The organism is Enorma sp., from assembly GCF_982429025.1.
On the sequence record NZ_CEWCAA010000006.1, the window covers coordinates 1 to 57671 of the forward strand.

Annotated in this window: 48 protein-coding genes, 2 tRNA genes and 1 riboswitch; of the genes, 28 read left to right on the top strand and 22 right to left on the bottom strand. The window is 60.6% G+C overall.

Annotation, left to right across the window (positions count from 1 at the left end; all coding sequences use genetic code 11):
- The coding region (locus AC1VS5_RS02025; RefSeq protein ID WP_481217533.1) for a DUF5105 domain-containing protein at positions 1-1360 on the top strand (1360 nt) is incomplete at its 5' end.
- 582 nt (positions 1361-1942) lie between these two features.
- Here the strand turns inward: AC1VS5_RS02025 and AC1VS5_RS02030 are convergent.
- From AC1VS5_RS02030 to AC1VS5_RS02055, 6 genes are all read right to left on the bottom strand, one after another.
- Positions 1943-2611 (bottom strand): HAD family hydrolase, encoded by a 669-nt coding sequence (locus AC1VS5_RS02030; protein WP_276766086.1) that lies wholly within the window; start codon positions 2609-2611, stop codon positions 1943-1945.
- 469 nt (positions 2612-3080) lie between these two features.
- The gene (gene hypE / locus AC1VS5_RS02035; RefSeq protein ID WP_481217534.1) at positions 3081-4103 is read right to left on the bottom strand and encodes a hydrogenase expression/formation protein HypE; all 1023 of its coding nucleotides are present in this window, start codon (positions 4101-4103) and stop codon (positions 3081-3083) included.
- Positions 4104-4273: 170 nt separating this feature from the next.
- A complete protein-coding gene (hypD, locus tag AC1VS5_RS02040) occupies positions 4274-5470 on the bottom strand; it encodes a hydrogenase formation protein HypD (protein WP_481217535.1) in 1197 nt (398 codons plus the stop codon).
- Positions 5467-5718 (bottom strand): HypC/HybG/HupF family hydrogenase formation chaperone, encoded by a 252-nt coding sequence (locus AC1VS5_RS02045; RefSeq protein ID WP_019128787.1) that lies wholly within the window; start codon positions 5716-5718, stop codon positions 5467-5469. Before AC1VS5_RS02045 ends, hypD begins: the two co-directional genes overlap by 4 nt.
- 220 nt (positions 5719-5938) lie before the next feature.
- A complete protein-coding gene (locus AC1VS5_RS02050; protein ID WP_481217536.1) occupies positions 5939-7210 on the bottom strand; it encodes a HipA domain-containing protein in 1272 nt (423 codons plus the stop codon).
- Positions 7211-7236: 26 nt separating this feature from the next.
- Positions 7237-7731 (bottom strand): helix-turn-helix domain-containing protein, encoded by a 495-nt coding sequence (locus AC1VS5_RS02055; RefSeq protein ID WP_481217537.1) that lies wholly within the window; start codon positions 7729-7731, stop codon positions 7237-7239.
- A 188-nt stretch (positions 7732-7919) separates the two neighbouring features.
- Here AC1VS5_RS02055 and AC1VS5_RS02060 point away from each other — a divergent pair, with 188 nt between their 5' ends.
- From AC1VS5_RS02060 to AC1VS5_RS02075, 4 genes are all read left to right on the top strand, one after another.
- Positions 7920-9761, top strand: a complete 1842-nt coding sequence (locus tag AC1VS5_RS02060; protein WP_481217538.1) for a BglG family transcription antiterminator — start codon at positions 7920-7922, stop codon at positions 9759-9761.
- Positions 9762-9979: 218 nt separating this feature from the next.
- Positions 9980-11404 carry a PTS transporter subunit EIIC gene (locus AC1VS5_RS02065; RefSeq protein WP_481217539.1) on the top strand — a complete coding sequence of 475 codons (1425 nt, stop codon included), beginning with the start codon at positions 9980-9982 and terminating at the stop codon, positions 11402-11404.
- A gap of 61 nt (positions 11405-11465) precedes the next feature.
- A complete protein-coding gene (locus AC1VS5_RS02070) occupies positions 11466-12335 on the top strand; it encodes an MBL fold metallo-hydrolase (protein WP_481217540.1) in 870 nt (289 codons plus the stop codon).
- Positions 12336-12379: 44 nt separating this feature from the next.
- Complete coding sequence (locus AC1VS5_RS02075; protein ID WP_481217541.1) at positions 12380-13834, top strand: glycoside hydrolase family 1 protein; 1455 nt, start codon at positions 12380-12382, stop codon at positions 13832-13834.
- Between the two features lie 339 nt (positions 13835-14173).
- Here the strand turns inward: AC1VS5_RS02075 and AC1VS5_RS02080 are convergent, their stop codons facing one another.
- From AC1VS5_RS02080 to trxA, 4 genes are all read right to left on the bottom strand, one after another.
- A complete protein-coding gene (locus tag AC1VS5_RS02080; RefSeq protein ID WP_481217542.1) occupies positions 14174-16885 on the bottom strand; it encodes a carbamoyltransferase HypF in 2712 nt (903 codons plus the stop codon).
- Positions 16886-16897: 12 nt separating this feature from the next.
- A complete protein-coding gene (gene nikR, locus AC1VS5_RS02085) occupies positions 16898-17464 on the bottom strand; it encodes a nickel-responsive transcriptional regulator NikR (RefSeq protein ID WP_481217543.1) in 567 nt (188 codons plus the stop codon).
- A 2-nt stretch (positions 17465-17466) separates the two neighbouring features.
- Positions 17467-17715 (bottom strand): hypothetical protein, encoded by a 249-nt coding sequence (locus AC1VS5_RS02090; RefSeq protein ID WP_144688267.1) that lies wholly within the window; start codon positions 17713-17715, stop codon positions 17467-17469.
- A gap of 144 nt (positions 17716-17859) precedes the next feature.
- Positions 17860-18180: a thioredoxin gene (gene trxA, locus AC1VS5_RS02095; protein ID WP_019128793.1), complete on the bottom strand. Its 321-nt coding sequence runs from the start codon at positions 18178-18180 to the stop codon at positions 17860-17862.
- A 352-nt stretch (positions 18181-18532) separates the two neighbouring features.
- On the opposite strand from trxA, the gene AC1VS5_RS02100 reads away from it, so the two are divergent.
- The gene (locus AC1VS5_RS02100) at positions 18533-19120 is read left to right on the top strand and encodes a hypothetical protein (protein WP_481217544.1); all 588 of its coding nucleotides are present in this window, start codon (positions 18533-18535) and stop codon (positions 19118-19120) included.
- A gap of 417 nt (positions 19121-19537) precedes the next feature.
- On the opposite strand, the gene AC1VS5_RS02105 is transcribed toward AC1VS5_RS02100, so the two are convergent.
- Complete coding sequence (locus AC1VS5_RS02105) at positions 19538-19723, bottom strand: DUF362 domain-containing protein (RefSeq protein ID WP_019128795.1); 186 nt, start codon at positions 19721-19723, stop codon at positions 19538-19540.
- 732 nt (positions 19724-20455) lie between these two features.
- Between AC1VS5_RS02105 and dnaK the strand changes: the two genes are divergently transcribed.
- The 6 genes from dnaK (at position 20456) to AC1VS5_RS02135 (ending at position 25732) form a co-directional block, all read left to right on the top strand.
- A complete protein-coding gene (gene dnaK, locus AC1VS5_RS02110) occupies positions 20456-22351 on the top strand; it encodes a molecular chaperone DnaK (protein ID WP_022348576.1) in 1896 nt (631 codons plus the stop codon).
- Positions 22351-23220: a nucleotide exchange factor GrpE gene (locus AC1VS5_RS02115; RefSeq protein ID WP_022348575.1), complete on the top strand. Its 870-nt coding sequence runs from the start codon at positions 22351-22353 to the stop codon at positions 23218-23220. The genes dnaK and AC1VS5_RS02115 overlap by 1 nt, the downstream gene beginning before the upstream one ends.
- Before the next feature lie 127 nt (positions 23221-23347).
- Entirely contained in the window at positions 23348-24295 is a 948-nt protein-coding gene (locus AC1VS5_RS02120) for a DnaJ C-terminal domain-containing protein (RefSeq protein WP_019128799.1), read from the top strand.
- 84 nt (positions 24296-24379) lie between these two features.
- Complete coding sequence (locus AC1VS5_RS02125; protein ID WP_022348573.1) at positions 24380-24793, top strand: heat shock protein transcriptional repressor HspR; 414 nt, start codon at positions 24380-24382, stop codon at positions 24791-24793.
- A gap of 178 nt (positions 24794-24971) precedes the next feature.
- Complete coding sequence (locus AC1VS5_RS02130; RefSeq protein WP_481217545.1) at positions 24972-25313, top strand: family 1 glycosylhydrolase; 342 nt, start codon at positions 24972-24974, stop codon at positions 25311-25313.
- Complete coding sequence (locus AC1VS5_RS02135) at positions 25307-25732, top strand: family 1 glycosylhydrolase (RefSeq protein ID WP_481217546.1); 426 nt, start codon at positions 25307-25309, stop codon at positions 25730-25732. Before AC1VS5_RS02130 ends, AC1VS5_RS02135 begins: the two co-directional genes overlap by 7 nt.
- 180 nt (positions 25733-25912) lie before the next feature.
- On the opposite strand, the gene AC1VS5_RS02140 is transcribed toward AC1VS5_RS02135, so the two are convergent.
- The 4 genes from AC1VS5_RS02140 to AC1VS5_RS02155 form a co-directional block, all read right to left on the bottom strand.
- A complete protein-coding gene (locus AC1VS5_RS02140; protein ID WP_481217547.1) occupies positions 25913-26716 on the bottom strand; it encodes an energy-coupling factor transporter transmembrane component T family protein in 804 nt (267 codons plus the stop codon).
- Complete coding sequence (locus AC1VS5_RS02145; protein WP_481217548.1) at positions 26700-28718, bottom strand: ABC transporter ATP-binding protein; 2019 nt, start codon at positions 28716-28718, stop codon at positions 26700-26702. Before AC1VS5_RS02145 ends, AC1VS5_RS02140 begins: the two co-directional genes overlap by 17 nt.
- 136 nt (positions 28719-28854) lie before the next feature.
- A complete protein-coding gene (locus tag AC1VS5_RS02150) occupies positions 28855-29439 on the bottom strand; it encodes an ECF transporter S component (protein WP_481217549.1) in 585 nt (194 codons plus the stop codon).
- An 8-nt stretch (positions 29440-29447) separates the two neighbouring features.
- A riboswitch (FMN riboswitch) is annotated at positions 29448-29625 on the bottom strand.
- 232 nt (positions 29626-29857) lie between these two features.
- Positions 29858-31264: a hypothetical protein gene (locus AC1VS5_RS02155; protein WP_481217550.1), complete on the bottom strand. Its 1407-nt coding sequence runs from the start codon at positions 31262-31264 to the stop codon at positions 29858-29860.
- Between the two features lie 168 nt (positions 31265-31432).
- Between AC1VS5_RS02155 and AC1VS5_RS02160 the strand changes: the two genes are divergently transcribed.
- From AC1VS5_RS02160 to AC1VS5_RS02180, 5 genes are all read left to right on the top strand, one after another.
- Positions 31433-31882 (top strand): hypothetical protein, encoded by a 450-nt coding sequence (locus AC1VS5_RS02160; protein ID WP_143349797.1) that lies wholly within the window; start codon positions 31433-31435, stop codon positions 31880-31882.
- Position 31883: 1 nt separating this feature from the next.
- Positions 31884-32843: a UDP-N-acetylmuramate dehydrogenase gene (gene murB / locus AC1VS5_RS02165; protein WP_481217551.1), complete on the top strand. Its 960-nt coding sequence runs from the start codon at positions 31884-31886 to the stop codon at positions 32841-32843.
- 558 nt (positions 32844-33401) lie between these two features.
- On the top strand, positions 33402-34661 hold the full coding sequence (glyA, locus tag AC1VS5_RS02170; RefSeq protein ID WP_481217552.1) for a serine hydroxymethyltransferase: 1260 nt from the start codon (positions 33402-33404) through the stop codon (positions 34659-34661).
- Positions 34662-34798: 137 nt separating this feature from the next.
- Entirely contained in the window at positions 34799-35590 is a 792-nt protein-coding gene (gene proC / locus AC1VS5_RS02175) for a pyrroline-5-carboxylate reductase (protein WP_204665616.1), read from the top strand.
- 269 nt (positions 35591-35859) lie between these two features.
- Positions 35860-36819 (top strand): SPFH domain-containing protein, encoded by a 960-nt coding sequence (locus AC1VS5_RS02180; protein WP_019128810.1) that lies wholly within the window; start codon positions 35860-35862, stop codon positions 36817-36819.
- A gap of 454 nt (positions 36820-37273) precedes the next feature.
- Here the strand turns inward: AC1VS5_RS02180 and AC1VS5_RS02185 are convergent, their stop codons facing one another.
- From AC1VS5_RS02185 to AC1VS5_RS02195, 3 genes are all read right to left on the bottom strand, one after another.
- A complete protein-coding gene (locus tag AC1VS5_RS02185; RefSeq protein WP_481217553.1) occupies positions 37274-37813 on the bottom strand; it encodes a biotin transporter BioY in 540 nt (179 codons plus the stop codon).
- Positions 37814-37832: 19 nt separating this feature from the next.
- Positions 37833-39050 (bottom strand): hypothetical protein, encoded by a 1218-nt coding sequence (locus tag AC1VS5_RS02190; protein WP_481217554.1) that lies wholly within the window; start codon positions 39048-39050, stop codon positions 37833-37835.
- A gap of 197 nt (positions 39051-39247) precedes the next feature.
- Positions 39248-39415, bottom strand: a complete 168-nt coding sequence (locus AC1VS5_RS02195) for a DUF6724 family protein (RefSeq protein WP_022348561.1) — start codon at positions 39413-39415, stop codon at positions 39248-39250.
- 203 nt (positions 39416-39618) lie between these two features.
- Here AC1VS5_RS02195 and serS point away from each other — a divergent pair, with 203 nt between their 5' ends.
- The 6 genes from serS to AC1VS5_RS02225 all read left to right on the top strand — a co-directional run bounded on the left by serS (position 39619) and on the right by AC1VS5_RS02225 (position 47289).
- Positions 39619-40902, top strand: a complete 1284-nt coding sequence (gene serS, locus AC1VS5_RS02200; RefSeq protein ID WP_368285239.1) for a serine--tRNA ligase — start codon at positions 39619-39621, stop codon at positions 40900-40902.
- A 360-nt stretch (positions 40903-41262) separates the two neighbouring features.
- On the top strand, positions 41263-42219 hold the full coding sequence (locus AC1VS5_RS02205) for an ABC transporter ATP-binding protein (protein WP_481217555.1): 957 nt from the start codon (positions 41263-41265) through the stop codon (positions 42217-42219).
- Entirely contained in the window at positions 42212-43765 is a 1554-nt protein-coding gene (locus AC1VS5_RS02210; protein ID WP_204665612.1) for a hypothetical protein, read from the top strand. Before AC1VS5_RS02205 ends, AC1VS5_RS02210 begins: the two co-directional genes overlap by 8 nt.
- Before the next feature lie 323 nt (positions 43766-44088).
- Entirely contained in the window at positions 44089-44439 is a 351-nt protein-coding gene (locus tag AC1VS5_RS02215; RefSeq protein WP_204665611.1) for a hypothetical protein, read from the top strand.
- A gap of 172 nt (positions 44440-44611) precedes the next feature.
- Positions 44612-44688: transfer RNA gene (locus tag AC1VS5_RS02220), tRNA-Arg, on the top strand.
- Between the two features lie 189 nt (positions 44689-44877).
- Entirely contained in the window at positions 44878-47289 is a 2412-nt protein-coding gene (locus AC1VS5_RS02225) for a tetratricopeptide repeat protein (RefSeq protein WP_481217556.1), read from the top strand.
- A gap of 277 nt (positions 47290-47566) precedes the next feature.
- Here the strand turns inward: AC1VS5_RS02225 and AC1VS5_RS02230 are convergent.
- The 3 genes from AC1VS5_RS02230 to AC1VS5_RS02240 form a co-directional block, all read right to left on the bottom strand.
- Positions 47567-47657, bottom strand: a tRNA-Ser gene (locus AC1VS5_RS02230).
- A 109-nt stretch (positions 47658-47766) separates the two neighbouring features.
- A complete protein-coding gene (gluQRS, locus tag AC1VS5_RS02235; RefSeq protein WP_481217557.1) occupies positions 47767-48729 on the bottom strand; it encodes a tRNA glutamyl-Q(34) synthetase GluQRS in 963 nt (320 codons plus the stop codon).
- A 364-nt stretch (positions 48730-49093) separates the two neighbouring features.
- Positions 49094-49612 (bottom strand): ferritin, encoded by a 519-nt coding sequence (locus AC1VS5_RS02240; protein ID WP_481217558.1) that lies wholly within the window; start codon positions 49610-49612, stop codon positions 49094-49096.
- Between the two features lie 298 nt (positions 49613-49910).
- On the opposite strand from AC1VS5_RS02240, the gene AC1VS5_RS02245 reads away from it, so the two are divergent.
- The gene (locus tag AC1VS5_RS02245; RefSeq protein WP_481217559.1) at positions 49911-51926 is read left to right on the top strand and encodes a DUF2207 domain-containing protein; all 2016 of its coding nucleotides are present in this window, start codon (positions 49911-49913) and stop codon (positions 51924-51926) included.
- 208 nt (positions 51927-52134) lie between these two features.
- On the opposite strand, the gene AC1VS5_RS02250 is transcribed toward AC1VS5_RS02245, so the two are convergent.
- Entirely contained in the window at positions 52135-52785 is a 651-nt protein-coding gene (locus AC1VS5_RS02250) for a GNAT family N-acetyltransferase (protein WP_481217560.1), read from the bottom strand.
- A 235-nt stretch (positions 52786-53020) separates the two neighbouring features.
- Between AC1VS5_RS02250 and purH the strand changes: the two genes are divergently transcribed.
- The 4 genes from purH to AC1VS5_RS02270 all read left to right on the top strand — a co-directional run bounded on the left by purH (position 53021) and on the right by AC1VS5_RS02270 (position 57535).
- Positions 53021-54655, top strand: coding sequence for a bifunctional phosphoribosylaminoimidazolecarboxamide formyltransferase/IMP cyclohydrolase (purH, locus tag AC1VS5_RS02255; RefSeq protein WP_481217561.1), 1635 nt, complete (start codon positions 53021-53023; stop codon positions 54653-54655).
- Positions 54656-54869: 214 nt separating this feature from the next.
- A complete protein-coding gene (locus AC1VS5_RS02260) occupies positions 54870-55634 on the top strand; it encodes a hypothetical protein (RefSeq protein WP_481217562.1) in 765 nt (254 codons plus the stop codon).
- Between the two features lie 155 nt (positions 55635-55789).
- Entirely contained in the window at positions 55790-56455 is a 666-nt protein-coding gene (locus tag AC1VS5_RS02265) for a response regulator transcription factor (RefSeq protein WP_276766667.1), read from the top strand.
- A gap of 9 nt (positions 56456-56464) precedes the next feature.
- Entirely contained in the window at positions 56465-57535 is a 1071-nt protein-coding gene (locus tag AC1VS5_RS02270) for a sensor histidine kinase (protein ID WP_419044230.1), read from the top strand.
- Positions 57536-57671 lie beyond the last annotated feature (136 nt).

The window sequence follows — 57671 nt, forward strand, 5'->3', positions numbered from 1 at the left end:
GCCCGTGCCCGCTCCCTCTGAGCCGGCGCCTGAAGCTCCGGCGCCATTCCAGCCCGAGCCCCCGGCAGCGCCTCCCGTTGACAATTCGCCGCAGGTGGAACCGGCCTCTTCGCCGGATACGGCTGCGACCCAGCAGGTTCCAGCGTGGCAGCAGGGGGCCTCGGATGTTCAGCCACAGCCTGTTCCGTGGTCGGCGCAGCAGCCGGATGCAACGATGCCGGGAGTTTCCGTCGGTGAGACGCAGGTTGCACCGGGGCCAGCTCCCGCTTCGGGCGCCATGCCCGGTCCCGTGCCGGGGCCAGCGGATGCTCAGGCCGGCGCTCCTGCGGCAGAAGCTGCCCCCGCGCCCGATCTGTTCAACGATCAGCCGAAGAAGAAGCGCTCTACGGGTAAGACGGTGGGGATCGTGGCTGCTGTGCTCGCCGTTGTCGCGGTACTCTGCGTGGCGGGGTACTTCGTCTACACGACGTTCTTCTCAACGAGCCCGGAAAAAATCATCGCCGCGGATCTCGAGGAACATCTGAGCTTCTATGAGGATCCCGAGGCAGGCGAGGGCGATCGCCTGCTTTCCGAGGCCGATAGCGTCCTTTCCGGTCTTGGCGCTTATTGCTATCCGGATGACGAGGCATATACCTCGTGGCTCGACGAAACGTCCTTCGAGGTCGGCGACATTACCATCGCCGAAGATGGCGAGACCGCGACGGCAACCGCGACCATCACCCACATGCCGCTCATCTCGTATGTCGAGGAGTACATGGGCGAGACCGACGACGCCGGCGAAGAGCAGGAGTCTGAGCTCTCGGTGACCTATCAGCGCAGTGGCTCGGAGTGGTCGGTCGATAGCATCGATCTCCAGCAGGCCGTCTTCGACGCGTACCTTCCCACCGACGAGGAGCTCATCCTCTCGGATGTGTACTGGTACTTCGGTGACGTTGACTCCGTCAACGACGAGTTCATCTTGGGCCTCGAGGCGGGCGCGGGCAGCGATCTCGACCAGCTGGGCATCACTGCCGAGGAGTTCGCAGAGGCGTTCCTTGATGGCTTCAACTACGAGGTCGGTGACGTTACGGTGGACGGCGACGTTGCCACGGTGGATGTGACCATCACGTCGAAGTCGATGGACGAGATTAGCACCGAGTTCCAGAATAGGTTTACCGAGTGGGCGAGCACGGTTGACCCGTCGACCATCACCAGCGAGGACGACCTCTACAAGCAGGGCGGCCAGATCTTCCTTGAGGTGACGCGTGAGGCTGAGGCTGCAGACCACCAGGTCGAGCTCACGTTTACGCAGGATAGCTCTGGTGTTTGGTGGATGGACACGGCGTCCGAGGACGACCTGATGGGTACCATGGGCGTGTAGCCTGAAGGCGGCGCTGGCGAGGTGCCGATGTGCGACGAAGCGCTTGTACACGGCAACGCGACGATGCGCGATATCGTGCCTATGCATGGCAACGCGCTGACGCACGATAGTATGCCGACATAAAACACGATAGGGGCCGGGACAATTCCCGGCCCCTTGCCGTATTGCGACCGAAGCATTCCGCTTTGGCTCGGTTTCGGGCCGCCCTCTCAGGTAGGGAGCGCGAGCGAATCCGCAGGTGGAAGCCCCGGTTGGTTTCCATTTATTCGGCGTGATTGCGCGGAATCGAGTCAAAGCCGAAAAGCCTGCTTTGCCTTCGCGAGGAGATGGCGGCGGGTGTTTCTCTCGGGAAGCGCCGATTATTGGGCACCGGAGGCATCCGGCCCGTCGGGATTTCAACTTTTGGGCACTTGAGGGCGGAGGGCCCGAGTAGTCGCGCCGTGGTCGGGAGGCCGCCGGCCGCCTGAGCTGCGCCTCCCCCTTTCCCTCTCTTGCCTCTGCCCGACCGCCGCACGAGGAAGTGCCCAAAAGTTGAAACCTCGATCGGACGGTTGGCTCTGATGCCAAATAATCAGCTTTTCCCTAGTGAACGCAGGCACCGCGAACGATGTTCACGATGTCTTCGGGCTGTTCGGCAATGAAATCGGCTCCCTCGGCTTCAAGCTCGGCGCGTCCGCGAAAGCCCCAGGTTACCCCCGCAACGGCGAGCCCCGCATTACGCCCGGTCTGAACATCGACGTTGCTGTCGCCCACATAGAGCACGTTGGAGGGCTTTACGCCAAGCTGAGCCAGAACATGCAAGGTGACGGGTGCCGCGGGTTTGGGAGGAAACACTGCGGTGCAACCTTGAACGAGGGAGAACCGGTCTCCGAAGTATCGCTGCACGAGCGGCGCCGCGGCGGCATGGTCTTTATTGGTGAGCACGGCGAGCGTGACGCCTTCCTCACGCAAGGCATCGAGCATGGTGGAGATGCCGGGGTAGGGAGCGGTGTGGTCTTCCTTGTGCTTGTCATAGTACGAGCGGAATTCGGCGAACGCCTGGCTGAACATGCGCTCATCTCCTGCATATTCTGCCGGCATGAAGCGTTCGACCAGCTTGAGCATGCCGTTGCCAACCTTATAGCGGTAGGAGTCGATGGAGAACGTAGGCCACCCATGCTGCTCGCATACGTGGTTGCATGCGCGGGCGAGGTCTTCGATGGTGTTGAGGATCGTTCCGTCTAGGTCGAAGATGACATGGGAAAAGGCCATGGTGCTCCCCAGGTTGCGCGAATAAGCCGCGACCATCCTACCACGGGGCAATGGGCGCGTTGCGCAGTTTCATTCACGGGCAAGATCCGGACACTTTGCGCGCTGCCGGGCAAGATCCGGACACTTTGCGCGCTGCCGGGCAAGATCCGGACACGCCGCTCGTTCTCCGGGCGATATCTGGACGCCACTGGGCTTTTCGGGCGACATATCGCCATCGGAGGGCCCCTGAGCGTACGAAAGCCGCCCGACAATGCCACGAGTGTCCGAAAGTTGCCCGGCAGCACAGGCGGAACGCCGCGAGCGTGCGAATCTCGCCCGGCAACGCCGGCGACACCCACGCATTTCCAGAAACCGCCCGAAAACGCGGATGGCATGCTAGGCAAGTGTCCAAAAGCCGCCCGCCACTGTGGCGCAGGGGCCGGCGTCAGATTCTCGCCCGCTGCGACCACGACAGCCCTGGCTCCAGCCGTTAGCAGATGCGCGGCAGTTGTTCTCCTACGAGCATGTCGAGAATCCGCGTTGATCCCCAGGGGGTACGAACGCGCACACACGGGCCGCTCTCTCCGGCATCGCGCACGCGGCCGATGATGGCGGCATCGGCGCCATAGCGGTTCGCCCGCATGGCTTCGAGCGCCGCAGTAGCCTCGTCAGCGGGTACGACGGCAACGATTTTGCCTTCGTTTGCCACCTGCAGCGGGTCGTATCCAAGCATCTCACACGCTGCCTGAACTTCGGGCTTAACCGGAATGGCCTCTTCGTCTACCTCGATCTCGACATTGCTTGCGGCGGCGAACTCGTTAAGCGTGCTCGCAAGACCCCCTCGCGTGGGGTCGCGGAAGCAGCGCACATGGGGCGAGGCATCGAGCACTGCGGCAATGAGGTGATTAAGCGGCGCTGCGTCGCTTTCCATGGTGGTAGAGAAGGCGAGGCCCTCGCGCTGGCTCATCACGGCGATGCCGTGGTCGCCAAGCGTGCCAGAGACAAGAACGACATCGCCCGGCTGGCACGCAGCGCCAGAAAGCGAACTGCCCTCGGGAACCTCGCCCACGCCCGCCGTGTTGATGTAGACGCCGTCTGCGCTTCCATGATTCACGACCTTGGTGTCGCCGGTGATGATTGCCACGCCCGCCTCGCGTGCGGTCTCGGCCATGCTTTGGCAAATGCGGCGCAAGTCGTCGAGAGGAAATCCCTCTTCCAGGATGAATCCACAGGAGAGATAGCGCACCCGCGCGCCCGAGGTGGCAACATCGTTTACCGTGCCGCACACCGCGAGCCGGCCGATATCGCCGCCGGGGAAGAAATGCGGTGTCACCACGAAGGTGTCGGTCGAGAGCGCGATGCGCCCCGTGCCGGGCAGCGCGGCTACGCCGGCGTCGTTGCCCGCGTGAAGCTCGGGCGCCTCGAATGCGTCGAGGAAGACCTCATCGATGAGGCGCTTCATCATCTGCCCGCCGGATCCGTGTCCGAGCTGTACGGTGGAGTCCGAAATCATGATGCCTTCTTTCGATGGCCAGGGTGCTTGGTCGTTCTCGAGATGAGTGTAGCCGAACGCGGCTTGCCAGTGGTTCGCCAGTGGTTCGCCAACACCCGGTGTTGACGATTCAAACGGTTTGCAGAAGTCCGGTGCTGGCGAACCGCCTGGACGCTATGCACCGCGCCTCGCTAGCGATACCGGAAGTACGCCGCGCAGCTGCCTTCGCTCGAAACCATGCAGGGCCCAACGGGATGTTCCGGCGTGCAGGCGCGCCCGAAGAGCGGGCACTGGGTGGGCGCGATGACGCCACGGAGCACGTCGCCGCAGCGGCACCCATGCGGTTCCCGGGTGGGTTCGACCTCGACGGCGAACCTGCGCCGCGCATCGTAGCGCGCATAATCCTCGCGAATGCGCAGGCCTGAATGTGCAATTTCTCCCATGCCCCGCCATGTTGCGCTGCACGGTTCGAAAACCTTCTCCGCGATGCTTCGCGCCACGGGGTTTCCTGCGTCGCGCACGCTTCGGGGGTAGGCGTTTTCCACGGCGGGCGTGCCGGAAATGATCATCTCGACGAGGCGATCGATGCCGGTGAGGATATCGACTGGCTCGAACCCCGTCACCACGCCGGGAATGTTGAACTCGCGTGCTATGAATTGGAACGGCGCAAGCCCCGTGATGGTGCAGACATGGCCCGGCAATATGAAGCCGTCGATGGTGGTTTCGGGATCGTTTGCGATGGCGCGAAGCGCGGGCGGCGTGGTTTTGTGCACGCAGAACACGGAAAAGTTCTCAATCCCGCGGGACGCTGCCTCGAGGACGCAGGCAGCGATGGCGGGAGTCGTGGTTTCGAAGCCCACGCCCATGAAGACGACGTTGCGATCGGGCAGCTCGGTTGCGAGTTCGAGCGCGTCGAGAGGGGAGTAGACAATGCGAACGTCGCGCCCAGCGGATTTCTCTGCGGCGAGCGACGAGGTGCTGCCGGGCACGCGCATCATGTCGCCGAAGGTGGCCACCGTGATTCCCTCGGTGCGGGCGAGCGCGATGGCATGGTCGATATCGCGGTTCGCGGTCACGCAGACGGGGCAGCCGGGGCCAGAAAGCAACCGCAGGCCCTCGGGCATAATCGAACGAAATCCGTAGCGCCCGATGCTCACGGTATGCGTGCCGCATACTTCCATGAGGTTGATACGGCGGTTGCCTACAAGCCGGTGTATGCGGTCGATGAGTTCACGCGCGAGCTTGGGATCGCGGAAGGACGAAAGGTCCATGTCGTGCTGAGCGCTGTTCGCGGCGGCAGTGGTTGCGGCAGCGGTGGAGTGCTGGTGCGCCGTGGTGTCGATGGGAGCGCCGACGCTCTGCACGTTCGTGTGGTCATGCCCCATCATGCGGATGCCTCGGCGCCGGCGAGGTCTTCTTCGGTGAGCTCATCAAGCTCGCGCACGAGCTCGATGGTGCGGCGGGCCTCTTCGGCGTCGATAACCTCGATAGCGAAGCCGGCGTGTACGAGTACATAGTCGCCAACCTGGGCCTGCGGCGTGAGCGAGATGGAGATGCGGCGCTGCACGCCGAGCATGTCAATGGTGGCGTTGGTTCCCTCGATGGCTACGATGGATCCCGGAATGGCAAGGCACATAGACTGCCCCTTTGGTCGAGATAGTGGGTGGGAGCTCGTTCGGGTAGATGGTACCGCCGCGTTCGCCCGCGGGCAAATGCGGGGCTGGTTTGATGCGGCGAGGCCGTGGGAGTTTCTTGCGTGAGGCCCAACACGGGGCCCGCGATGGACCGAGCTCAGTGTTTGAGGCTTTGAGTGAAACGCAGGCACCGGGTGTCTGCGTTTCATTCGCCGCACATCGTTACAGCAACTCGAGCGTGCGCTCGCAGTTCTCGATGATGGGCGGCTCAAGGCGCTCGCGCAGTTCGTCCATGCCGGGGATGGCCGCATACTCGTCAAAAACCTCGGCGAGGCTGATGGGTATCTCCTGGGCGAGGTCCATCATGAGGGCCCGGCAACTGGCAACTCCGAGGCCGAACTGCTCGAACGGTCCTGACTGCGCATAGCGCTCTAGCGCGCCGGATCCCACGCGTCCGAAGCGATTCTCCCCGCCAATCGCCATGGCGAGCCGCCCGTGCCGTCGCAGCCGGTCATAGGCAAAGCCTGAGGCCACGTCGTACATGCGGGCAAGCGCGACGTTATGCTCTGTCCCAAGTAGTAGCGAATAGTTCTTCGCGTGAGCGTCGGTGCCCCCGATAAGATAATTAAAGAACAACATCAACGTGAACAACAGCATGTTAAGACGCGCGGCCGGGGTAGTTCCCAAAAGGGTGAGAACGTCGCGAGCAGCGGGCCCGCCGTCTGCGGTGTATTTCTGGAACGGCATGACCCCAAGTGCCTGGCAAAGATCTTCTTGATGTGCGCGCAGAATCGTCCCGTCTTCTCCGATGGTGCGGTCGTAGCGTTCGATGATGAGCGCCGGTTCGTCTTCGAAGAGCCGGTAGTCGACATGTGCCGTGGGCACACCCGCTCGTTCGGCGGCCTTCATACAGACGAATTCGTTCAGCGCTTGTAGCTTAAAGCCCACGACACCGTTTTTGATGATGTGCGTTGTGGGGGCCGAGCCGATGCAGGAGCACCATGCGCCATCGCGCAGTCCCAGGGCGAATTTCCCTTGATTGCCACCGAGCGACCAGCTTTCCTCCTCGCCGACCCATGTCGCCTCGTCATCCAAGCGTATCGCTTTGAGGCGCAACGCAATTTCATGGTCGGCCAGCGGACGGTATTCGCCTATGCGGGCGAGTACGTCATCAACGCGCTCCTCTCGGCAGAATTGCACGCCGCCTTGGCAATCAAGGCCGATGCAGTCGAGCATGGTGACGGGATTGTTGGGACTGATGCCAAAGTCGCGGGCAATGGCCTTGCGCTGCTGCTCGCCATCGGGGAGAAGGCCAAACAGGAAGGGCAGCAATGCTTGTTGGTGGTATGTGCGGTTGCAGATGGGCAACGCAAGCGAGAGCGGTGCGCCGTGGTAACCCTCGTCATATTTGAAATGGACGAGGCCCTGTGCATCCTGCCAGAGCGTCCCAGCGGGGGTCCCGCAGATGATGGTGCGCAGAGAGAGTTCTGCCATGATACCTCCTACGTGGTACGGCGGAATTACCTTGCTGTGACTCCGCTGTTGTCGTGGAAGATGTTGGCGATTAGCCTGTCATATGCACTCTGAAAATCAGATAGCCTGAGCTCTGGGGAGCTTTCGGTCCGTTTGGTGCGGGTTGTTGCACGCGCGCCGCGCCGGTGACGTTGCGCGGTGGTGCGGGTTGCTGGTGCGGTGCCGGTGCTATCAGGGGCAGCAGAGCTCCCGTTGTGCTCCCACGGGCGCTCTTCCCTGATATGCTCTCCGATGGTGAAGAGCTCAAGCCCGAGCGCGTCGTAGACGGCGAGCAGCTTGTCGAGGCGGATGCCGGGGGCGTCGCCGAGCTCGAGAGATGCGAGCAGGCGTTCGGAGACACCGGCGGCCTTTGCGAGCTGTTTGCGCGTGAGACCCTGCGCCTCGCGTTCGCGACGTGCGTACAGCCCCACCTGCCGGGGAATTCTGATCGGCTTGATGATGCGGCCGTCCTCGGTCCTGTGCTCTGTAGTGTGGTTCGCCATGCTCGTTCGCCTCCAGAGACGTAAAACGTTGTGCATTCAGTATATCTGCAAAAGTTTGCATATAGTAGAAACTGCAAAAGTCTGCATATTGTGGTGGGTCTGCAGACCTCGAACTTTTAGTTGCTCCTCGTACGGTGCCCCTATAGCTTCCGCTCTATACTTATCAAGGGCCAAGCGAAAGGAGGAGCGTGTCGAGAGAACGCCAGCGACGCATTATCGCTTGCCTGCAAGGATATGCCGATTGGGTGCATGGACCCGAGCTCGCTGCCGCACTCGGTGTGAGCAGGCGAACACTCCAAAATGAGATCAAGGCAATCAATCAGGCATCATTCGCCGAGACAGAGATGGCGTGTATCGAGTCGAATCGACGTTTGAGATATCGTATCGTTGTACCTGATCGAGCCGGGTCGTCTCAAGAGATTCGTAATTCATCGGAGCGCCATGCGGAGGCGCCGGAGTACCTTCTTGAGCGTCAAATAATCGTTATGTTGCTGTTCGAGCGTGAGTACGTGAGTATCGAACACATTGCCCAACGGCTCTATGTTTCTCGTTCGACCGTCATGTCCCATTTCGCCCGGGTGAAACGGATTGTTCCGCGAACGCCTGGAGCTCAGTTGGAATCGCTCGCCGGTAAAGGAGTGCGCATCACCGCTTCAGAACGGGGAAAGCGAAGCATGCTCACTAAATGTGGAAGCTTGGACGACGGGCACCTCTTTTTGGGTGTACAGCTGGCTTTGACCCAGTTGGTAGATATTGATCGATTGCGCCATCTTGTTGCCGATCGGTTTATTGGCTATGCCGTCATGGCAACAAGCGGTTCCTTCGAGTCGTTCGTGCAATACCTGGCGTTTACCATTGTGCGTAGCAAATGCGGATTTGCGCTCGACGGGAATGCGCGCGACGCGGCGGATTGCGAGGACGATAAGGAACGCATGCGTTGCAGGAGCGTTGAGGTCGTGCCCGTGGTGTCCGATATCTCAAATGTCATCCAAGCACATTTTGGATATCAATTTACTTCGGCAGAGCTGCATGAAATCGGGCTTTTGCTGAATGAGCTGAATTTGGTCCACAGCGAGATGCCGAGTGAAGGCACAGCAGAGCGCGTACTCGATGATTTCGAGCGCCGGGTTGAGTCGACGATTGGAGTTCGCTTGCAGATGGGGCTGCGGCTTCGTTCTGCGGTATCTGAACACATTGTTCGCCTCAGTCAGCGGCTCTCTTCTGGTCGTGTAAGTGTCGGTAGTGACACAAGGCGGCTTTTTGGAACATATCCTTTAGCGGTGCACATGCTTAAAACGTGCCTTGAGCCTGCTCTTGGCATGCGCGTTCCAGAGGCAGAATTGAGCTATATGGTCCTCTATCTTGTCGCAGCCATTGAGAATCTGAAAGACCGATTGCAGGTTCTTCTAGTGAGCGACAAGAGCGCTTCGTCCATTTTTGAACTTGAGCGGAGACTAGGGCTGTATGCTGACGAGATGCATGGTGTTGTTCGCACGATTCCGAGTTATATGTACCTGTCGAATGCCGAAGTGTATGAAGCTTGGGCTCATCTGATGATTACGTCAGATTCTCAGCTTGCAGTAATGGACCATCGTTTCACGTTGCTCGAGGAGAAAAGCCGTAGCCAACTGGAGATGATTCGACGCGAAATGCTCTCGTGCCGCGTTCAGATGGACGCTTCTTCGCTACGTGCCATGGAAGGAAGGTACCCTGTCGTCGATCTTGATGAACAGCTTGCTCGGCGCGCAATAGAAACATTGCTTCAGGCTGGGAGCGACGAGAGCACCTCTTCGGGGAACCATCCTTCGGGGCACTATGTTGCCCGTTCCGCAGAAACGATTGGGCCGGCAACGCTTTGCATCATCGAGACCGAGCTGAATGAAGAGAGCTGGATTGGGGCATGCAGGCCACTGGAGCCTATTGCATACTTGGGAAAGCGCATCGAGAAGGTGGTAATTGCCCATTATGGTGGAGAGACGGGCCCAGTTCCGTTCTTCGAGTACCTTAGCAGTATTTTGCCGAGTGAATAGCCAGACACGCAATTTCCAAGCCTGGTGCACGCCAACGTTCCCGCGTCCTAGCACGCGCGCGCTCGTGCGGCGGGATGCACCCCTCCCCGAATTACGTGCTAGTGCAACAGCGTGCGCTACTACTGGCGCAAATGCGAAATCTTCACAAATTGCTGCTAGCCCGTACGATTAATGCATGGGTCCCATGAGTTTCGTACGTGAAGAGAGCAGGAGAAGACATGTCAAAGGACTATGCTGTTCTGGCACGATGCGTTGTTGAAGGCGTTGGCGGGCCTGACAACATTTCTAAGGTGTTCCACTGCGCAACGCGCCTGCGTTTCCAGCTGGTTGATACGAGCTCGATCGATGTTGATGCGTTGGGGAGCATTTCGGGTGTTATGGGTGCCGTCAAGAGCGTTGGTGGCGTGCAAGTAATCGTAGGAAACGATGTCGCTCAGGCATTCAAAGCAATGGTTGATCTTTATCCAAATATCGAAAGTGCAGCCGAGAGCGATGACGATGCCAAGGGGCATGAGGTATCAGACGAGAAGGCAAACATCTTTTCTCGCATGCTCAACGTGCTTTCCTCCATTGTTGGTCCAACGATTCCGCTTATTATGACAAGCGGTCTCATTTCTGCGTTGCTGGTGATCTTGAGTCGATGGGGCGGCTTGCCGGCGGATGGCTCGACTTACACGATTCTGAATATGGTCGGGAACGCTGCGCTGTACTTCCTACCCGTGTTCTTGGCGTATACATCGGCAAAGCGCTTTGGCTGCGATGTGATGGTGAGTGTGTTTCTAGGCGCTCTGCTCGTCAGCCCAACGCTTGCCGACCTTGCTACAAGCGGAGAGTTTTCATCGCTGTTTGGTCTACCGGTTATGACGGGCGGGTATACCTCGACGCTCATCCCCGCCATTCTTACTGTGTGGGTGTATAGCTATGTTGAGAAGCTCGTTGCGCGGATTGTTCCAGATGCCGTAAAGTTCGTATTTCGACCCTTTGCAAGCATTGTGATTATGGTCCCCGTCGCGCTATGTGTCACCGCGCCACTGGGAGGATATGCAGGCGATTTGCTTTGTGCTGCCATGGAGGCAATCAACAGCGCGGCTCCGTGGGCGAGTGTGCTCGTTGTTGGCTGCCTAGCGCCGCTTATGGTGCTGACGGGCATGCACTTGGCAATAATTCCGCTGGTCATGGCCATGTTCGAGACGGTTGGATTCGATAGCTTCCTGTTTCCTGCGTTTATCGGAATGAACTTTTCCCAGTTTGGCGTCGCGTTGGCGTGCTTCGTCAAAACAAAGAATCCCAATCTCAAGACACTTTCGATGTCTTGTGCGGTTACCGCCTTTCTTGCAGGCGTGACGGAGCCCACGCTCTACGGCATCTGCGTGCGCATGAAGCGCCCGTTGTATGCGACGTGGATCGCCTGCATCGTCAATGCGATTTTCTGCGCTGTTTTCAGCGTGCACGTGTACAGCTTCGGTGCCCCTTCGTTCTTCACCATGCCGATCTTCTTGAATCCGGATGGCACGATGACAAACTTCTACTTTGCCATCGCCGCGGCGGCGCTGACTATCGTTGTAAGCTTTGTAGCCACCTTGGTGCTGGGCTTTGACGATAGCTGCTATGGTGAGAAGTCCGAGGATAAGGCAACGGTCTAATTCATACGCATGGTGTGCTGCGGCGGCTTGGCTGCCGCAGCACCAAAAAGGATGGTGAACGATGGAATCGACTCCCATCAACGAGGTTCGCCGAATCGACGACGATCTCTATGTCATCACGGAAACCGAGAGCGTCCACTGCTATGTTCTCGTGGGTCGTGAGCGAGCTCTGGTGTTCGATATCGGGTATGGGTACGAAGACATTCGTCCGCTTGTTCACCAGATTACGTCCTTACCGCTGATGCTCGTTGTGAGCCACGGCGACCCCGATCACGCACTCGGTTGCGGATGGTTCGATGAGGTCTGGGTGCATCCGCTCGATTGGGGAAAGGTGCTTGCAAACGATACCTACGACTTGAGAAAGCGTGCTATTGACTATCGTTTGCATAAAATGCCGCAGCTCAAGGGGGTAATAGACGAGACAGCGTTTCTTTCGCGCCGAATAGTGGGGACGCGGCCTCATTTCCTTTACGCGGGCGATATCATCGAACTCGGCGGCGTGACACTCGAGGTAATCCATACGCCAGGCCACAGCTACGGACACATCATGCTGCTCGATGCTAAACACGGACGGCTCTTCTCGGGTGATCAAGTGACCGTTCACAATGTTTGGTATTTCAACTCATCGGATGAGCAGGCACCGTTCGCTCAGGCGGTGCAAAGCCTCAGGAGTTTGCTGGCGCGTAGGCAAGAGTATTCGAGCATCTACACCGCACATGACATATTTCCTGTTGGACATGAGGTTATTGAAGACCAGTTGTATTGCTTCGAGCATGAGCTTGCCGAAACCTATATGGATGACGTCCCGTTTGTCTCGTTCATTGGTAGCGGTTACCAACATCGGTATCGCGCATGCGAGCTCATTTATTCCGACGATCGTCTCGCAGAATGGCTGGGGCATTCGATTGAACGCTTGGGAGCCGGGGCGTAATCGTTGCATCATCGCGTGGGAGCGGAGAAGAATGGAGGGATTCCGTGGGGTTTCCTAAAGGGTTCTTGTGGGGCGGGGCGACAGCTGCAGCCCAGTTTGAAGGCGGTTGGCGTTCTGGAGGGAAGGGCGAAAGCCTGCAAGACCATGTGACTGGATGCGCTCCGGGCGGAAAGCGTCTTTTCAATGCGGTTATTCATCCCGATACGTATTATCCAAGTCACGATGCCGTTGACCATGCGAGTCATATAGAAGAGGACCTTGCCCTCTTAGCGGAAATGGGTTGCACGTGCTACCGGATGAGCATCTCATGGTCGCGCATCTTTCCCCACGGGGACGATGATTATCCAAATGAAGAAGGTCTTCGCTTCTATGACCACATCTTTCAGACTTGCGAGCGGTATAAGATGGAGCCGGTCGTAACGATCAACCATTTTGATATGCCATGGGAGCTTGTGCGGCGGTATGGCGGTTTTCTTAATCGGGAAGTCATCGACCTGTATTTGAGATATGCCCGGGTGCTTTTTGAACGCTATCGTGGTCGTGTTCGGAAGTGGCTTCCGTTCAACGAGATCAATTTCGGCGTTCTTCCGATGGGCGCCTTTAAGGCGGAGGGCCTTGTTCCCCCCGCGTTGCGTGAGGTTGATCAATGGACCCCCGTTGACGAGCTGGGGATACCGCTTCGTGACCGCATCCAGGCGCTGCACCATCAACTGGTTGCTAGTGCTTTGACCGTGCAGATTGCTCACGATATAGACCCCCTGAATCAAGTTGGGTGCATGATCGGCTATATAACCAAGTACCCGCTCACCTGCAGCCCAGAAGATATGCTCGCTTGCCAGCACGACGATCGCTTCATGAATCGCCTTTGTAGCGATGTGCTGGTCAAGGGCGCTTATCCTGCATTTGCGTTGGCGTGGTTTGAGCGTGAGGGAATAGCGCCTGTTGAGAAATTCGGTGACGATGAGGTGCTGCGCGAGAACGCTGTTGATTTTTACGCGTTCAGCTATTACATGTCCAATTGCGCGACAGCAAAGGCCGAAGTTGAGCGTGTTGATGGAAATCTCCTAGGAGGAGCTCGCAATCCCTATTTATCCGCTTCGGAATGGGGATGGCAGGTTGATCCAGATGGTTTGCGTTACACAATAAACGAGCTGCAGGATCGATACAGCATACCGATGATGGTTGTTGAAAACGGCCTAGGGGCACCAGACGTCGTTGAAGATGGCGGTTCCATTCATGATGCGTATCGAATCGATTATTTGCGGTCTCACATCAAGGCGATGCGTGATGCTGTAGACGATGGCGCGAACGTGATTGGATATACAGCATGGTCTCCCATCGATTCGGTGAGCTCGAGTACCGGGCAGATGAGTAAGCGGTATGGGATGGTTTATGTTGACCGCGACGATGGGGGGAGCGGCAGCGGCAAGCGCAGCAAGAAAGACTCATTTGCTTGGTATCAAAAGGTGATTGCCTCGAATGGGGATGATCTGGGCTGAGAAGCCGCTGAGGGCCGACTCCGCTCGAAGCTTATGAGGCCTGTGGCGGGCCCGACTCAGTGTTCGAGGCTCGAGTCGGAAGGTTTTTCAGGAACTAACGAGTAGACCGGCTTTTTTGAAAGTGCCAACTGGGGTTTTGTTGACTCCCTGAGTTGGTATAGATGACGGTTAACAAAAAAACTACCGGCTCGAGCCTCGAACTATCCGGATGCCGAAAAACGAGCCTGAAAGGCTGGGCCGGTGCCTTTACGTGAAGCGCAGACACCCGGTGTCCGCGTTTCACTAAAGTTGCTCTCATGTGCTACGTTGCGGTTTTCGGGACCGCGCGCGAACGCGACGCTACCGTTCGCAGAGCCGCGCACGGGCGACGGCCGCCTGCCCGTAGGCGATGCAGCCATCGTTTACGGGTGCCGCGCTGGGGACAAGCGGGCGCAGGCCTTCTGCCCGCAACCGCTGCAAGACCTCGCCCAAGAGCAGGCGGTTCATGAAAACACCGCCCGAAAGCGCAACGTTGCGAATGCCGGTGCGGCGCGCAATCTGGATGGAGGCATCGCAAGCGGCTTTCGCAACGGCGAGGTGCACGTCAGCTGCAATGGCTTCGACGGGGCGCCCTGCCGAGAGGTCGTCGAGTGCAGCGCGCACCATCGGTGTCGGGTCAAGCTCAATAACCTGGTCGATGGCATGTTCGCCAACGCGACTCCTGAGTTGCCGAGTCTGTTCGTCCGGCGCGGGAACCGATTGTTCTTGCAGGGCAAAGCGATAGCCGGGACAATCTGCCCTATCGTGGGCCCGCCGCGCGCCATCAGTACCAAGCGCTCGCCACGCCGCGGCTTCGAGCATGATGGCAGGCTCGCCCTCGTACGTAGCGCTCGGGCAGATTCCGAGCATGGCCGCCATGGCATCGAGCAGGCGGCCCATGCTGGAGGTCAGCGGGCTGTTGAGCCCTCGCTCGATCATGGTGGCGGTAACCGCGCGTTCGGCTTCACTGAGGCCCTCGACAAGCATGCGCGCTCCCGGATGGTCGAGCAGCTCGCAGGAGTGCAGCAGCGAGAACGCATTGCGCCGCGCGTCGCGCACGGAAGCCATCCCGGCCGGGAGCCGCCAGGGTTTTAGGTGCGCCATTCGCGTGAAACCGCTCAGGCTCGCAACCATGACCTCGCCGCCCCATACGGTGCCGTCGGTTCCCGCTCCCGTGCCGTCGAGCGCAATGCCAAGCACCTGCTCCGCAGGGCCGATGATGCCGCGCGCAGTGATTTCGGCTATTACCGACGCGATGTGTGCATGGTGGTGCTGCACTTCGATGAGCGGGCGCCCATCCTCAGATGCTTCGGCGCGCGCCCATTGGCTCGAGAGATAGGTTGGGTGAAGATCGCAGGCGAGCGCATGGGGTTCAAGCTCGAAAAGGCTCGACATGCGATGGCGCGCCTCGTGCCAGGCGTCGAACGTCTCGCCATTTTCAACATCGCCGATGTGCTGGGACACGAAGCACAGTGCGCTGCCATCGGGCTGTTCGCGCGTGAGGGCGATGGTTGCTTTTTGCTCGGGGCCGCAGGCGAGGGTGCACGGGATGTCACCGTGCGGGGCCGTGCCCTGCTGCGTTTCTGGACTGGGTGCGCAGCGAGAGAGGTCGAGTGGCTGCGGAGCGTATCCGCGCGCGCGGCGCACGGGCATGACGTTGCCGTTGACCACGCGTACGACCGAGTCGTCGTACCGGGTGAGAATGGCGCGATTGTTGCCGAGCAGCGCATCGGCGAGACCGCCTTCGACCAAGTGGGCCCAAGCAAGCTCGTCATCGGTTTCGATGGGTTCCTCGCTTACGTTTCCGCTGGTCATGACAAGTGTGTGCACGCCACGCGCATCACAGGCGGCGAGCAGCAGGTGCTGGAGCGGAGTGTACGGGAGCATGATGCCGAGCTCGGGCAGATCGAAAGCGACAGATGGCGCAAGCGAGGGGCAATCGCTTCCGTTGCTACTGGAGTTGTCGTTCCCGTCGCCTTCGGGGCGGCTGCTTGCGTCGCCTTTAGGGCTGTGGCCGCTGCCGCCTTTGCCCTGTTCAGCGCCCCATTCGTCGTTGCGTTCGTCTTGCTTGCGGCGGCGCAGCAGGACGATGGGCCGGATGGATCCGGTGAGCAGCTCCGCCTCGGCTTCGTCGATCGTGCAAAGCGCCCGGGCGCCTTCTATGTTGCCAACCATGACGGCGAGCGGTTTGTTGGACCGGCGCTTGCGCCGGCGCAGGTCGCGCACGGCATGTTCATTCGATGCGTCGCAGGCAAGATGGAAGCCGCCGAGCCCCTTGATAGCGACGATGCCGCCGGCTGCCAGCATCTCGGCGCAGCGTTCGATGATGGCATCGCTCTTCTGGCGTGTGGTGCCAACAGCAGGGGTGATTCCGCCGCGCCGTTTCCACGCATCGGTGCCTGTTTGGACCTTTTCACGCCAGGTGATGTGCGGGCCGCAGGAGAAGCACGCATTGGGCTGCGCATGGAAGCGCCGGTCGGCGGGGTCGGCGTATTCCGTCGCACATGCGGGGCACATGTGGAATGCGTCCATTGATGTGGCGGGCCGGTCGTAGGGGAGCGACCGGATGATGGTGAACCGTGGTCCGCAGTTGGTGCAATTGATGAATGGGTAGTGATAGCGCCGGTCGGCGGGATCAAAGAGTTCGCGCAGGCAATCGGGGCAGGTGGCGATATCTGGCGAGACGAGCGTGGTGCGCTCCGTCTCGTCATCCGATGCGACGATGCGGAAGGTCGGCGAGGAGCCTTCCGGCGTCGCTCCCTGCGGTGTGTCGGCTCCCGCGTCATCCGCGCCGCCCGCGCGCCCGACAACCTCGATGCCGTCAATCCGCGCTGCCGCCGGTGCCTCATCGCGCAGCGCGCGCACGAACGCGTCGAGCGCGGAGGCGTTCTCGGCCGATGCCTCGATGTGCACGCCGTCGCCCGCGTTGAGCACCCAGCCGCTTATCCCGTGCGCCATTGCCACACGGTACACAAACGGCCGCATACCCACGCCTTGAACGATTCCGGTTATGTGGATGTGAACCAGCGCCATTCCCGTATCCAGTTACCGCTCCAGGCTCGCGCCGGTGGCGGCACAGGTGAGCTCACCGTGGTGTACGCCGCGCAGGCCGAGCAGCTTGTCGGCGAGTTCATAGACGCGCGCGCCCTGGCCGCGCACCGCAAGGATTTCCAGACAATTGTGGTGGTCCAGGTGCACGTGCATGGTTGAGACGATCTCGGCCGTGTAATCGTGCTGAATCTCGTCCAGCTGTCGGGTGAGGTCGCCGGTGTGATGGTCGTAGATCATCGTCAGCGATCCTATGACCTGCGCCGTTGGTGTCCTCAACTCGTCTTTGACGAGTGCGGCACGCATGAGGTCGCGGATTGCCTCGGAGCGGTTGGCTCCGGTACCGCGGCGTGCGGTCTGCTCGTCAAAAGCGGCGAGCAGGTCTTCTGGCACGGCAACCGAGAACCGGACGAGATCGGCCGAGCTGGCGTGCACGGCTGCTCCCGCCTGGTCTGATGAGCATGCCTGCCCTGCAAAATCATCACACGCGTTTGCGCATGCATGGTCGGCGGGCTCGGCGTTGTTGAAGCGCTCGGTATGGCCCTCGGGGCGCGCGGCGTCCATCGCTACACCAGCCGGACGGTGCCCACCGAATTATGGTCGGCTTCGATGGCCTCTTCGTAGCCTTCGAGCGCGGCGCGCGCCTCATCGAGCGACCGCATCGCTTGGGCCAGCTTGGAGCCGATGCGCTCCATGTCGTACGCCTCAGTTGCATGGAACAAATCGTGGCTCCAAGACCGAGCGAGCTCGATCGTATTGTCAACCTGCTTTACGCTCATGGCGAGCTGGCTCATATTCATGCCCACATCGTGCATAGGTCCTCCTTGAGGCCGTGTTCGACCGTAGTTCGCCGTTTGGCATCAGGTGCGAATCCCGGTATGAAAAAGCCCCGGCAACCCGGGGCTTCAGTGTACTACGTTGTCGTTGCGTCCGTGTCGCTCGCATAGGGAGCCGAACCGTTACAGGCTCTTCTCAATCTCGGCGGTGAGGGCGGGCTTGGGCATAGCTCCCACGATGCGGTTGACCTCCTGGCCGCCCTTGAGGATCACGAGCGTGGGGATGGACATGACGCCATATTTCATGGCGATGTCCTGGTTTTCGTCCACGTTGCATTTGCCTATGACGAGACGGCCATCGAGCTCATCGGCAAGCTGGTCGACGATGGGCGAAACCATGCGGCACGGGCCGCACCACGGTGCCCAGAAATCGATGAGAACGGGTAGGTCGTTAGCAAGCAGAGCGTCAAAATTGGAGACATTGACCTCGGTAATTGCTGCCATGGTTCCTCCTTATGTGAGGCGCGCTCAAAGGCGCGGATAAATCGAGACAGTGCGGTTATACCCACCTCAGCGTTCTCGTTGCAGATGGAGCAGCCTTTTATTGCTCCCCCACGTGCTGGGCGCAGTGCGCGCTCGTTCGCGTTGATGCTGTCACCGCTACAATAAGGATGCGCGATGCCGAGCGCTTGCCCCGCGCCCGCGAGCGATGCGGCTCGTGGCACGCGTGTCCACGCGCTCGCGGAGAAGTGGGCGCCCGTGTGCTTACGGGTTCGTGTGCTTGCAGGCCCGCGCAACAGCGATGCGCCGTTGTTTCGCGAGTTTTCAGGTATCGCCCATCTAACAAGGGGGAACCATGGCTGTCTCGAATGCCGATCGAAGGAACGCGCTGCTTGCGGCGGCGCAGCAGGAGCTGGATGCGCTTGCCGCGCGCGGCGTTTGCATGCGTGGGAACGCGTTCTCGGCCATAGTCCTGGTGAAGGGCGAGCTCAATGCTAACGAGCTTGCGGGTGGGGAGCTGCTCGCCGGCGCCGATGGCGCGGCGTTGGCAGCTGCGCTCGAGCGCCTTGGATACGCACCGGAGGAGTTCTGCGCGCTGTCTGCCATCGCAGGGCCGGAAGGGGAAGGCGCTGCGCCTGAGGTAGCTTCGGGGCGGCCGTTGCCCCCGGCCTTGTTCCGCGAGGCGCTTGAGGCGCTTGATCCCGAGGCCGTCGTTCTGCTTGATGATACCGCTGCGTCGATCATGCGCGAGGCATATGCCGAGGAGCTTGCTCGCATCGAGCAGTTCGACATGGCGATGCTCGCTCCGGGGCTCGTCGCTCATGTTCTTGGAAGGCGCGTGCTTGCCCTCGATGGATTCGAGGCCGCGCTTGCCGATGGACGGGCAAAGCAGCGCATGTGGGCCTATCTCAAGCAGCTTCCGCCGCTGGGGGCGCCGTACTAATCATGCGGATGAAGTTAAGCAAGTGATTTAAGTAAGTGATGTCGGCTTGCGCGCCACTAAGCTCGGGCTGTCAGCTGGATGGCGACCTTCCCTCTCTGTAACTTTTGGCCTCGTGTCAAAATGCATACGATTAGTGGTACTAGAGGGTGCTCGTTGAGCGTTTCGGAGCCGTTGCATCGGTGGAAACGGGCACCTGAACAGCGGGATGACTCTAATATTCGCAGGAAATACTGCCTTCTGGGTGGTGTGATGCGTTGCGAGCTCGGTTTCAACCGAGCTCATGTACCACCAATCGTGTCTCGATTGCCACAAGCGTGAAAAGTTGCGCGCTGAGCTCCTCCGGCAAACGAAAAACGGGCCCCGAAGGACCCGTCTTCATGAGCGAATAGCTCGAGTATGCCGATGAGGCGGTAAAAGCTAGTCCTCGGCGATCTCGGTGATGGCGCCGGCGGGGCAGCTCTCCACGCACACGCCGCAGGCGATGCAGGAATCCTCGTCAGTCACGGTAGCAACGTCCTGGAGCTCCAGAACGCCCTGGGGGCAGTCGTCAACGCAAACGCCGCAAGCGATGCACTCATCGGCTTCAATAACGGGATGGGCCATAGTGATTCCTCCTCTTATAGATGCTCGATGTGGTTTGGCGAAAGTTCATCGAGACTCTTGTGGCTTAATATACCGCGCGCCCGTCTCATTGCAACCCTCGCAGACCGTCTTTTTCTGCCGTTCACCGAGTAAGGCGAGGGGAACTTTTTGCGTGCGCGCTGGGCGCCCCGTGAAGGCCTAGCGATGCTGGGCGGAATCCGGAAACGCCGCGCGTTGTCGGGCGGAATCCGGGCACGCCTCGCGCTGTCGGGCGATATCTGGACATTGGAATCGTTATCGGGCGACATTCGGACGCTCAGGGCGTTCAGAATGGTGAAATGTCGCCCGACAATCTCTCCCATGTCTAGAATCCGCCCGGCAATGCCCACAGTGTCCGAAACACGCCCGAGAATCCCCGCCTTGTCCAGAATCCGCCGGCAGCGCATGCGGGCGGGTATAGAACGCACTGCACGCAAACCATTTGCGCAGGTGCTTTCGACAACGCGCGCGGACGGGCATGGAACCCGCCCTTGTTCCGGCGCCGCGTGCCCATGATCAACGCCGCATATCGCTTGGCGCTCCTACCCTGAGATTACCTATCGTTGCGTGTAATAAGAAATCTTATATGTATTGACTTAGATTTTGTGAATCGCCGAGTATAACCTGTGCATCAACGGGATATGATAAAGACCGAACGAACAAAAGAGCCGTGTTTCGCATGCGGCGGGACAGCTCAAAAGGAAAGGAACACTCATGGGCAACAAGATTCTTGGTATTGACCTGGGTACCACCAACTCGGCGATGGCGGTTCTCGAAGGTGGATCGCCCACGATCATCGTAAACGCCGAGGGCGACCGTACCACCCCGTCCGTCGTCGGCTTCCGCGCCGATGGCGACCGCGTCGTGGGCAAGGCCGCTAAGAACCAGGCGGTCACCAACCCGAAGAACACTGTCTTCTCCATTAAGCGCTTCATGGGCCGTAAGTACAGCGAGGTCTCGTCCGAGATCAAGACCGTGCCGTACGGCGTCAAGGAAGGCCAGGGTGGCCGCGCCGTCGCCGATATCGACGGCCAGGACTACACGCCCGAGCAGGTCAGCGCGATGATCCTGCAGAAGATGAAGGCCGACGCCGAGAAGTATCTTGGCGAGACCGTCACCGACGCCGTCATCACCGTGCCTGCCTACTTCAACGACGCTCAGCGCCAGGCCACCAAGGACGCTGGCAAGATCGCTGGCCTCAACGTCAAGCGCATCGTGAACGAGCCGACCGCCGCGGCCCTCGCCTATGGCCTCGACAAGAAGGGCTCCGACCAGCGCATCCTCGTCTTCGACCTGGGCGGCGGCACCTTTGACGTCTCCATCCTCGACCTTGCCGACGGCGTCTTCGAGGTGCTCGCGACCAACGGCGACAACCACCTGGGCGGCGACGACTGGGATCAGCGCGTCATCGACTGGCTGGCCGACAAGTTCAAGCAGGACAACGGCATCGACCTGCGCCAGGACCCCATGGCGCTCCAGCGTCTCAAGGAGGCCGCCGAGAACGCCAAGAAGGAGCTCTCCGCTGCGCAGACCACCAACATCAACCTGCCGTTCATCACGGCGGACGCTTCGGGCCCCAAGCACCTCAACTACGACCTCACCCGCGGCGAGTTCGAGCGCATCACGCACGACCTGCTCGAGCGCTGCAAGCAGCCGGTGACCAACGCCCTGCGCGACGCGAACCTCAAGCTCTCTGACCTCACCGAGGTCATCCTGGTCGGCGGCTCCACGCGTATGCCCGCTGTTCAGGAGCTCGTGAAGAACATGACCGGCAAGCAGCCCAACATGTCCGTGAACCCGGACGAGGTCGTGGCAGACGGCGCGGCTGTTCAGGGCGGCGTGCTCACCGGCGACGTCCAGGGCATCCTGCTGCTCGATGTGACCCCGCTGAGCCTCGGCGTGGAGACCATGGGCGGCATCATGACCAAGATGATCGACCGCAACACCACGATCCCGACCTCCAAGACCGAGATCTACTCCACGGCCGCCGATAACCAGACGTCCGTCGAGATCAACGTCCTCCAGGGCGAGCGCGAGCTTGCGCGCGACAACAAGAGCCTCGGCAAGTTCCAGCTCACTGGCATCCCGGCTGCGCGCCGCGGCGTGCCGCAGATCGAGGTCACCTTCGACATCGACGCCAACGGCATCGTGACCGTCTCGGCTAAGGACAAGGGCACCGGCAAGGAGCAGCAGATCACCATCTCCGGCTCCACCGCGCTTTCCGACGAGGAAGTCGACCGCATGGTCAAGGACGCCGAGGCCCATGCCGAGGAAGACAAGCGCCAGAAGGAGGAGGTCGAGGTCCGCAACCAGACCGACAGCCTCTGCTACTCCACCGAGCAGACCATCGCCGACCTGGGCGACAAGGTCTCTGCGGACGTGAAGGGCGAGGCCGAGGCTGCCATCTCCGAGGCCAAGAAGGCGCTCGAGGGCACCGATGTGGACGCCATCAAGGCCGCTGGCGACAAGCTGCAGGAGGTTGCCTACAAGCTGGCGCAGATTGTGTACGCCGATGCCCAGCAGGAAACGGGTGGCTCGGCGGCAGCCAGCTCCGATGACGACGTGGTCGATGCCGATTACGAGGTTGTCGACGACGATCAGGACAAGTAATGTTCGCCAAGAAAGCTCGCACGGAGGCGGCCGCTGCTGCCGCCTCCGATGACTCTGAGGAGAGGGACGTGAAGATTCCCGTAGAAGCAGATGACGAGGTCGCGAAGGCCCAGGCTGCATCCGATGAGACCGCTGCCGAGGCCGCTTCGGCAGAGCCCGCCGACCGCGATGACACTCCCGAGCAGGCTGCGGCATCGCAGGCCATGACCGAGGAGGAAATGGTCGAGGCTGCCATCCGCGCTGGCGAAGAGGCCGCTGCGAACGACTTCAAGCTCAAGTACGAGCAGGCTCAAAACGAGCTCGCCGAGGTGCGTAAGAAGCTTGCTGCTGCCGAGGAGACGGCCACAACGGCCGACGCCAAGGTGCGCGAGGCGCAAGATCGCGTGGCTCGCCTGCAGGCGGATTGGGATAACTACCGCCGTCGTACCGCGAGCGAGCGCTTGGCCGAGAAGAGCCGTGCAACCGAGAAGCTCGTGACGGCGCTGCTGCCCGTGCTCGACGACATGGAGCGTGCCATCGACCATGCTCGCACGCAGGAGATGGACGAAGCGTTCTCGCAGTTCGTCGATGGTGTGGAGGCCGTGCGCGCCAAGATGCTCGACGTGTTTGGCCATGAGGGCGTTGAGGCGATCGACCCCAAGGGCGAGGCGTTCAATCCGCTCGAGCACCAGGCCGTGGGCCGCGTGGAGGATCCGGAGCAGTACGACGAGACGGTCAACGACGTGTACCAGAAGGGTTACCGCATGGCCGACCGCGTGCTCAGGGCGGCGATGGTGACGGTCACCTATGGTGGCGAGAAACGCCCCGCGCCGGAACCCGAGGCGAGCGAGGAAGCACCTGACGCAGCTTCCGACGAGGCTGCTGAGTAGTAACCGGGCTCCGAAGCGACAGTTTCGGGGCCCGATTTGATAGAGCCATGAAGCCTGGAAATGATAAAACGAACCGGGTTCGTTTTATCACGTTTGGGAAGATGAATGACGAAAGGGGGCAAGCGCCATGGCGCAGAAGACCTTCTACGATGTGCTCGGGGTGAAGCGCGACGCCTCCGAGAAAGAAATCAAGAGCGCATTCCGCAAGCTCGCTCAGAAATACCATCCAGATGCGGGCGGCGATGAGAACAAGTTTAAAGAGATCAGCGAGGCGTACGAGACGCTGTCCGATGAAAAGAAGCGCAAAGAGTACGACCAGATGCTGATGTTCGGCGGCATGCCGGGCGGTGGCGCGGGCGGTGCGTATACCTACACCGGCGGCGCGGGCGCTGGGGGCTGGAGCGACATCTTCAGCAGCATCTTCAACGGTGACGGTGCCTTTGGTGGCGATTGGGGCCAGGGTTTCGGCGGCATGGGCGGGCGCGCGGCAAACCGCGTGCGCAAGGGCGAAGACCTTACGGTCACCATCGATATATCGGCCGAAGACGCGTTCCGCGGCACGTCCCAAACGATCACTTATCGCATCCCCTCGACCGGGGAGCGGCAGACGGTGAGCGTACCGGTGCCTGCCGGCGCCGTCGACGGTGGGCGCGTTCGCTTGAAGCGCCGTGGCGAATACGGGGCAAACGGCGGTGAGCGTGGAGACCTGCTGGTGATCACGCATGTCGAGCAGCATCCGCTGTTCAAGCGCGATGGCGCAGACGTTACCATGACGCTGCCCGTCTCTGTGTACGAGGCTGCACTGGGGTGCGAGATCGAGGTGCCGACGCCCGGTGGCGGGACGGTGCGCCTGAAGATTCCGGCGGGCACGCAGTCGGGCAAGACCTTCCGCTTCCGCGAGATGGGCGCACCCGATGTGAAGCGCCGCGGCCGTACCGGTGCGCTGCTGGTAAAGATTGAGGTGCGCACCCCCGATCGCCTGAGCGACGATGAGCGTGCTGCGCTTGAGAAGCTGCGTGACGCCGACCACCGCGACTACCGTGCGAATGTTGATCGGTATCGCGCTAAGATGTAGCTAGAACGCGTTGCGCGTGCCCCGGAGCTTGTTGTGGGGCGCGCGCAACGCATTGGATTCAAAGACCCGGAGGAGTTGAGTGCGATGGCTCAGTCCGATCGAGATAAGCCACTGTACATGATCAGCGTGGCGGCGGAGCTCACGGGCATGCACCCGCAGACGCTGCGCGTCTATGAATCCAAGGGGCTTGTGAATCCTAAGCGCTCGGGCGGCAACACGCGCCTGTACTCGCGCGCGGATATCGAGCGGCTTGAGCTCATCAACCAGCTTACCGACGAGGGCATCAACCTCGCCGGCGTGGTGCGCATCCTCGATATGAAGGAGCGTGCCGAAGAGCGCGAGCGCGAGAACGAGAAGCTCCGCAGCCGCGTTCGCGAGCTTGAGGACCAGCTGCACGAGCTTAAGATGCAGAAGAAGATTACCGCGCTGGTGCCGCGCGGCGGCTCGGCCGATCCCGAGCAGGTCCTCAAAGGGCTGCTCGGCGGAGGCGGCATCTAGGCGCACCGAGGACGGCGGCGAATAGGAGCTGTCGCGCCCGGGGAGGGTGGTCATGCCCGGGGCCGGTGCCCTTCGACAGGCGCTCCTTTTCGCAGCGACTTGAGAACGCCTAGGGCTCACGGCGGATTCGTTCACTCCGGGTGATGCGACGGTATACCGGGCGTTGCACAACCAGTTTGTGGCAAATGCACAGGCGGTGCTGCTCGCCCATGAGATTGATCCTGAAGCGCGTGTGGGCGTAATGCTCGGTGACGACTTGCACTATCCCGCCACCTGCAAGCCTGCCGATGCCTATGCAGCGTTCAAGCATCGTCAGCTTGGGAACTTCTTCTACACCGACGTGCCGGTGCGTGGGGCTTATCCTGGCTATGCGAAGCGCTACTTTGCCGAGCATGGTATTGACCTTGGTATAACCGAGGAAGAAGCGCGCATCTTGGCGGAGGGAACTGTGGACTTTGTCTCGTTCTCGTGCTATTTCACCAAGGTCGAGGACTCGACTCGTCCAGGCGAGAGGTGCTGAACCCGCACATCGAGAAGTCGATCTGGGGCTGGGGAACTGATTCTCTGGGCTTCAGAATCTTCCTCAACGAGTACTGGGATCGCTATCGGTTGCCGATTTTCATCGCTGAGAACGGGCTTAGCGCGCTTGATGAGGTGACTGAGGATGGCCATGTGCACGATGAGTACCGTATCGCCTACCTGCGCGCTCATATTGAGGCCATGCGTGAAGCGGTGCGCGACGGCGTAGGCGTGTTCGGCTATGCCACATGGGGCCCGATTGATATCGTGAGTTGCTCGCAGGGTGAGATGAGCAAGCGCTACGGATTCGTGTACGTTGATCTTGATGACAAGGGCAACGGCACGGGCAAGCGTCTTAAGAAAGACAGCTTCGCATGGCGCCAGCGCGTTATCGCTACAAATGGTGAAGACCTAGGCTAACAGACGGCGGCGCTCTGCTTGGAAGACAATCGGTCTGGCTGTGATTGACTCCAGCCAGGCCGATTCTTCTTGAGCGGGGATGTGCTCAAATGCATGGATGCAGCAGGCTCGATGGCTGGCGACGAGGCGCCGCTCGCGGGCATGTCGCACCAGAGGCGAGCGGCGCGGTGTTTTTCACGTTTAGGCGAAGACGCTTGCTGCGGCAAGCGCAACAAGGTAGAGCGCGAGCACCGCGGCGGCAACGGCGTCGCGGCGGGTAAAGCACATGACGTGGTAGTGGGTGCGCTCCGGCCCGCCGGTGTAGCAGCGGGCGTCCATAGCGCGACCGAGGTTGTCGGCGTGACGCACGGCGCTTGCAAAGAGGGGCACCAAGAGGGGCACGCAGGCCCGTGCGTAGCTGAGCGCTCCTTTGCCTTCGAGCTGTGCCCCGCGGGCCGTTTGCGCAATGACGATATTTTGCGCATCCTGGCTGAGCACCGGTACAAACCGCAGCGCGATCGAAAGGATAAGCGTTGCCTGGCTCACCGGTACGCCGAGCCGCTCGAGCGGAGAGAAAAGGCGCTCGACGGCGTCGGTGATGGCCATCGGTTGCGTGGTGAGCATGAGCAGCGACCCCATGAGCAGCAGCAATAGAAATCGCAGCGTATAGAAAACCGCCGAGCTAACTCCTCCGGTGGTAAACGAAAACGGCCTAATGGCTGCAAGCACAGTGCCGGTGTGAACAAAAAACAGGTTGAACAGGGAGGTAATAACGAGAAAGTACATGGCAGGTTTGATCTGCGAAAGAACGCGGCCAAGCGGGATCCGGGCAAGTGCCATGGCGAGCACAATGAGCGCGCCCGCGAGCAGCAGCGTGGGAACATTCGATACAAAGAGGCAGCTCGCCATGTAGATGATGGCGGCGATGAGCTTGAGACGCGGGTCGAGGCGGTGGATGGGGGAATCCGCCGAATAATATCTGCCGATGCTAATGCGGGCGGCCATGGCGCACCTCCTCGGGGAAAGCACCGCCAAGGTGCTTTACGAGGCAATCTGCGAGTTCATCGAGGGTAAGCGGATTGCCGTCCAGCTTCATGCCGTGCTCCTCAAGCCGTTGTGAGAAAGCGAGCGCAGCGGGCACGCCGGGCACATGCTTGGCGGCTTGGGCGAACACCTGCCGTGGCGTGCCAACTGCGGCGAGGTGGCCGTGTTCGAGCGCAACAACGTGGTCTGCGAGTCCGGCCACGTCGTCCATGCTGTGCGTGACGACAAGGATGGTCCGGCCATCATGCTTGAGCTGTGCGATCAGTTTGCGCATGCGGCGCTGGCCGGCGGGGTCGAGTCCCGCCATGGGCTCGTCGAGCACGAGGATGGGAGTGCACATGGCGAGCACGCCGGCGATGGCGACGGCGCGTTGCTGCCCGCCGGAGAGCGCGAAGGGGGAGCGGCCGAGAAGTTCGGGCGTAGCGGCGAGCCCAACGCGCGCGAGTGCTTCGTTGACGCGATCGGATACTTCGGCATCCGAAAGCGCGAGGTTGCGGGGGCCAAATGCGACGTCGTCAAAGACGGTTTGGGCAAAAAGCTGGCGCTCAGGCAGTTGCGCCACGTAGCCCACCTGCGATCTGAGCTCGCTGCGGCGCGAAAGGTCGGCGGTGTCGATACCGTTAACGCGCACGGCCCCCACGTTGGGCACTTTGAGCGCGCACGCAAGCTCGACGGTGGTCGACTTGCCCGAGCCCGTATGGCCGATGAGTGCGGTAAGGCTGCCGGCGGGGACGGTGAACGAAACGCTGTCGAGGGCAAGTGGTCCGCACGGATCGTGGGGGGTTGCACGGCGGCCGCGGCGCTTTCGCAGGCGCGCGAGGAGTCCGAGCCGTTTGCGAGCGTTCTGCTCATCTGCGTACGAAAACGTGACGTCGCGGAACTCGATAGCTGCCGTTTGAGCTGCGCTCGGGGTTGCTGTCTGCGCCTCCTGCTCACGTTCGGGCGTGAAGTGCGAATTTTCAGATGGAAAATCGGAGCCAAATGAGCTATTTCCGCCCGAACGTGCGGGTGCTGTCGTGCGATGCGCCTCAGAACGTGTGGGCATCGTCGGACGAGGTGCGCCCGACCGTGTTGACGTGTTCGCTGTCGCAGCATGCGCGATCGTGCGGGCGAGCTCTTCGGCATCGCTCGCTGCGGGGAGTTCGGGCAGGACGGCCTCCAGCCGGTGGGCGAGCTGCAGGGTAAACGGCGGCTCAAGCCCAAGCGAATGAATGGCATCGCGCTGGGCAAACACCTCCTCCGGCGTGCCCTCGAGGGCGATGCGCCCCCTGTCCATGACAACAACGCGCCCCGCAATTAGGGCATCATCCATAAAGTGTGTGATGTGCACGATGGTGATGCCCCGCTCATTGAGGTCGCGTGTGATGCGCTGAATGGCGCGTCGGCCCGCAACATCCAGCATTGCGGCCGGTTCATCGAGCACGAGTACGCGGGGATGCATGGCAAGCGCGCCCGCGATGGCGATACGCTGACGCTGACCGCCCGAAAGGTCGGCCGGGTCTGCCTGGGCGTAGTCGAGCATGTCCACTGCCGCCAACGCCTCCTCAACGCGCGCGGCGATTCGCGGCTGCGGCACGCCGAGGTTCTCGGGTCCAAAGGCAACGTCGTCTGCAACGACGCTCGTCACCATCTGGTCATCGGGGTGCTGGAACACCATCGCGACCTGGCGGCGCAGCTCAAGCGTGCGCTCCGGTTGCGCTGCGGCGTCGATGCCGCACACGCGAGCCGATCCGTCCGTGGGCGCGAGCAGTGCATTAATGAGCTGCGCGAGCGTTGATTTACCCGACCCGTTGCTGCCGAGGACGCAGAGATGCTCGCCCGCCGCCACGCTGAGTGTGACGGCGCGAAGGGCCTCTTCATCAGCTCCTGCATACGAGAAGTGCACGTTGTGGAGCTCGATGATGGGGTCGGCCTCGGGGTCGGCAGTGGATCCGGCGATGATTGTCGAAGAGTGAGTCTGCACGATGAAACGCCTGAGCAAAAGGGACGGTAGAGAATGGTCGTATGCGTACGATGGGTGCGCTACTTTGGGGCGTCGAGGGCGCGGGCGCCAAAGTGCATCGAGGGCGGGGCACCGAAGTACGCCGCCCGCCGAGCATCTACGCGGCCGAGGTGTGCGCGGAGTCGCCGTGCCCGGGAGAGCCGGCCTGCTTGCCCAGCACATTCATGCAGGGTGCGAGCAGCACCTGGCCGGCAACGACGTTGATAACCATCTTGAGCGTGTTGAAGGGCAGGAGAATCGGAACGATCATGTAGACCACGTCCTGCATGGTCACGCCTGCGTAGAGCGGCGTCACGAAGAGGTTCGCGACGCAGGCGACCACGATGGAGAGGACCGCGCCTGCGACCATGCCCGCAAGAGAGCTCGTGCGCGTGCGACCGCGTGCATAGATGAGTGCGGCAGGAATGATGAACGCGCAGGTCGAGAGCATGCCCATGGGTGCGCCGAACGGGTCGAGGAAGACGCGCGGCACCCACGAGATGATGGCGACCGCAGCGCCCAGTTTGGGCCCGAAGGCGAGCGCCGCGATGAGGCAGACGATACCCGAGGGATCGTACATGAGCCACGGCGCCGCCGGGAAGATGGGAATCTGCACGAAGCTCAGCACGAGCGACGCGGCGGTAAAGAGGGCCGCGAGTGCGATCTTTTTGGTATTGACGTGTGTGGTGGATGAGCTGCTCATGGCAGTCGCCTCCGTTTCTTCCATCCGGACTGTACCGTCGGCCCTGGAATCTCACCAGGTCAGCCGCTTGCGCGGGTCGCGGGCTTCTGGCGCGCTCTGCCTTGTGCAGCCGCGCGGTCCGGCCGGCTTCGCGCCGATCCGCCAGTTACCGCCGGTAGGGAATTGCACCCAACCCTGAAACTATGCGGTGCCTACTATACCAGCGTAATGCGGAGTACTCTGTGTTTATTTTGGGGTTAAAGGGCTTTGCCAAAATACGCGGTTGATATCTTGCAAGAACGTGCAGGAACCCATGACGTGAGCATGTAGAGTAGCTGGGAGATTGCTGCGTGTTGTGATGAATCCAGGCATAATAAGTCGGGGCCAAGAAGGGAATGCCCCTCTTGGCCCCGAGACTAATCATATGGTATGCCGGATGCTATATGTTTGCGGACGCGCTGTAAGAAAATCCATGTTTCCAAGTCGTGCTAGCTCCATTGTATAGTTGGATAGTGCTGTCGAACATTATGTATTGATTTTTTTGATTGAGGTAGCCGCCCTTGCCGTTAATGGCTATTCCTCTAATAACCTTTCCGTTACCGTAGCGATTTACTTGTGCTTCGTATGTGCTATCAAATATTCTTCCCTCGGTACTGTTTAAAGTTCCTTCAAATTGTAGGAAAGCGAATACATCGCTGACGATGGAAGAGGGGTTTGAGATCGCCTTATAAAGGTCAACTTGATAGCTGTTTCTAATATCAATAATGGCTAGCGATTGAACGACAACCGCCTTGTTCGTCAGTCCATTATAGCCGATTTGGAAATCATTAAGAGCTAGTCCCATATCGGCAAATAGTAGCGACAAATAGTCCGTGTCTTTGTCGTAACTTGCGACAAGGCCGCCATGGTAAAGACCCTGCATGCCGAAATAGACCTTGTCCTCGTAGCTGTCGTTATTAACGAAGAAGTCAACCAGAGCAACCTGGGTTAAATACTCTGTGGAACCATTTGAGGAGCTATACGAGGAGAAGGCGTATTGTGCTCCCGAAAATGAGTTGACATGGTGCCACCCTCCGCCCTTGAAGAAAGACGTATCTACTTTCGAGGCGAAAGCGGACAGCTTGACCCGTCCCTGCGTTTGCAGTGCAGACAATAAATCTCTATATCCATTATATGTGGAAGCGCGGGCCGCTTCTGAACGATAGAATGAGGAGCAATCCCATGAAGCGGAATTATACGACGCTCCCTTGCTCCCAGAACTAAGAGAATTCAACTCATTGTTTGAATGGGCGTTAGTAAGGGCTTTGACGCTGTAGCTGGCTAGAGCGTCTTTTCCCTCAAGGGTAGGTATTGAGGGCTCGGAAGCAAGGTAGTCATATAGGGCGGCTTGGTTTTCAGGCTGCGCCAGATTCAGAAAATAGTACTTTTCATCAGCTGTGTCGAATATGACCAGCTCTATGTTATCAGTGCCGTTGCGTACAGTTACACGAATTAATTCTATTGAATCTGCATTTGCCTTCTGCGATGTAGATACCCCAGAGTAAATGGTGTCTCCGTTATCAAAGCTCAAGCGACTAAACGCTCCTGATAGATTGGGCAGATTGCGGCCATCTTTTTCGGTGTCCGAGAATTCGAATTCTTTTCCAACTATCGTAAGCGTCAGCGTGCTGTCTTTGAATTTATCCGTTGGAGAGGGGTCCGTAAGAAGAGTTTCGGTCATTGACACTGCAGTTGGCGATAGCGTCATCGACTTGGTTTCTAATGCATTGGCGTGATTAGGAATAAATAGAAGCGATACAATAGCGAGGACAACGGGGCAGAACCTTTTTATCCATTGAATTGCCATAGCAACCCCTTCGGTAATATAGGGCGGTATGGGAAGTCCTGCAGAACTTATTGACTTGAAATTACTATTTCGCTAAATCGGGTTTGACGACAAAACGACGAGAGGTGGGTTATGCGAAGCAAACGGCTTCCTGTTGTGATAATCCTTACACTTCTCTTATGTGGAGTTGTGGCAGGAGTAAGCTTCGAGCGTTATGCAGCTAAGGAGAGAGCGCTTAATTCGATAAGCGCCTTTATTGTTTATTTTGATTACGCATTGAGTTCAGGTTACGGTATTGACGGACAATGGTTATGCCTGCGTGTGGATGCCTTGGAAGTCAGCTATGCCAGCATATCGGACCTCCCATTTCAAAGCGGCGTGCTAGGGAATCTAGATTTCACATCACTTCGCTCTCTGACGCACGACGCGTTTGTATACAACGATCAGGAAGCAAAGGAGATGCTTCAACAGAGAATAGCAGAATGTAAACAATTGCTGGTAGATTACGAATTCAAGAACCCTAATCTAGGTACATATTATTTGTCATGGCCATTTCCGTTTTTGGATCCGCAAAACGCCTTGATCAATGATTTATTGTGCATACTTACAGGTAACGATTCCGGTGGGATGGATGGTTAACATGCACGAATACAGCGAGGTCAGCGACGAGATCATCTGCGCTTTAGGTGCGGCGGGGGGCGAGGACGCGGTGCTCATCGCGGAGCCCATGAGCGCGCATACGACGTTCAAGATCGGTGGGCCGGCCGATGTGGTCGTTGAGCCGAGGACCATCGAAGGCGCGGTTGGCGCGCTTAACGTGTGCGCCATCGCAGGGGTTCCCGTAACGGTGGTGGGCAATGGCTCCGACCTGCTCGTGAGCGACCGCGGCATTCGCGGTGTCGTGGTGCTGCTCGGCAAGAATTACAGCAACGTGCGCGTCGAGGGCACGCGCGTGGTGGCGCAGGCGGGCGCGCTCCTGCGCGACGTGGCGCTTGCGGCGGCAGATGCGGGCCTTTCGGGCCTTGAGCCGCTCTGGGGCATCCCCGCGAGCGTCGGCGGCGCCTGCCACCAGAATGCGGGTGCCTACGACGGCACGACGGGCGAGCTTATTGAGTCGCTCACGGCCTACGTACCGGGCCGCGATCTTCCCGACGGCAGTCGCGAGAAGGGTGCGGTCAGGACATTCACCCGCGATGAACTGGGATTTGGCTATCGTAAGAGCCGCGTGGCGAGCGAGGGCCTCGTGGTGCTCGAGGCAACGTTCGCCCTCATACCGGATACGGAAGCGTCTATTCGCGGACGCATGGACGACTACCAGCGCCGCCGCGAGGAGAAGCAGCCGCTCGAGATGCCCTCGGCGGGCTCTACGTTCAAGCGGCCCGAGGGGTATTTCGCCGGCAAGCTCATCATGGACGCGGGTCTGCGCGGCGCGCGCGTGGGCGGGGCGCAGGTGTCCGAGAAGCATTGCGGTTTCGTGGTAAACACGGGGGGCGCCTCGGCAACCGATGTCTCCGCGCTTATCGAGCATATCCAAGATGAGGTGCGCGCGCAGTTTGGGGTGGAGCTCGAGCCCGAAGTCCACCGCGTCGGCGACTGGTAACGGCTCATCGAGGCACCCGATCTTGACGCTCAATCGTCGGTCTCCGCACGCGAGGCGTGCTCCCTCCTCTTTCGCGGCAACCTCGGGCACTTCGACGAGCCGCTTGGGCTGAGGTGCGACACCGTTGTTGCCGTAAGGCTCGTGTCATACGGAGTTCATGGCCAAAAACGTACGACTGGTGGTAAGCGTCGACCTTTCGATGGCAAGGTTTCGGGGCATCTCGAAGCAAAGGAGTGCCGGCATGGCCGTTTTGCGGCGGCGATGATCTCTATGAGGGGCATTGAGCCCCGGTTTTCCAGGTGCAGGTCCGCTTCTTCAACCACCAATCGTATTATTTTGGCCAAGGGCTCGAATAATCGTGTGCCATCTCGCTGGCGAAACGGCTGGAAGCCGGCAACACATCGTTGCTAGCCTCAGAGCTATGCAACTGGCCAGGCATCTTTCATGCGTTCTGGCTGCGCGGGCACGTTGGCCGAATAACGCTCGCCTTGCGTGTGCGGCGGCGCTATGGTGAATGCATCGCTGTCATCGCATCGCCTACCCGAGGGGAGCCAGCCCATGACCTATGACCACGTCGCCCAGACCGACCCCGAGGTGTTCTCGGCCCTTGAACAAGAGCTTGACCGTCAGCGGGGCACCATCGAGCTCATCGCATCCGAGAACATCGTCTCTCCCGCTGTTATGGAGGCCATGGGCAGCGTGCTCACCAACAAGTATGCCGAGGGTTACCCAGGCAAACGCTATTACGGCGGCTGTGAAAAGGTCGATATTGTCGAGAACCTCTCCCGCGAACGTGCCTGCGAGCTGTTCAATTGCGGCTTCGCCAATGTGCAGCCTCATTCTGGTGCTAACGCCAACCTTGCTGCGTACATGGCGCTTATCGAGCCGGGCGACACGGTTATCGGCATGAGCCTCGACCAGGGCGGGCACCTCACGCATGGCTCGCCGGCGAATTTCTCGGGACGGCTCTACCGTTTCCTGTCCTATGGGCTCGATCCTGCGACCGAGACCATCGACTACGAAGGCCTCGAGCGCCTGGCGCGCGCTGAGCGACCGAAGCTCATTGTGGGTGGCGCCTCTGCCTATCCGCGCACTATCGATTTTGAGCGGTTGGCTGCGATCGCACACGGCGTGGGTGCCAAGCTCATGGTCGATATGGCGCATATCGCGGGCCTTGTTGCCACGGGCGCGCATCCAAGCCCCTTCCCCCATGCGGACGTGGTGACCTCGACCACCCATAAGACGCTGCGCGGGCCGCGCGGCGGCCTCATTCTCACGAACGATGGCGAGCTCGCGCGCGCCATCGACAAGGCGGTGTTTCCTGGAACGCAGGGCGGTCCGCTCATGCACGTGATTGCGGGTAAGGCGGTCGCGTTCGGCGAGGCTCTGCAGCCGGAATTCCACGCGTATATCGACCACGTGGTCGAGAACGCGGCGGCGCTGGGCGAGGGGCTCCTGGCAGGTGGCCTGCGCCTCGTTTCGGGCGGCACAGATAACCACCTGTGCCTTGTGGACCTTACGCCGTCCGGCGTTACCGGCAAAGACGCTGAGCGCCTGCTCGATAGCGTGGGGCTTACGGTCAACAAGAACGCCATTCCGGGTGAGCCGCGCTCGCCCTTCGTAACGAGCGGCATTCGTGTGGGATCGGCTGCTGCTACCACGCGCGGCTCCACGGCTGAGGAGTTCCGCGAGATTGGCGAGCTTATTGCGCACGCAGTCTTCCATGCCGAGGACGAGGCGGCCTTGACCGAGGTTCACGCTCGCACCGCAGAACTGCTCGAGCGTCACCCGCTCTACCCGGAGCTCGTTATGCGATGAATGGGGAGAAATGCGAGGCGAGTCGACCGGCGTGTTGCCTCGTGAAACAAATGCACCGGGTATAGTTGTTTCAATGTAGTTGTTTCAGTGGGGGCGAGGGATAGGCCCTTTGCGCCACAAGGGATATGGAGAAGAGCATGCCAACAACTGATGATGTAAAAGTCGGTTTCATTGGGTTCGGCAACATGGCAAGCGCCATGGCGGATGGTTGGATTGCTTCGGGAGTTGTTCCCGGCGATCGGCTCTATGCGTGCGCGAACCGCTACGAGGCCCTCTGCGAGCGCACGGAATCGCGCGGGATGCATGCGTGTGCGTCGGGGGAGGAGCTCGTGCGCGCCGTTGACGTCGTGGTCGTGGCCATCAAGCCGTACCTCATCGAAGACGTGCTGCCCGAGCTGGCCGGAGCGCTTGCTAACAAGACGATCATTTCGGTCGCGGCTGGCTGGGACAGCAAGGGCTACGAGCACATCCTGCCGGGCACACACCACATCTCGACCGTCCCCAACACTCCCGTTGCCATCTGCGAAGGTGTGATTGCCTGCGAACGCAAGACGACGCTTTCGGGTGAGGAGGCATTGCTCGTACACGAGCTTCTCGGCGCGCTTGGAACGGTGGTTGAGGTCGATAGCCACCTGCTTTCCATCGCGGGCACGATCGGTGGGTGCTCGCCTGCGTTCATCGCCATGGTCATCGAGGCACTTGGCGACGCCGCGGTGAAGTACGGCATCCCGCGCGCTACGGCGTACGAGATGGTAAGCCAGATGGTTGCCGGAACGGCGAAGCTGCAGCTTGCAACAGGGCAGCATCCGGGCGCCATGAAGGACGCCGTGTGCTCGCCCGGCGGCACGACTATCAAGGGCGTGGCGGCGCTTGAGGCTGCGGGCATGCGCTCGGCGTTCATCAAGGCAATTGATGCCATCGAGGGCTAGCGGAGTAAAGGGCGCGGCGGTGCCCGGCTTTGCCGCACGGCGGGGTGCTGGGGCCATCTGGATTGACCGAAAGGGCCCGGTGCCGCTCGGCGTCGCCCAGGGGCTGCCGCCGCTCGGCTTCGCTGCAGGGGCCCGGCGCCGTCCGCTTTGCCGCAGGTGCCCGGCACCGCTTGGCTTTCATTTCCGAGTCTTTACCGCGTTGTGCCCGCAGTAGCGCACAAACCTGATATGCTAGGCGCAATGCAACCGGCTTGCTCAAGGAGGGGCCTATGTTGGGAGAGTTCATCGGCGGCTTTATCGGTCTTGCCGTCATTGTCATCATCGTTGTGGTGCTTCTTGCCGACACCCTGTTCGTGGTCAAGCAGCAGCACGCGGTTATCATCGAGCGACTCGGGCGCTTCAACAAGATCGTTGGCTCGGGTCTGCATGCGAAGATCCCCTTCATCGACCGCAAGGCAGCGACGGTAAGCCTGCGCACCATGAAGAACGGATTCGATATTGATGCCAAGACCGAGGACAACGTCACCATCGGGCTCGAGGTTTCGGCGCAGTACCACGTGAGCTACGAGATGGGCGCGGGCCCGGCGGATTCCGGCGTCTACAAGAGCTACTACATGCTGCAGCAGCCAGTCGCCCAGATGCGCGACTTCATTACCGATGCCCTGCGCAGCTCGATCCCCGTCTATACGCTCGATGAGGTCTTCGCCAAGAAGGACGACATCGCCCAAGACGTAAATGCCACGGTTTCCGAGCAGATGGCCGCCTATGGCTTCACGCTCGTCTCGACCCTCATCACGCGCATCGCGCTGCCCGCCGAGGTCGAGGATTCCATGAACCAGATCAACGCCGCCCAGCGCACTAAGGCGGCGGCGCAGGACCTTGCCGAGGCCGATCGCATTCGCCGCGTGACCGAGGCGCGCGCAGAGGCAGAGGCCATGGAGAAGGCCGGCGAGGGCATTGCTAACCAGCGCAAGGCGATTGCCGTGGGTATCAAGGATTCGCTCGAGAGCATCCAGGAGACGGGCGTCTCCAACAACGAGGCGAACCTGCTCTTTATGTACACGCAGTGGACCGAGATGATGACCGAGTTCGCGCGCACCGGCAAGAGCTCAACGGTGGTGCTCCCCTCCAACTTCAAGGAGAGCGCAAGCATGTTCGAGCAGATGGTGGCGGCAGCGGAGACAAACGATGCCGGCAACGTTCCGCCCGCGCCCGTAAAGAAGGACTAGGGGAGCACGCGGCACTAAAACGGCAGCAGTGCCGGAGCGTGCTGCAAGCAGCCGCTCCGCTCTAGAACGATTCTGATTACACCGTTACGCCAGAAGCCGCAGTCACTTTTGTGAGCTGCGGCTTCTTTGAGGTCGCGGCGGTGCCTGCTTGGCAGGCCCAGTCGAAACCGGCTTGTGAAGCGCCATCTTCGGTGGCGCCGGGGTGGCTTCCTTGCCGTGGGCTATCAACTTTGCAACTTTTGGGCACTAGAACGGCCTGCGGCGCAGTAGAAAAACAGCGCGGACGTTTGTGACCTGCGGTTTTGTGCTGTTCATTATGCCGGATAGTTTGGCGCATCCCCTTCGAGTGCCCAAAAGTTGAAAATTGGTATCGGAGCGCTAGGGGCAAGGCGTTCTGAGCACCGAAATCGGTTGGGGCTAGGCTTGAGAACTTCAGGGCTGGGCGCATTGGCGCCTAGGCCCGCGCGTTGCGTGTGCGAGAGGTCGCTCGGCGCACGATGCGGCCTACCTGCACGCCAACGACGAGCTTGACAATGTCGGGCACGATGAACGGCAAGACGGCAATGGCGAGTGCCCCGACGATGTCAAGGCCCATGAGCACCATGAGCTGAAGCGTTCCAAGTAGATACGAGATGAGCAACATCGACGTGACAGCCAATGCCTCGCGTGCCCGATCAGGTATGCGCTCTATGCCGAGGATGAGGGCGGCGGAAGCCGTTCCAACGAGGAACCCCCAGAGGAAGCCGCCCGTAGGGCCAACGAGCGATGCGATGCCGCCCGAAAATCCGGAGAACACGGGCAGTCCGAGCGAGCCGAGTACGAGGTAGAGGGCTACGGTGACGACGGCATCGCGGCCGCCGAGCGCGATGGGAAGCATGGCAAGCACGAGTGTCTGCAGGGTGAAGGGAACAGGCCCCAGAGGAATGCTTATCGAGGACGCGACGGCGAGCAGGGCGATGCAGAGTCCGCAGCGAGCGATACGAAGTGTCGACATGCAATATGACCTTTCTGAGTTAGCCGATGATCCAGCCCATTTCGCTCTCCCAAACATCTTGGTCGAGTTCAAGTTCAAGACCGGATCCATCTTGTTGCGCCGTACCCGTGAACTCGAGGTAGGTTGAATATTCCGTGCGGTTAGACCCCAGGTCAGCCAGGATGTTCTCCAGCTCGGCGGCGAGGGCTTCTCGGCTCTGCTCGTCCAGCGTGCCGCTCTCGCGATACGTCTCCCAGATGGAGCTCGGGGTATTCCAGCGCAGATCGTAGGCGATATCGTCTATCTGCGGCGTTTCGATGCTGTAGTAGACCGTGCAATCGATATCGTAGCCAGCATCAGAGGTCTCGGTGTAGGCGTAAGCGATAAGGTCGTTGTACGAGAGGTTTGCAAGCACCCGCTCTGCTACCGCGCGCGCATCGATGCCGGCCTCATCGGGCGTGAGACCCGAATAGGTTTCGAACGCTTGTGTGAAGGCGTCTTCTGCAATTTGGAGCGTTTCTTCGTTGGTGCCTGCGATTGCGGAATCCAGCCGTTCTTGTGTAAGCATCGTCGCAGACTCCTCGGCATCGCTCGCGAGCGTTCCCGTTATCTCGTAATCTGGGGAATCGGTATCGCCGTAGTCGCCGTAGTCGTCGTAGATGTCGGCATCGCTTGCGGTGCCGCTATCGAAAACCTGGTCGAACAAGTCCCCGGTTACCGCGCTGCAGGCAACGAAAAGAGGCCCGATGGCACCGCTCAGGATGATAACGATGACGATGATGTAAATCATGAGCCTGCGAGCGTGGGCACGGCTACCCGGGCTGGCTTGGCGCGCGGCGGCTCGACGGGCCTCTGCGGTGCGGTGCCAGGCGTGGCGATCGCGGTGGCTGGAGCGACGCTTCCGGTTCGATGAAGAAGATGGCGTGCCGAGCCAGCTGGATTCATCGGCTGTATCCGGTGCAGTCCGTTGCGCTGCCGAGGACGTTGCGGATGAGGGTGCCGGAGCGTCCACGGGCCCCTGCGAGGATTCGGTCGGCGGCGTGTACGAGGAGGACCGGTGCTCGGGCGCGCGATGGCCACGGGATGCCTCCGCACGCGCCCGTTCGAGGCGCCGCTGCAGCTCATGCTTGCGCAGGCGCTCGGAGCCATCGCTCGAATCCGGCGCCTCGAGGGAGGGCTCATCGGTTGGCATGACCGGATCTGGAGCGTTGAACGGGTCAATCATAGGCTCGTCGGAGGGATGAAGTTTCCAAGCCATGAGTTCAGCCAACCTTCCGTTATCGAGTCTGGTGATTCCAGGGCGCGTTGCCTGCCGCTTGCGAACAGGATGGCCGCTCGGCAGGCGGACGGGCGTAGCGGGGCGCGAGGTGCCGCGAGATGGACTTACTCGGACACTGCCCGGGGCCTGCTAGAACAAGCTGCCTCCTCTACGTGAACGGGCCGCTGTCCTGCCTGCTAGAACAGGCCGTCGTCGTCATCCTGCTTGGGGCCGCGATCGACATAGAGCTTGCTCGTGCGCTTCTCAAGCAGGAAGGCGACGATGGCAACGATTACGATGCCGCCGAAGAACAGTACCGCGAGCCCCTCGCGCGTACCAAACAGGAACGAAAAGATGGTATCCATGCTGTGCTCTCTCGCATCATCGGTTGGAATGCTGTGCTTACGCTCGTTTCGGGCGCGAACCCGCCACGAACGGTGTTCAATAAGTATATACTTGCCAAAGCACGGCCGGGCGTTTCAAGGCGAATGCTTACCAAGCCGGTACGCATGGCGCTGGCGTCGCACGGCATGAAGCACGATAGAGCACGCACGAAACCGGAGGGATCATGCTCGACATCAAATTCGTACGCGAGAACCCCGACGCGGTGGATGCCGCGATGGCGAATCGCCAGACCTCGTGGGACCGTGAGCATTTCTTCGCGCTCGACGAGGAGCGTCGTTCCGTTATCGCCGAGGTCGAGCAGCTGCAGGCCACGCGCAACGCCGAGTCCAAAAAGATCGGCGAGCTCATGCGCGAGGGCAAGCGCGACGAGGCAGAGGCGGCCAAAGAGGCTGTGCGCCGCGTGAACGAGCAGATCGAAGGCCTTGCCAACCGTCGCAGCGCACTCGATTCCGAAGTGGCGGATTTCATGGCGCACCTGCCCAACATTCCCTGCTCCGCTACTCCCGTGGGCAAGGATGAGAGCGAGAATCCCGAGCGTCGCCGCTGGGGCACCCCGCGCGACTTCGCTGCAGAGGGCTTCGAGGCCAAGCCGCACTGGGATCTGGGTACCGATCTGGGCATCCTTGATTTCGATCGTGGCTCGAAGCTGTCGGGCGCGCGCTTCACGGTGCTCGCGGGCGCAGGCGCTCGCCTGGATCGCGCACTCCAGAACTTCTTCCTGAATACGCACCTCGAGCGCGGGTTCAAGGAGTTCATTCCGCCCGTCATCGTGAACCGCGAGATTATGTACGGCACGGGCCAGCTGCCCAAGTTCGAGGACGACGCCTATCACACGGGCGAGGACCAGTTCCTCATTCCCACGGCCGAGGTCGCGCTCACCAACCTGCATGCCGGCGAGGTGCTCGATGCGAAAGAGCTGCCTTTGCGCTACACCGCGGGCACCCCGTGCTTCCGTGAGGAGGCTGGCAGCGCTGGCCGCGATACGCGCGGCATCATCCGCCAGCACCAGTTCACCAAGGTGGAGATGGTCAAGTTTGCGACGCCCGAGCAGTCTGACGACGAGCTCGAGAGCATGACCGCCGAGGCGGAGTACATCTTGCAGCAGCTGGGGCTCCCGTACCGTGTGATCAGCCTTTGCACGGGCGACCTGGGCTTCTCCGCTCGCCAAACCTACGATATCGAGGTTTGGCTGCCGAGCTACAACAGCTACAAGGAGATTTCGTCGTGCTCCAACTGCGGCGACTTCCAGGCTCGTCGCGCGAACATCAAGTATCGCGATCCCGAGAACTTCAAGGGCACGCGATTCGTGCATACGCTGAACGGCTCCGGCCTGCCCACGGGTCGTACGATGGCGGCCATCATGGAAAACTACCAGAATGCCGATGGCTCCATCACGGTGCCCGAGGTGCTGCGTCCGTATATGGGTGGCATGGAGGTCATCCGCTAGGGAAGCGCTCGGCTAGGGGCTCTGTGTCTCGCGTTGTATCTCAAGGTTGATTCGGTTTCGGCCCGCTCTGCACGTTGGGGCGGGCCGTATGCTAAAGAATTCGCTGGTACATGGTTTACCGGTTCTTGTATGGGTGGCGCGGTCGTATGGGTAGCGTGCTCGCGCGGGGTCGGGCCCAAGTTGAAGTAGGCCGTCGCGGCTAAGATGGGGACGCTCAATGCGCCCTGGTCGAGGCTCTGTTTTGAGCCGTTGCGGTTGATGGGGCGCTCGCTCTGCGCTCGGGGAGAGACGACGCGAACAACCCGCTTCTTTGCTCGATAGGCGAGTATAATCGCGCCAACGATGTCGAGAGGAGCCAATATGGTGGTCGATGCGGGCGATAAGGCGGCCGAAGCAGAGGGCGTGGGCGCCCGGTCCGAGGCCTTGGAGCATGGTGATGGCCCACGCGCCGACTATGGTCAACGTGCCGATGATGGCCCACGCGCCGAGCTCCCGGTTCTCGATGCGTACGGCCTCTCGTTCGGCTATGGCTCCGAGCGCGTTTGGGATCAGGTTGATTTAGCCCTCTATGCTGGGGAGATTGGTTATCTGGCCGGTCCGAACGGAGCGGGCAAGACGACGCTGCTCAAGTGCCTGGCGGGATGGATGTCCCCGCGCTCCGGCCAGATCGATGTGATGGGTGAGCGTTTTACGGGGCGGTCTCGCTCCATCCGCCGGCAAATTGCTTTCGTTGCCGACGTTCCCGCGTTCTATGAGGACCTGACGGCGCGAGAGCACATCGACTTCGTGCTGCGGGCAAACCGTGCGGAACGTGAGGTGGCGGATAGGGCGGAGCGCATGCTGGAAGCGTTCGGCATCGCAGGGTTCTGCAATGCTTATCCGTCTGCGTTCTCGCGCGGCATGCGGCAGAAGCTCGCGCTGGTCATCGCACTCATGATGAAGCCGAAACTCGTGCTCATGGATGAGCCAACGGGGCCGCTCGACCCCGATGCGCGGGTGCTTCTGGGGAAGCTGGTGCAAGAAGCGGCTCGCGACGGGGCGGCCGTGCTCTTGAGCTGCCATCACGAACTACCTGGCGTCGCTCCGGATGTGGTGTACGACCTGCGCGACGGCCGCCTGCGTGAAGTAGACGCGCATGACAGCGTGGTCGCGGGAGGAGCCTCAGGCCCGGGCGCGCACGATGCAGGCCCGGTCGAGCTCGACACGGGGCCTGACGGCTGCGACGGGGAGCCAGGCACGCGCGACGCGGGGCCGTGCCCCGGTGGAGTTGCGGGGCCTTGCGCGACTGCTGTGGGCGATGGGGACTCTCATGCATGAGATATCGCTGTTGGTGTGGCTCAAGGTTCGCCACATACGAAGTGCCTGCGCTTATTGGGGTTACATGTTTGGCGCGGACATCGAGTCCAAGGCCGATCTCATCGACAAGCTGTACTACCTATATCTCCTCGTGCTGCTTGGGGCGTGGACGGCGAGCGCCTGGATGTTTGCGGTGTCGAGTGTCGAGGAAGCCTATGTGTTTGGCGGGGCAATTCTGCTTGACATAACGGGAGCGTTGCTCGTGTTCGCTCTCCTGGCCGTGCTCGTTCGCTCGACGGTCTCGGCGCTCTGGCGTTCTCCGCTGCGCCTTATCAGTCCGGACTTATGGCTTCTGGTCCCTTATGTTCGCTCCGTCGGGCTCGTTGCCCTGATCGATGCGATGCCGCGGACGCTCGCGTTCAGCTTTGCAACCTCGCTTGGTGTTTGGCTCTTGTGTAGCGGCTGTGCCGCAGCTGGAATGCAGCTCCATGCGCTTGCGCTATCAAGCACCGTGGCTTGCGCCGTTGCAGCGGCTCTTCTGATTGCGCGGGCCGCCGGCTATGCCCGCTTAGCTTTCGCAAAGCGCGGGCCCAGGCGAGCGGCTTGGAGCATAGGTGTCCTTGCGTTCGAGATTTTGCTGTGTGCAGGTGCCGCGTTCGCTGTTTCAGGTGCGGGATGGAGGGCTCCCCTCGACGCCTTCAGCGCTGCAAATGGTGTGCACGCTGCAGCTCCTGGGGTGGCTGCGGGGGTCTTTGCGCTTGCGGTTGCTTGCAGCGCTGCTGCGCTTGTGTGCGGGGCAAATCGGGCCGACCTGGCCTGTGCGATCGAGGAGGGGGCAGCGAATGCCGCGCTTTTTGGCGTGCGACGCCTTGCGTTCCAGGCTCCCGATCAGTATCGTGAACTGCGCCGCCGTTACCGTATCGCGCATCGTCGCTTGCGTCCGACGTTTCGTCTTGCGAGTGGTCCCGCAGCGGCGATTACGCGCGCTGCGCTTTCGCATGCGCGGCAGTTCGAGAGCCTGCTGGGAATCGCTGCCATGGGTGTGCTTATCGTGCCGCTGAGCGCATGGACGCTTGCCCACGCGTCCTCGCCTGTTGTGATTGTCGCTTGGGCATACGGCATGTTCATGGCGCTCGCCTCCCTATCTTTCTTGCGCGAGCTTTCTCTGGCGTTTCGTGAGGATATGCGAGTAACGCTCGTTCGCGATCAGATTCCTCTTTCGAACCTCGTGCTCGCCGTGCTCGACGCCTTGCCGGCGCTTGGGATACTCGAGGCATGCTCATTCATTACTATGCTCCTGGTGAATGCATGTGCGCCGGGGTCGTTCACGATGATGGAGGCTGCTATTTCCGTGCTCTTGGGTACGGGATTTTCGCTTGTTGCAGCGCTTGACGGTGTCGAAGCGACCTTCATACGCGTTGGAGTAACCTCCGTGGTTGGGCTCGTGTTGCTGCTCGCCGCTGCTGGCTTGCTGGCACTCTGGGCCCCCATAGCCGTGATATACGGCCTTGTTGTTGTGGATCTGGCATTCATCGCTCTGCTCGAAAACGGGAAATGGCCTAGATGAGAGCTTCTCAGCTCGTCTCCTCCATGAGCTTGGATATCGCTGTGGGGTTTAGGTTGCTTGTCGTTGAGGGGCTGATTTGGCAGGAGGCCACGTACGAAAGGCAATAGATAGGTAGCTCATTCGAAGAGTATTTCCTAGCAGGGCATGCCTAGTAAGAGACGGCGCGATTCTTCGATTGCTCGAGGTGTGCCGGAGGCCCGTTTTCCTATAGCACACCGTGCGGACATCTCCCAAATATACGAACAAAAGTTCCACGAACAAATGTTCTTATCAACCCTTACAATGGAGCCAGGGTAAGGAGCTGGAGAAAGGAGATGGACGCTATGAGGCACGAGGACAACGATGAGGTTCTGCTGTTCGAAAGCGGAGAAGATGAAGAGACGTTGCGCATCTCCTGCAGGGCGACGAAGGAGGGCGGGCTGGTAATTCACCAGATGAGCGAGGGCGAGCTTACGGCGTGGTGCTTCGAGGAGTCTCCGCACGAAGTAGAGGTGACCGTTTCGCCGCGGGTCATCGCGCCCATGCTGGAGTATCTCCATGCAGAGGACGTGCAGCAACTTAGCAACTTGCTTGCGGCGGCATACAGCGGATACGACGCATCTATACGCATCCGTGCCCTCATGCGGCGCTTAGGGGTGGCGTATGAGGTATCCGAGCACCCCATCGTTCGATAGAAAAGGGGATGGACGCGTGCCGAATATGCGACGATTCTAATCATTATTGTGGGCTCCGCGTAATCTACCAGCGAGTTTCGTACTTTGACAATGCAACATCATGCAGGAGATAACTTTTTTAAAAAAATCTCTTGACGCACCCGGGGGAGAATGCCATTATAGTTAGCGCGTTGCGGCGTTACCTCAGCTGGATAGAGGGTCTGACTACGAATCAGAACGTCATAGGTTCGAATCCTATACGCCGCACCAGTTGAGATTGAAGGGCGCTCCTCGGAGCGCCCTTTTTCTGTTAGCGCATACGTTCGGCGGCTTAAACCGACCTGATACGAAAACGTCGCATCGCTTCGTGTTCCATGTGCTCACAATGAAAGATGACAAGCCATCTTGGGAGGCATCCGTGCCCACGTGCCTTGGTGGCCGTGAGGCGAGGAGGTTGCCATGGCAGAACAAGCATCGGAGACACAGGTTTACAAGCTTTCTGTCTTGGCACAGCGTCAGCATCTGCCTTCGCTGCCTGGGCAGGAAGAGGGTACGACGTACGGGGTTGTGTGGAGCTCCTTTCCCATGCCGGCGCATGGATCGTGTTATGTCGTGAAGTTCAACAACGCGCGGAGCATCTCGTTCCTTGCCTACATCGATGACCAGGGCGCGGTGTTTCCTGTGGATCAGCCCATCACGCTTGCGCCTGCAGCGTGCCCGGATTTCGCCGTTACGCCCGATGAGCGTGGGTATTCTGGAACGGTGCTCATACGCGGGGAAGGGGCTTCGCTGCAACCCTTGAGCAAGTATCGCGGTTCGTTTAAAGGGACCATGCGCGAGGTGAGCGACTCCGAGACATGGAACACGTCACGCAGCCTAACGTATCGTCCGTTTATGGCATCGATGTACCTACGGTATTGCGTGTTTGATTCTGGGCGGCGGAATGTAGGAAAAGGCCCTTCCATCTCTATCGACATGAGGGCATATCCGCTTGACGAGCCCGTTGATATCATGGGGCCCTTTTCCCGGCTACCTCTCCCGGATGCCATCGACGCCGTGGTGTATCAGATAGGCGAACACGAACGGCCCTCGGGCATCGAACGCTTTGCGCTCCGCGTTTTCGGCGAGATTGATGTCGATTTCCTCCGGACGCTTATGCAGCGGAGTTCGATTGCGCTCGCGTATATCGAGCGCATGGACGCCTATTACATCAACTTCGATCATACGGCCTTTTCTGCGGGGGAAGCAGATGCCATCTATGCGGTTGAGGCGGCTATCAACCGCCTGCATCGCGTGCTGGGGATGCTGGGGTTTGCGCATTGCGCAGCGAGCGCATCACCCTCGGAAGAAGCTTGCTCCGCTTACGACCAGGCGGCGTTCTCCGGTATTACATCGTGGGTCAAGCGGCTGATGGATGATGCGATTTCTGCAAATGCATGGATTCAGCCGGGGCATATCGCCGCGCGGCCTGGAGGGGAATGGGACGTGCGGACGCGCTTCGCCTCTTCATGCGAGCGCTTGGGGCTCATTGTGCGCCTTGAGTACGATTACCGCTTCGATAGTGCTGCCCGGGAGCTCCGCGTTCGGTTCGGTGTGCCTCAAGCTTCGAGTATGCCGGCATCACGATTCGATGTGCTCGAGGGTGCTTGGGTGTCCATCGACAACGATGAACGGGCTCGATATGCCACCGAGTACGCCAATCGAATGGCGCTGGTGCTAGCTGCTGCAGCATTTTCGTCGAGCTTGAGCATGAGGCGGTTCGTGGTAGAGAAGTGGGACGCCATGCGCGACGCCTCGCTTTCCGTTGCGTTCGACCGTACGGAGTTCACAACGCACCTTATGCCGCTTGCAAGTGAGCTCGACGGTGCCCCGCTTTCATGCGAAACGGCAACGGAGCGGTTGTCTCGTTCGGTTACTCCCGAACGCATGCAGCGGGATATCCCGGCTTCTCTGCAGGCGGCTCCACGTGAGGACACGCGTCCGTTGCCCCGTGCCCTACAGGATTTGCTGCTCGCCGATTCGATTGACGAGCTCGAGGTCATGGAGGTGCCGGATGATCCATATATGGCTCGATGTAACGAGCTGCGAGCATCTGCGCCGTCTGACCCTGCTCGCGCGGAGCGGGGTTATACGGAGCTCATCGAAGAGCTCGAGGCGCGGTGTGCCGCTGTGGAGTTCATGAGCGACCGGCCAATCATCACACGGTTCTGCGAGAACCATCTCGGACGCATCCTTCTGCCCGTGCTCGAAGAAAACCGCTCCGTGCGCATCAACCGTGCCCCCGATGCCCTGTTCTTCGCTCGGTATGAACTTTGCGACCTGTATATGGGTGCGGGAGCGTTCGAGCGCGCGCTGCCCGAGGCTAGAAAGCTTCTCGACCTGGCGACGACCTCGATGCAATCATATTCAATGCTGGTGAACGTGCTTGCACGTCTTGAGCGCTTCCAAGAGGTTATCGACGTGGCCAAGAATGGCTTGCGCGTTGCCTATGATCGAAGCTCCATTGCGTACCTCTTTTATCGTGTTGCTTTTGCCTATTGGGTGCTGGGGGATCGTGAGACGGCAATGGCGTGCTATCGGTTGGTGCCGCGCGATGAACACATCACTCCCATGGCCGATGAGGAGCTTTCGCAGCTGTTGGCGGAAATGGGCCGCTCGGAGCGTCCGATGTTGCGCGAGGCAGCAGCTCGGGCCGAGCAGATGGGTGTCCCCGTGCCTCCGAGCCCCGAGACGGCAAGCCAAGTTGCCGATGCGACGGTGCTTCTTACAGATAACGGTTTTCACTACCTTGCTAGTCGCTGCGTCTACCATATGTGGCGCATCACGGCGCGCGACGAGCTCAGTGCTGTGCATCGGTCGCTACTGCCGTAGCGAGTTTAGCCATATCCAAGCGCCCCCCGCCCAACGCGCTCGATAGCAAGAAGCCCGGCTCCCAAAGGAAACCGGGCTTGTCTTGTTTGACTGGCGGAGAGCTGGGGATTCGAGGCGGCGCTTCGCGCCGCCCGCCGCTGCGGCGCCTGCGGCACCTTGCGCGCTCCGCTGGAAAACGCCCCGCGTTTCCTCAGCTCCGCGCCCTCTCGGGGTTCGAATCCCCGCATTCGGCAGCAAAAAGCCCGTATCCCTAGGGACACGGGCTCTGCGATTCGGCTGGCGGAGAGCTGGGGATTCGAACCCCAGATTCCCTTGTGGGGAATACTCGCTTAGCAGGCGAGCACCTTCGGCCTCTCGGTCAGCTCTCCGTTAGCAGCTAACTATACTAGCGTATCTTCAGGCCTGAAGACAAGGATGAACTTCAGCCTCTTGAGAATTGCGCAAGAAACGGAATGCGCAGGGGTGCTGCGTGGCGGTCTAGAGGCTTGCGCGCCTGATCACGATATTCTCATGGTGTTCCCGTAGCTTATCCCATGAGAAGAAGGCGACCAACTCTTCGGCGCTACGCGGCTTGTCATCGGGGGTGATTCCGGCCAGATGGGCGACCCATCCCAGAAGATGCTCGGCTGTACCGAAGCGCTGGCGAAGCTCTCCCATATCGAGATCGTGGTCGCGCTTGGCGAGACGCCTTCCGTCTGACGCAAGCAGAAGGGGAATATGGCCATACCTCGGTTCATCGTATCCGAGCAGACGCTGAAGGTAGATTTGCCGCGGCGTGGAGCTTAGCAGGTCGCACCCGCGAACGATCTCGTTCACTTTCATCGCTGCATCGTCAACCACAACGGCAAGCTGATAGGCGAAGACCCCGTCGCTGCGCCGAATGAGGAAATCTCCGCAATCCAGGGCGAGGATCTGCCGTTGCCGTCCGAAGACGCGGTCGGCAAACGAGATGGTCCCTTCGGGTGATTCGCACGCAGGAACTCGAAGGCGCGTTGCGGGCGGCCTTACGGCGCTTCGGGCGGCAACTTCCGCAGGGGTGAGATTCCTGCACGTTCCCGCATATACCGGGGTTCCATCGCTCGCGTGGGGTGCGCTTGCGGCGTGGAGCTCGGCTCTGGTGCAGAAGCACGGGTAGGTGAGGTTGGCTGCAGTAAGGCGCTCCACCGCGTTGCGATACAACTCTTCTCGATCGTGCTGAAAAACGGGCTCGCCTTCCCAATAGAGCCCCAGCCAGCGCAAATCGTCGAGCAGTAGGCTCGTCCAAGGGCCGCTGCGGGTGCGTTCGTCTAGGTCTTCGATGCGCAGGAGAAGCGTTCCGTTTGCGCTTCTGATGGAAAGCCAGGCGAGCAGCGAGGCATATATATTGCCGAGGTGCATGCGTCCCGACGGAGTCGGGGCGAAGCGCCCGATGGGTTTGCTTTGTCCATGTTCGGTATCCATGCGCATGAGTATACGCGACTGCGGGCGGGGGCGGGCAGGCGACGTTCCCAAAGCCATAAGGACGCAGATGTGCGCGCAGGGGTCGTGGTGTCCCGCATCGACAAGGGCTGTGACGCTCCATGTCGCAATACCCTCGGCATTTGGTGTTCCCCGCAATCACGGGGCGTCGATGTTCCTGCAACCACAAGGGCCCCACACCTTGCGATGCGGGGCCCTTCGGAAAAGGGGGGCAATGAAAGCTGCCAGACGATGGCATCTCACGCGGAGCGTGCGCCTGCTGGCGGTAACGAGCTGCTCCTGCTCGTTCAAGTTCGCACGCCCTGCCCCTCGAGTCGCGTTCGGGGCAAGGGCGCAGCCGGGTGCGCTACAGCGGAAGCGCCGTAAGCTGCGTGTAGACGCGTGCCTGGTATTCGCGATCAAGGTCGTAGAGGCCCTTGGGATCGCTGCCGAAGAGCTTCATGTTCGTGATCATATCGCGCGCATTGGTCTCCTCTTCGCCCTGCTCGGATACGAACCAATCGAGGAACTTCATCGTACGCACATCGTGGACCTCATGAGCCACCTCGTAGCAGTGATGGATGAGGCTCGTCACGTACTCCTCGTGCTCCAGGCCCGCTTCAAGCGGCTCTAGATCGTTCTGGAACGTCTTGTCCGGCTTGGCGATGGCCTCCATGGTGGGCGTGAAGTCGTTGTCGAGCAGGTACCGGCGGATGGCCATGGCATGGTCCACCTCTTCCTTCGCCTGGATTTCGTACCAGTTGGCAAAGCCCTTGAGGCCGCGGTCCTCGTAATAATCGGCGAAGGTCAGGTACAGGTAAGCGGAGTAAAGCTCCTTGTTGATCTGCTCGTTGAGGACCGACGAGACGCTCTCGTTCATGGCCATGGCTGCCTCTTTCTGCTCGCCCTGTGGGGAGGGGTACGTATGCTGTCGCGTAAGATATACCCAAACGGTCGAATCCATACGCGCGCCGCGGTCCCCCTCAACTCCAACACATCTTGGCCCCCGGGGAGCTTTGTGGTCGCCTTGGCCTGCACGGCAGCGCTCCGTAGCCAGCACGCACCTGTTTCCTGTTGGCACACGCCAACTCACCGGCGCACGTCCGCTCGCCGTAGGCGGGACGTTTCTGTCCGGTTGCCTTGCTATACTTTGCCCAACTATAGGACACGTGTGGGGCGGTGTCATGGAACCAATCAACATCATGGTGAAGCGTGAAGCTATCGTGAGATACGGGGCCGGTCGGGGGCACCGGCGCGGAGCCGGGCAGGGGCACAAGGCGGTAGCGCTTGTTATGACGGCGTGCGCAATTGTCTGTGCGATCGTTTTGGTGCTCCCAGCACTGGCTTTTGCGGACAGCTATCCTCACGTGCGCATTTCTGCCGATGTACAGGCCTCGGGCGATGTACGCGTGACCGAGACGCGAGTATTCGAGTTTAGCGACGACGGCAACGGCGTCTACTGGAATATTCCGGAATCGTATAACGAGCAGGGCGGTCTTTCGCGCATTACCGTGACGGATGTTCGCGTTGGCGCAGAGGGCGATACGCGGGGGACGTCCTTTAGCCAAGTCTCCTCCGCCTCGCTCGGCGATAGCGGTGTGTATACGGTCGAGCGCAGCGATGGCACGGTCCAGCTTATGGTCTACGAGCCCCATAGCGAAGATGGCGTGCAGCAGGTCACGGTGAGCTACACGCTCCAAGGGGCGGTGATGGCATGGGCCGATACCGCAGAGCTGTACTGGCAGTTTGTCGGCCCCGATTGGGAGGAGAGCTCGCAGGACGTGATGCTCGTCATCTCCTTCCCTAGCGGTTCACAGGATGCGGAACGGGCGGTACGTGGAGAAAACTTCCGTGCATGGGGGCATGGCCCGCTCGACGGCACCGTCGAACCCGATGCAACGGTGCCCGAGGTTCGCTATAGTGTTCCGGTCGTATCGAGTGGCACCTATGCCGAGGCGCGGGTCGCGTTCCCCCTCGCGTGGGTGCCCGAATTGGTGGCGAGTGGAACAGGGTCCAGCGAAGAGCGGCTTTCGACCATCGTCTCCGAGGAGGAGGCATGGGCACGGGAGGCCAATGAGCGTCGTGAGCGGCAACGATCCGAGCGCATGGTGCAAAGCATCGTGATGGTGGCCGTATCGGGCGCCTTCGCACTGGTGCTCGCGGTCGTCAAGGCGACCCATCGCTCGCCTGTGCCCCATTTCGGCGAGACGTACCTTGACGAGCTTCCGAGCCATGATCATCCTGCGGTCATCGCCGCGTTCGATCAGGGAGGGACCGTGAACGAACGGGCCTTCGCTTCGACGCTTATCAAGCTAACCGCTGAGGGTGCGGTGGGTATCGACGGCCCCGGTTCTCAACCGCCTGCTGCCGAAGGCGGTCCTATCGCGGAAGGCGAGCCCGAGTATGGCGATCGGCCCCCTTCGCGGGCATATGGTCTCAGGCTTCTCGATCCCGCTCGCCGTGAGGAGGCGAGTATCGATGGCGCGGCGCTGCGGCTCTTCTTCCGCTCCAACCGGCCCGCGGTGAGCTTCGATTCGATGTCCGACTACGCGGGCGATAATCCCGAGCGCTATCGAGAGCTCGTGGACGATTTCACTGGTGAGGTGGATGCCGCGCTCAGCGAGCGCGGGCTCATCGCATCGACCGGCAAGACCGGATCGGTGGTCTCGCTGGTTGCCGGCGGAGCGATTCTGGTGAGCGTTCTTGTTGTTGGCGTCGTTGGCGAGCTGTGGATTCCTATGGTCATCTCGGTGGTGCTCACCCTTATCGGCATGGTGCTGGGGTGCACGCTTAAACGGTTGACACCCGAGGGCGCTGAGCTCCGGGCCCGCTGCGACGCTTTCGTGCGGTGGCTCAAGGAGTATGAGGCACGCGATTGCGCCGTCCCTTCCGATCCAGCGCAGTGGGGCGACATCTTGGTCTATGCCGTCGCGCTTGGGCTCGACTCCGAGCTCGTGAGGGACCTTGCTCGGCTCATCCCCTCCGAAGCGGTGGTTGCCGGCGGATATTACCCCATGTATTGGTGGTACATCCCGCACGGGCGGCATCATACGAGCCCTCTTGACCGTGCAGATACGAATAGCGCCATTACCCCGGCGGCGCTTGCAAGCAGCGCGAATAGTTCTGGATCGGGATTTGGCGGAGGTTTTTCGGGCGGCGGCGGAGGCGGCGTTGGCGGCGGCGGAGGCGGCTCGTTCTAACGGCGTCACGCGGCTGGCGGTGCTCTGCGGGGTGCCTGCGCTCGGTGGAGAACGGTGCTTTGCTGGGGCGGCACTTTGCGAGAGCGCTGCCTTGCGGGGGCAGCGGCGTTTCGCGAAGTGTTAGCGCCTTGCGAGGCGGCAACATCTCGTGAGGTCTTGGTGCCCCGTAGCGCGCTTACCCGTTTCGCCCTCTATCCGCTGCGCCTGGTTAACGGGCGAGGTCTGCGGTATAGAGGTACATCTCGCTGGGGAGCAGTGCCCGTTCGCTTTGTTCAGGCCGATGCACAGCGGCTCGCTTGAGGCCGTGGCGCTCATAGAATTGCCAGGAGCAATCGGTATCGGTGAAGAGATACGCCTGTTCGGCGCGAGCATCTTGGCAGAAGGAGCATGCCGCATCGAGCAGCGTGCTGCCTATCCCTAAGCTGCGGGCCCGGTGGCTCACGGCGAGGAGCGTGACCTGCCCCGCTTGCTCAACGGAGCAGGCGGCGGCCAGCTTTTCGTTCGCACGTTGCTCGGCATTGATCGCGGCATCGAATTCACGGACGGCCGCAGGATCGATTCGTGCCATGTCGTGACGCAGGTCGTTTCCAAGCCGTTCCCATGCGCCGGCGTCGATGGCGCTATTGCGGGCCTGGCTACCATGGGGAGCCCGAGCGAGCACGATGCCCATGGCTTCGCCGTTTGCCACCGCTACCAGTGAAAACGTTGAAATGGAGAGACAGCGGGCTAAATCGTAGCGCGCTTCGAGGGTGTTATAGAGCTCGTTGCGGGAACGGTCGTGCCAGATGCGGCGGAGCATCTCGGCGATGTCTTCAAAATCCTCATTCATGAATGACCGGTATTGAACGTGTGGGACCACGGGTGGCTCCTTCTCTACCTGCCCTGACCTGCGGTTGCGAAGTGGATACTGGGTCAAGACACAGCATATTGATACATACCCTGCTGTCAGAGGTAGTTTCGCTGCCCGGTTATCCGGCATTTTCTTCAGAACAACGCCATATGAGTACGCTAACGTCCGCTCGTTGCGCTACATTATTGGGATATCTACTGTTGCATGGTTGCCTGGGCAATCGGCGCTGCGGCAAGGAGGGCTAATGGGTTCAGAAGGCAGGATCGAGCGTGCGCTCATCTCGGTGACCGATAAAACGGGCATCGTCGAGTTCGCGCATGCGCTCGTCGAGAACTTCGGCGTCGAGGTTATCTCGACGGGAGGCACGGCAAAGGTTCTCGAGGAGGCGAGCATCCCCGTTACGCCAATCGAGGAGTTCACCGGGTTCCCCGAGATGATGGACGGGCGCGTCAAGACGCTGCACCCCAAGGTTCACGGCGGTCTGCTCGCGCGTCGCGATTCCAAGAAGCATATGGCCGAGGCGGAAGAGCACGGCATCAAGATGATCGACCTCGTCTGCGTGAACCTGTACGAGTTCGAGAAGACCGTCGCCCAGCCCGATGTGACCTTCGAAGATGCCATCGAGCATATCGATATCGGCGGCCCCAGCATGCTTCGCTCGGCCGCGAAGAACAACGATTCCGTGACCGTGGTGTGCGATCCGGCGGATTATGATGCCATCCTCGAGGAGATGCACGTCCATGGTGGAGCGACCACCAAGAACACGCGCCGTCGCCTTGCAGCGAAGGTTTACACGCGTACGGCTGCGTACGACACTGCCATCTCCATGTGGCTCAACACCTATCTTGAGCTGCAGGATGAGGCCATCGACCCGGATGATCCGTTCGATATCCCGAGCGTGTTCGGTATGCAGCTCACCAAGGTGCAAGATCTGCGCTATGGCGAGAACCCGCATCAGACGGCAGCGGTCTTCCGCTTCGGGAGCGACTTCGAGCAGCTCGGCAGCTCGCCCAATCCGCTGGTGGGCGCTGAGCAGATCCAAGGCAAGGAGCTCTCGTACAACAACTTCCTCGATGCCGATGCGGCGTGGAACGCGGTGCGCGAGTTCGACGAGCCCGCTGTGGTGATCTTGAAGCATCAGAATCCCTGCGGCTCCGCTGTTGCCGGTGACGTGACGACCGCATACGATCGCGCGTTTGCGTGCGATCCCAAGAGCGCCTTCGGTGGCATTATCGCTGTGAACCGCGAGGTGCCGCTTTCGCTCGTCGAGCATTTCGCCGACGTGAACAAGCAGTTCGTCGAGGTGCTCATCGCGCCGAGCTATACCCCCGAGGCGCTTGAGCGCCTGAGCCGTCGCCAGAACCTGCGCGTGCTCGCCACCGGCGGCGCCGAGGGCCACGCCAAGCTCGAGCTGCGCTCCGTCGACGGCGGTATGCTGGTGCAGTGCGTGGACACGGTCGATGAGGATCCGTCCGAGTTCACCTGCCCCACCTCGCGTAAGCCGACCGACCAGGAGATGCGCGACCTGCTCTTTGCCTGGAACGTGGTGAAGACCGTGAAGTCCAACGCTATCCTTGTGGCAAAGGACCAGGCGGGCATCGGCATGGGGCCGGGCCAGCCCAACCGCGTGGATTCGGCGCTCCTCGCCTGCGAGCGCGCCGAGGACGCCTGCGAGCGCATGGGCGTCGAGCCTACGGGTTTCGTCGCCGCGAGCGACGCCTTCTTCCCGTTCCGCGACAACGTTGACGTGCTGGCGGAGCATGGCGTTACCGCGATCATCCAGCCGGGCGGTTCGGTGCGCGACGACGAGTCCATTAAGGCCTGCGACGATCACGACATCGCGATGATCTTCACCGGCACTCGCCACTTCCGCCACTAATATGCCAAATGGGGCAGCCCCCAATTTAGCATCTGAACCTCGGGGCTACTCATTGAGGTGATTTGGGCAAGGGCGCCAGGTTTCTTCATTCCCGCTGGCTTTGGGATAAAGATGCTGGGCCCTTGCCCTTTCCTTTGTGCCATTCGGCGATATATGAGACAGTTGTGCCAGGTTTCTTTGTCTCATTGTGTATGACGAAACGATGCGAGGATGTATGAGCGATACCGCAACGCAGGAGTTCCACCTTGCAGAGCCAGCGCTTGTGTGCCGTTGGCGATTGGCGGGGCGGCACGTGCCCCTGCTCAACCGGCATATGCGCGCGCTTTCTCAACGACGCGTGGCGGGAAAGCCGCTCACGACAAACATGCTCGGATGGGTCAAGCAGCATATTGAGTGGTCGCTCGCCGAAGACGTGACGGTTGCAGCCGACGGCGTGCTCATGCTTGTCGTAGACGTTGAGGGCCAGGCGGCCATGAGCTCGGGCGCGTATGAGCCACTGGCAGATACATCGGCTGTCGCTCTTGCGGCGCGCGCTAGGGAGGCTCGCGACGAGGCGGCCGAAACCGGCGTCGCTCCCGAGGTGCTCTGCGCGATGCGCGCCGGAACGCTCACCATAGGGGCTCCCGCCGGGGAGCATCTATGTGGGGCCATGACTTTCGTGCGCCAACTCGCCGAAACCAAGGGCCTGGCCGTTGCTTACGAGCCCGATCTTGACCGTGTGGCGTCCGGGTGCGCAGGTGCGCCTTTCCTTGTTTCCGATGAGCACGGTGTAGTGGGTTCGCTGCCCTCGGCTTCTCGCAGGGCATCCGATGCATGCAGTGCGCAGGAAGGGGTGTTGGCGGCCAAGGTTTCAAGCTGCCGGCAAGTGGACGCCGATGCTTCCGAAGACATGGATTCGCGCGGCGACGCTTCCAGCGATGCGGCCTCAATAGCGTTTTTCGGCGATGCTTTCGAGACCCTGCGCGACAGGGCTCGCTAAGGCCGCCACGTCCGTGAGCGCATTAAAGGCGGGCGGGCGCAATTCGGCCTTTCGAGGTGCGAGCCCGTGCCTGGGGTTCGCGCTTGGGGCATAATGGGACAAAGCCGCTCCCGCATCCTGCCGGGGCGAAGGCGCTTGCAGAAAGGTGTGCTCCCATGCCCCTCATCTATGTGGTCGAAGACGATGCGTCCATTCGCGGAGAGCTCGTGCAGGTTCTCGAGCGCAACGGCTACGAAGCGGCGTTTTGCGAGACCTTCGAAAACGTTGTCGAGGACATTCAAGCTGCCGGCCCCGATCTCGTGCTGCTCGATTTGACGTTGCCCGGCACCGACGGCCAGTTCATCTGCCGCGAGCTCCGCGCCGTCTCGGAGGTCCCCATCATCGTGCTCACCTCGCGCGTAACCGAGATCGACGAGGTCATGAGCATGACCATGGGCGCAGACGACTTCATCCCCAAGCCCTATAGCTCCCGCGTGCTCGTGGCGCGTATCCAGGCGCTGCTGCGGCGTACGACGGGTGCGGCCGATCGCAGCATCCTCGAGCACCATGGCGTTACGCTCGATCTCTCTCGTTCCACGGCAACGGCGGTGGGCGGTACGGTCGAACTCACCAAGAACGAGATGCGCATTCTCGCGCTGCTCATGCAGCGGGCGGGCACCATCGTCTCGCGCGAGGACATCATGCGCGACCTGTGGGATTCGGACGCGTTCATCGACGACAACACGCTTACGGTCAATATCAACCGCCTGCGGGCGACGCTCGCGAAAATCGGCGTCAAAGATTATCTGGCCACGCATCGCGGCCGCGGATACTCGGTGTAGGCGGATGCCATGAAGCTGCTCGGTTATCTCCGCTCCTGCCTGCCCACCATCGCGCTTGTCGTTGCGGCGGTCGCGCTCTCGGCGTTCATCCTTGCTGTTTCGGGCGCGGGGTTTGCGGTCATCGTGCTCGTTTCCATCATCTCGTGCCTGGGCTTGGCGCTCGCGCTCGCCGCAGATTGGGTGCGCAAGCGCCCGTTCTATGACGACCTTGTTTCGTGTGCCGACGACGCACAGCGGCCGCTATGGCTGTCCGAGGTGGTCGAGCGCCCCGATTACCTGGAGGGCGCCATCACGTACGATGCCCTGAGCGCCATCTCGAAGGCAGCAAACGACGGGGTGAACGCTTACCGCAGGCAGGCATCGGAGTATCGGGAATATATCGAAACCTGGGTCCATGAGGCGAAATCTCCCCTCGCGGCCGCGCACCTCATGCTCGACAATCTGCGAGCCGAGGCGGACCGCGTCGAATCGGTTGATAAGTTGCGCGCGCTCGACGACGAGCTGTGCCGCGTTGAGGGCTTTATCGAGCAGGCGCTTTTCTACGCTCGCTCCGAAACCGTTGACCGCGACTACTTGATTCGAAAGTATCGGCTGGGAGACTTGGTTGCCGCGTCGGTAAAGGCGAATGCGGCGACGCTCATCGGCGTGCATATGGCACCGGTGATGCACGATCTCGACTTCGAGGTGTTCACCGATGAAAAGTGGATTGAGTTTATCTTCGGGCAGGTGATTCAGAACGCGGCCAAATATGCTCGACGGGACAACCCGCGCCTTGAGTTTAGCGGCGTGCTGCGCGACCGAGGGAACGCGAACGAGCGCGTTGAGCTCACCGTGCGCGATAACGGTTGCGGGGTAAGCGCAGCGGACCTTCCCCGTGTCTTCGACAAGGGCTTTACCGGCGAGAATGGCCGCAGTGGCAAGCGCTCAACGGGAATCGGTCTTTACCTGGTAAAACGGTTGTGCGACAAGATGGGCGTTGGGATCTTGGCCGATTCGGTGGAGGGTGAGGGCTTCGCGATCACGTTCTCGTTTTCTACGAATAAGTTCCAATATGTCGATCGGGGGGGGGCAGTCCTCTAGCGCCCCCAACGTCTGAGATGCGTTCGTTCCAGTAATGGGAATATCTATTTGGTCTGGTGCCGGTAAGCGCATGATGCCCTCGTGCAATCCTGGGGTTTTGCTGCGTTGATGCCTAGGTGTTTGCCGATGCGCGAAA

Bases quoted from the DNA above. Each gene is read 5' to 3' on its own strand.
- AC1VS5_RS02030 (WP_276766086.1), bottom strand. From the start codon at position 2,611: ATGGCCTTTTCCCATGTCATCTTCGACCTAGACGGAACGATCCTCAAC.
- hypE (WP_481217534.1), bottom strand. From the start codon at position 4,103: ATGATTTCGGACTCCACCGTACAGCTCGGACACGGATCCGGCGGGCAG.
- hypD (WP_481217535.1), bottom strand. From the start codon at position 5,470: ATGATGGGGCATGACCACACGAACGTGCAGAGCGTCGGCGCTCCCATC.
- AC1VS5_RS02045 (WP_019128787.1), bottom strand. From the start codon at position 5,718: ATGTGCCTTGCCATTCCGGGATCCATCGTAGCCATCGAGGGAACCAAC.
- AC1VS5_RS02050 (WP_481217536.1), bottom strand. From the start codon at position 7,210: ATGGCAGAACTCTCTCTGCGCACCATCATCTGCGGGACCCCCGCTGGG.
- AC1VS5_RS02055 (WP_481217537.1), bottom strand. From the start codon at position 7,731: ATGGCGAACCACACTACAGAGCACAGGACCGAGGACGGCCGCATCATC.
- AC1VS5_RS02065 (WP_481217539.1), top strand. From the start codon at position 9,980: ATGTCAAAGGACTATGCTGTTCTGGCACGATGCGTTGTTGAAGGCGTT.
- AC1VS5_RS02070 (WP_481217540.1), top strand. From the start codon at position 11,466: ATGGAATCGACTCCCATCAACGAGGTTCGCCGAATCGACGACGATCTC.
- AC1VS5_RS02080 (WP_481217542.1), bottom strand. From the start codon at position 16,885: ATGGCGCTGGTTCACATCCACATAACCGGAATCGTTCAAGGCGTGGGT.
- nikR (WP_481217543.1), bottom strand. From the start codon at position 17,464: ATGGACGCCGCGCGCCCCGAGGGCCATACCGAGCGCTTCAACAACGCC.
- AC1VS5_RS02090 (WP_144688267.1), bottom strand. From the start codon at position 17,715: ATGCACGATGTGGGCATGAATATGAGCCAGCTCGCCATGAGCGTAAAG.
- trxA (WP_019128793.1), bottom strand. From the start codon at position 18,180: ATGGCAGCAATTACCGAGGTCAATGTCTCCAATTTTGACGCTCTGCTT.
- AC1VS5_RS02100 (WP_481217544.1), top strand. From the start codon at position 18,533: ATGGCTGTCTCGAATGCCGATCGAAGGAACGCGCTGCTTGCGGCGGCG.
- AC1VS5_RS02105 (WP_019128795.1), bottom strand. From the start codon at position 19,723: ATGGCCCATCCCGTTATTGAAGCCGATGAGTGCATCGCTTGCGGCGTT.
- dnaK (WP_022348576.1), top strand. From the start codon at position 20,456: ATGGGCAACAAGATTCTTGGTATTGACCTGGGTACCACCAACTCGGCG.
- AC1VS5_RS02115 (WP_022348575.1), top strand. From the start codon at position 22,351: ATGTTCGCCAAGAAAGCTCGCACGGAGGCGGCCGCTGCTGCCGCCTCC.
- AC1VS5_RS02120 (WP_019128799.1), top strand. From the start codon at position 23,348: ATGGCGCAGAAGACCTTCTACGATGTGCTCGGGGTGAAGCGCGACGCC.
- AC1VS5_RS02125 (WP_022348573.1), top strand. From the start codon at position 24,380: ATGGCTCAGTCCGATCGAGATAAGCCACTGTACATGATCAGCGTGGCG.
- AC1VS5_RS02140 (WP_481217547.1), bottom strand. From the start codon at position 26,716: ATGGCCGCCCGCATTAGCATCGGCAGATATTATTCGGCGGATTCCCCC.
- AC1VS5_RS02150 (WP_481217549.1), bottom strand. From the start codon at position 29,439: ATGAGCAGCTCATCCACCACACACGTCAATACCAAAAAGATCGCACTC.
- AC1VS5_RS02155 (WP_481217550.1), bottom strand. From the start codon at position 31,264: ATGGCAATTCAATGGATAAAAAGGTTCTGCCCCGTTGTCCTCGCTATT.
- murB (WP_481217551.1), top strand. From the start codon at position 31,884: ATGCACGAATACAGCGAGGTCAGCGACGAGATCATCTGCGCTTTAGGT.
- glyA (WP_481217552.1), top strand. From the start codon at position 33,402: ATGACCTATGACCACGTCGCCCAGACCGACCCCGAGGTGTTCTCGGCC.
- proC (WP_204665616.1), top strand. From the start codon at position 34,799: ATGCCAACAACTGATGATGTAAAAGTCGGTTTCATTGGGTTCGGCAAC.
- AC1VS5_RS02180 (WP_019128810.1), top strand. From the start codon at position 35,860: ATGTTGGGAGAGTTCATCGGCGGCTTTATCGGTCTTGCCGTCATTGTC.
- AC1VS5_RS02185 (WP_481217553.1), bottom strand. From the start codon at position 37,813: ATGTCGACACTTCGTATCGCTCGCTGCGGACTCTGCATCGCCCTGCTC.
- AC1VS5_RS02190 (WP_481217554.1), bottom strand. From the start codon at position 39,050: ATGGCTTGGAAACTTCATCCCTCCGACGAGCCTATGATTGACCCGTTC.
- AC1VS5_RS02195 (WP_022348561.1), bottom strand. From the start codon at position 39,415: ATGGATACCATCTTTTCGTTCCTGTTTGGTACGCGCGAGGGGCTCGCG.
- serS (WP_368285239.1), top strand. From the start codon at position 39,619: ATGCTCGACATCAAATTCGTACGCGAGAACCCCGACGCGGTGGATGCC.
- AC1VS5_RS02205 (WP_481217555.1), top strand. From the start codon at position 41,263: ATGGTGGTCGATGCGGGCGATAAGGCGGCCGAAGCAGAGGGCGTGGGC.
- AC1VS5_RS02210 (WP_204665612.1), top strand. From the start codon at position 42,212: ATGCATGAGATATCGCTGTTGGTGTGGCTCAAGGTTCGCCACATACGA.
- AC1VS5_RS02215 (WP_204665611.1), top strand. From the start codon at position 44,089: ATGAGGCACGAGGACAACGATGAGGTTCTGCTGTTCGAAAGCGGAGAA.
- AC1VS5_RS02225 (WP_481217556.1), top strand. From the start codon at position 44,878: ATGGCAGAACAAGCATCGGAGACACAGGTTTACAAGCTTTCTGTCTTG.
- gluQRS (WP_481217557.1), bottom strand. From the start codon at position 48,729: ATGGATACCGAACATGGACAAAGCAAACCCATCGGGCGCTTCGCCCCG.
- AC1VS5_RS02240 (WP_481217558.1), bottom strand. From the start codon at position 49,612: ATGGCCATGAACGAGAGCGTCTCGTCGGTCCTCAACGAGCAGATCAAC.
- AC1VS5_RS02245 (WP_481217559.1), top strand. From the start codon at position 49,911: ATGGAACCAATCAACATCATGGTGAAGCGTGAAGCTATCGTGAGATAC.
- purH (WP_481217561.1), top strand. From the start codon at position 53,021: ATGGGTTCAGAAGGCAGGATCGAGCGTGCGCTCATCTCGGTGACCGAT.
- AC1VS5_RS02260 (WP_481217562.1), top strand. From the start codon at position 54,870: ATGAGCGATACCGCAACGCAGGAGTTCCACCTTGCAGAGCCAGCGCTT.
- AC1VS5_RS02265 (WP_276766667.1), top strand. From the start codon at position 55,790: ATGCCCCTCATCTATGTGGTCGAAGACGATGCGTCCATTCGCGGAGAG.
- AC1VS5_RS02270 (WP_419044230.1), top strand. From the start codon at position 56,465: ATGAAGCTGCTCGGTTATCTCCGCTCCTGCCTGCCCACCATCGCGCTT.